The organism is Lacisediminihabitans profunda, from assembly GCF_008040105.1.
In the GTDB taxonomy this organism is placed as follows: domain Bacteria; phylum Actinomycetota; class Actinomycetes; order Actinomycetales; family Microbacteriaceae; genus Lacisediminihabitans; species Lacisediminihabitans profunda.
On sequence record NZ_VRMG01000011.1, the window covers coordinates 56,437 to 113,078 of the forward strand.

Consider the following 56,642-nt stretch of genomic DNA (forward strand, 5'->3'; position numbering starts at 1 on the left):
TGAGCAGGGCCTCTGGAGCGAGTCCGCCGAAGAGTTCCACCAGGTTGCTGACGGCCAATGCCTCCATGTCGTGCTCTGCCTCCGCGACAGTCGACGCCGAGTGCGGTGTCGCGAGAAGGTTCATCCGGTCGAGCAGAGGTTCGCCCAATATCGGGGGCTCCGGCTCGAACACGTCCAGAGCCGCGACCGCCACGTGTCCGCTCGTCAGCGCGGTGTTCAGTGCGCCCTGATCGATCAGGAGCCCCCGCGCGGTATTCACGAGGATGACCCCTGGCTTCAGCTTCGGGATCGTGTTCGCGTCGAGGATAGGTTTCCCGCCCGCCTGCGTCGAACTATGAAGCGACACGAAGTCCGACTGGGCGAGGAGTTCGTCGAAGGACACCATTCGAACGCCCTGGTGAATCTCGCCGGGTGTTACCGAGATGTCGTGTGCGATCAGCTCCACCTCCCAGCCCGCAAGACGTCGTGCGACCGCTCGGGCGATTCGACCGAATCCGATGAGCCCGAGGACTCGGCCCCGCAGTGCCTGCGCGGGTACGGAGGGATCAAGCCAGCCGCCACTCTGCATGCGCGAGGTCGTATAGAAGTCCATACGCTTCGCGGCGGCGAGAAGCAGCGCGATGGCGTGCTCAGCGACGCAGTCGATCTCCACCCGAGAGGGAGTATTCGTCACAGCCACTCCGAGGTCGCTGGCCGCATCCAGATCGACGACGTCATGACCGATGCCGATCTTGGAAACGGCCTTGAGATCTGGCAGCCTCTCGAACACCCGGCGCGTGAACCGTGCCGAGCTGATACCGAGCACTGCATCGAAGCCTTGGGCGAGTTCGATGAAACTCTCCTCACTGAATCGTGCATGGCGAAGAAGGGTGGCGTGGGGACCATACGGCAGTTCGACATCGAATCCCTGCGCCTCGAGTGCGTCGACGATGAAAGTGCCCTGTCGAAGCTTTTCGTAGACCAGCACTCGTGAGGGGCGCACCGGCGCCCGGAGGTTGGCCGAGATCGGGTCCCCCTCCAACGCAGGCGTACCTGCGCGGGGGACCGACGGCTCTGGCAGGGTCACCCGACACCCCAGATCTTCTCGTACTCATTGCGGTAGTTATTCGCCGGGTCGAAGGTGCCCTTCTTGCCGCCCTCGAGGTCGACGTTCTCTTTGGTGACCAGTCGCGGATAAGTGACGAAAGGCGACGGGGCCTGGTGGTTGATCGCTCGATTCACCTCGTCCGCCATCTGCCAGCCGTGCTCCTGAAGTGGCTCAGCAACCGTGGCGATCTGGTACTCACCCTTGCGGATCCGAGAGAACGCGGCGGGGCTTCCGTCGCCAGCCGCGATCATCGCCGGCGGTCCGGAGGGGCTGACTCCTGCTGCCTGCAGTGCCGGTATCGCCGAGTCCCAGTAGAGATCGTTGATCGAAAGCATGTAGGTGAGCTTGCTGCCGTACTTCTGGTAATCGGCAGTGGCGAGGCCCGGCTCCTGCTGGCTGATGTTCTCGAACGGGAACGTCTCATTCGCCAGTACAGTGCAGCCGCTGCATGCTTCCACGGCCTTGCGCATTGCATCCTGCTTCACCTGGCAGATGGAGAACTCGGCACCGCACCCCACTATGGTCACACCCGCCTTGCCCGCGCTCGCCACAATGGCGCAGTCCGCGGCTACCCTCGCGATGGTGACCGGGTCGCTGGTGATGTTGGTGAAGAGGTCGGGGTACTCCGACTGGACTCCCGCGTTGTTACCAGTGTGGTTTCCGATCACGGGGATGCCCGCCGCCGCCGCCTGCGCGAACAGCGGTTCCGATGAGTTGGCATCGAAACTGCTGACGACGATCGCCGACGGGTGGAGCGCGATCGCCTGACTCAGGGCATTGAGGTTGGCGCTGCCCGAACCTTTTCCATCGATGAACGTAAGCTTCCAGCCCAGCTTCTCCGCGGCCTGCTTGAGTCCGGTGTATGGGGCTGTGTCACCCGTGTTGCTCGCGTTCGAGGCGATGTAAACAACGCTCGTTCCCGGGTGTGCCTTCGGTCCGGTAGTCGGGCCGTCCCACTTCGTGACTGGAAGAGACGCCTTCTTCACAATCTCCAGGGCTGCCTGCACACCCGGCGCGTCGGACGCCGCGGCCGTGGGGCTGCACGTCGCCGACGCGGCGGCAGAGGTGGAATTGGATTCGCCGCCAGCACTTGCGATGGTTGTCGTGCACGCGCTGAGGGCGAGGATGGCGCTCAGAATTAGTCCGCCGCTCGCGAGCGCCGTGCCGACCGACAGTTTTCGCCGGCGGCTTCCCGGTGATTCAGGACTGTGAAACATGTGCTACCTCCTTGTAGTTGTGCTGCCTAGTGTTTTTCGGGGGATGAAACTGCGGGGAGCGGGGGCGGCTGGGCCTGCGTTGGCTCGGCGTCGACAAGCTGCCGCCGCACTCGGCGGGTGCGCCTGCTCGCGTAGCCGGCGAGTCCAACGCCGATGATGAGTGTCGCGCCGTTGAAGAGAGGCTCGACGAAGTACGACGCCCCGATCTGCTCGAGCCCGGCTATGCCGATGCCCAACAAGACGACCGCCACCACAGTTCCCCAGGCGTTCGGCCGCCCGGGTTTGATCGTTGTGGAGCCGAGGATCGCGCCCACGAAGACGGGCAGGAGATAGTCGGGTCCAGTGCTCACCGATCCGATTCGAAGGGATGAAGCCAGTACGACCCCGGCGACGGCGACGATGAGGCCGGCAGCCACAAAGACGCCCAGGATGACTCGTTTGGACGAGATTCCCGTCAGCTCCGCGGCCCGACGGTTCGACCCGAGCGCGTAAAGGTAGCGGCCCGTCGGGGTGTACCCGAGAACGAACCAGAGGATCGCCGCAAGCACGACCACATAGATCGCCGCTATCGGGATACCAAGAATTCGAGTGCCGTAGATGTTGATGAAACCCTGGGGCAGCGTGCCGAAGAGCTGGGCTCCCTGGGTGTACCAGTTCGCGGCGGCATAGGCGAGCGTGCCAGTACCGAGCGTCGCGATGAACGAGTCGATCTTTGCGTAGTAGACGAGCACACCGTTGACCAAGCCGATGAGCGCACCAATGATCAGCACGAGCAGCACGGCCAGAGGCCAGGGAATGTGGTCGGTCGTGATGAATCCGATCAGCAGGATCGTTTGGAGGCCAACCACGTATCCGACCGAGAGGTCGAACTCGCCGACGATCACCACCAGCATCTCTGCGAGCGCCAGGATAGCGATCACCGCGGTGCTGTTCAGGATCGACTGCGCGGTCGCCGCCGTCGGAAACGTTCGCGGCAGTGCAATCGAGAACACGATGATCAGCACGAGCGCGAGGATGGGCAGGAGGAAGCTCGAGAATACGCTCGAGCGTTTGGGCTTCGGGGTCGTTGTGGTCATGACGGGTCTACTTTCTCTGCCGCTCCGCTGGCGAAGTGCGTGAGGTTGTCGAGGGTGAGGCGCTGGCCCACAAGCTCTGCATGGATGACGCCGCGGTGGAATACGAGGACTCGGTCGCACACGGTCACGAGCTCCTCGAAGTCGCTTGAGATGACGAGCGCGGCGAGACCTTCGTCAGCCAGGTTGTGGATCAGCGTGTAGATCTCGGCTCGAGCACCGACGTCGATCCCCATGGTGGGCTCCTCGAGGACGAGGAGTTTGAGATCGACGCTCAGCCATCGACCAAGCACCACCTTTTGCTGGTTTCCGCCCGACAGCGTGGCAACCACGGCCTCGGGCTCTGCCGGACGAAGTTTCACGTCGCCGACTATCTGGGCCGCGTTCCGACGCTCTGCGCCCGCGAGTACCCGCGGTCGGTATCTGCGCTTCGCGACACCGGGGTTGAGGAACACGTTCTCCCGCACGCTCAGGGTCATGGCGAGCGCCTCCTGCTCGCGACGACTGGTTGCGAACCCGATCCCATGCTCGATTGCGCGGCGCACGGTATCGATCCGTACCGGCTGCCCCTCCAGCATGAACTCGGCCCGAGCCATGGGCTCGACGCCGGCCACTGCCCGCCCGACGAGCTCATGCCCGGCCCCGCGCAGTCCGGCCAGGCCGAGTATCTCGCTCCGATGGATATCCAGTTCGAGCGGTCCGGAGTCATCGGTGACGCGGGCGTTCCTGATGCCCAAGGTGACGGGCGCCTGCTCGGTCGAGCTGTGACGCACCGGGTTTACGACTGCGCCTCCGACGATCGCCGAGATGATGTCCTGGTCGGTGACAGCATCGATGTCCTCGTCGGCGATTACCCTGCCGTCACGCAGCACGGTCACACGGTCGGAGATCCGTCGAATCTCGTCGAGCCGGTGCGAGACGTAGAGAATGCTGACACCGCTCACCTTCAACCGTTCGAGGATCTCGAACAGGCGGTCGACGTCGGCGTCTGGCAGGCTCGCGGTAGGCTCGTCGAGCACTATCGCGCGAGCGTTGACCGAGACCGCCCGCGCGATCGCCACCAGCGACTGGTCGGCTCGGGACAGCTCGCTGACCTTCGCATCCACGTCGATTCCGCCCGCGACGGCTGACATGACCGCCTGCGCCTGCGCTCGCACGGCCCTCCACGAGATGGATCCGCGGAGTCTCGGGTAACCGTTGAGAAGCGCGATGTTCTCGGCCACCGTGAGGTCGGGGACGAGGGCGAGGTCCTGGTGGATGAATGCCACCGCCGTCGACCTCAGGTGCGGCTCACCGTCGACGAGGATCTCCCCCGAGTCAGCCTTGTAAAAGCCGGCGAGGATCTTGATCAGCGTCGACTTTCCTGCGCCATTGGCGCCGAGCAACGCGTGAATCGATGAGGGCGCGACGTCGAATTGAATTCCCGAGAGGGCGACAACGCCGTCGAACGTCTTGCTCACATTCCGGAACGACAACACCGTCGGCCCGGTAGACCGTATCTGCATGTCACTCATACTGGATCCACTTTTCTGATCTGTCAACAAAAATCTGCGACAAAGATGCTCGGCTTCGCCCGGCGCGGAAATCTTGCGCGGTGGCGAGACTTCCCATACAAGAGCGTAGATATTGATCAATCTGCCGAATATGCGCTAGTCTGCCGCTGCAGGCGTCACTCGAAAACCTGCCATCCATGTCACTGGGAGTGGATACAGATCGAGAACCTGACACCGGTTAGTGGATGCACTTGGAGGCCAATGATGGTTCCGACAGGACCTGTCGATACACAGGGGAAACCGCCGGCCGCGCCCGGCAGGACGCGCGAGGGGCGCACGGTCATCGCGGTCAGGGATCAGATCCGAGCCGCGATCATCGCGGGTGACCTCGCAGCTGGCGCTCCACTCTCCAGCGAGAAGCTCTCGAGCGCATATGGGGTGAGCCGCACCCCGGTGCGCGAGGCTCTGAGGATGCTGCAAGAGGAAGGCTTCGTCAGCGTTGAGAGCAACCAGCGACCGCGGGTCGCCACCTGGTCGTCCGATGAGCTCGAGGCCGTGTTCGTACAGCGGATCCTTCTGACCGCGCTCTGCACGAGCCTCACTGTATCCAGACTCAACGCGACGCAGCTCGAGGAGATCCGCCTCATCCTTCAGACTCTCTCCCGCGCGGAGAAGGAGGGCGATCATGAGACCTGGCGCACGTCCGACATCGCCTTCCATTCAGCCCACACCGCGCTCGCCCCTGCCGCGCTCGTCGCCGACCTGCAGAAGCTGAACGCGCGAGCCCTCATGTTTCGCTACATGTGGCTCGGCCAGCGCAGCTCGACGATGACGCTCTCGTTCGACGACCATCACACGATCTACGACGCCTGTGTGGCGGGCGACGGCTACAAGGCGGCGAACGCGGTCGCGCACCACCTCGCGACGGTCGGGATCACCCTCCTTGCACGAGTGGACCCCGCGCGCGAACCGGCAGCGATCCGGGAATCCCTTCGGTTCGTCGGCGCCTCCTCGGCAAACGCTGCCGTGCCCTTCGACCACCGGGAGAGCTGAAAATGACCAAGAACAACGACCAATTCAAGCCAGACAGTGCCGCTGGAATCTCGTTCGTCGGCCACTCCGACCAGGGCGGTCGAGGCGACGGGTGTCAGGTGATGGTCACCGGCGGTCACGCCTATGTCAGCCACATCTTCAGCGGCGGGGTGAGCGTCATCGACGTGTCGGATCCCCGCAACCCGAGCACGGTGAACTTCATCCCATCACCGCCGAACACCTGGTCAATCCACCTGCAGACCCACGGCGACCTCATGCTCGTCATCAACGAGTTCGATTTCTATTCGCAATATCAGAACGAGAGCGACTACTACGGCAGTTCGGTCAACGCGACAGACGGCCGCAGGTTCGTCGCCGGCATCCGGGTTTTCGACATCTCCCATCCCGCTTCGCCGCGAGAGATCGGCTTCATGCCCGTCGACGGCAAGGGCGTCCACCGTATCTGGTGGGATGGCGGTCGTTATGCCTACGCCTCTGTCATGCCGTGGGGCTTCACCGATCACATCTTCGCCGTGATCGACCTTCAGGACCCCACTCGCCCGGTGGAAGTTGGCCGATGGTGGTTCGAAGGAATGTGGACCGACGGAGGTGAGGTTCCCACCTGGACCAACCGGTGGGCACTCCACCACGCGGTCGTCCAGAACGATATAGCCTTCTGCGGCTGGCGTGACGGCGGCCTTGTTCTGCTGGATGTCAGCAATCCGGAGGCTCCCTCCATGATCTCGCACCGAAACTGGTCTCCCCCGTTCGGTGGAGGCACTCACTCAGGCCTTCCACTGCTCGACCGGGGCCTGTGCATCGTGCCGGATGAGGCCATTGCCGACAACTGCGAGGATGGCCTGAAGCACACTTGGGTGGTCGACGTCTCCGAACCCACCAATCCAGTCACGATCTCGACGCTGCCGACTCCGGCCGAACGTGACTACGCCAACAAGGGCGGCCACTTCGGGCCCCATAACGTGCACGAAAATCGGGCCGGGTCGTTCCAAAGTTCGGAGCTCATCTTCGCCACCTACCAGAACGCTGGCGTGCGGGTCTTCGACATCAGAGACCAGTTCCAGCCCGTCGAGACGGCCCACTATGTGCCGCCAACCCCAACGAACTGGACCGATTACCGGCCGGGCCGACCGCGCGTCATCCACACGACGGACGTCTACGTCGAACAGGACGGACTAATGTACGTGACCGACTTTTCGGGAGGCGGTCTCACGATCCTGCAGTACGAAGGGTCCGTCGGGTAGATCGCCACAACGGGACGGTCAGCCGCACGCTGAAGCGCGCGAGGATGCACGCAGCCGCGGGGCGCCCCTACCGTGTCTATTGCTCGTGCATCCCTCCCCGGGATCTCGACCCAAAACAGTGATGTACTCGCTGGTCCGCGAACTGGCCGTCGACGGGGCTCCCGTCACGGTGATCTGCCAAACTCCCGGGTGCAAAGACGCGCCAATACCCATCGGCACTGTGTACCAGGGCGCGGTCTGACAATGCTGCCGGGTGCCTTTCGTGCGCTACTTGCTCTTCGTCGCCCCGAAAGACCGGATGTTTCCCTGACCAGCATGTGCGGCCCTCGTTCGGGCTCACAGGGGCAAAGGTCCTGAGAAGAATCGCCAGCGTACAGAGCGTCCCGCATGGGACGGACCCAAGGTGCTGCGAAGGATGCGGCGGTCTCAGCGCAGCGGGCGAGAGCGCTGGGACGTGCCCCAGGAATCATGACGGAGTCATGACGGCGGGTCCTACTGGGAAAGCAGTTCGGCGGCGTATTTGTTGAGGCTCGTGCCGTGCCTGAGCGCATCAGTGACTAACTTACGATGCACTGACGGGTCTACGCGGACCACGACGCGCCCGGAGAACTTTCGCTCGGACAATGGTTCCGGGAGTTCTTCACCCGACTCGATCATGTCGTCGATGACCGATTTGACGAGGGCCTCGACACCACGGAGCGCCTCGATTTGCGTCGGTGCCAGCCACGAAAGGGAGGGAAACTCGGTAACCGTCGCAACGAACTCGCCGTCCGGCGAACTCCACTCGACGGCGTAACGGTAGTGCTCGACGTTTGGCCGCTCAACAGCTGTCATTTCGCTTCTCCCTTCTTCCTGTCAATGGCTGTCAGCAGTTGTTCGACTTGATAGCGCTTGGCTTTGCCGCCGTCGCCCTTTTGCAGATTGACTCGGGGGTCACCCTGCCAGCCCATCTTGAAAATGGCGACATGACTCCCGGATCCCTTTCGCGGAGGGCCGAAGTAGTACTCGGCCAATGCGCATGCATCGTTGAACGAGAGAGAGCCAGGAGACCGACGCGCCTTGTTCTCGATCTTTTCGATTGAAGGCACATTTTATGGTGCCATATTTGGCACCATTTATCAACTGTATCGACGCAACTGCTGGATCTCGTTGGCGGGCACCGCGGACAATGCATCGGCCCGAAGCCCGGCGACCCGATGTAGCGCTCGATCCATCATGACGAAGTCATGACGATAGGCCCAAACCGGCGGTTGATCGGAAGAGAAGATAAGCCGCTGATCGGCTATTTTGGTGCACCCCCCCGGACTTGAACCGGGAACCCACTGATTAAGAGTCAGTTGCTCTGCCAATTGAGCTAGAGGTGCGTGCGGCCCGCACGCTAAGGGGCGAGCCGAAGGTCAACATTAGCATTGCCTGGGCCGGCCTCGCCAACCGAGGCTCCGGCGTGCCGCCGGAACCGGGTCGGGGCCGTGAAGTCCTCGCGGATCCGTAGAATTGTGAGCACCCCATCCGGCCCTCTCGAGGAGTATCAATGTCGACATCCGTCAAGCTCGAAGCGGGCGACACCGCCCCGGCCTTCACCCTCACCGACCAGGACGGCGCGCCCGTCTCCCTCGCGGACTACGCGGGCAAGAAGGTGATCGTCTACTTCTACCCGGCGGCGAGCACGCCGGGCTGCACGACAGAGGCGTGCGACTTTCGGGACAACATCAACTCGCTCAAGTCGGCCGGCTACCAGGTGCTCGGGGTGTCGAAGGATGAGGCGCCGGCGCTCAAGAAGTTCCAGTCTGAGCAGAGCCTCAACTTCCCCCTGCTGAGCGACCCGGACCTCGCCGTTCACAACGCCTACGGCGCGTACGGCGAGAAGTCGCTGTATGGCAAGACCGTCACCGGAACGCTGCGGTCCACCTTTGTCGTGGACGAGACGGGCAATGTGCAGCTCCCCCTGTACAACGTGAAGGCGACCGGCCACGTGGCATCGCTGCGCAAGAAGCTCGGACTCGACTAACCCTGTTTAACGCTGTTAGGTGCGACGCGTCGCGGCGATCACCGACGGCGTGAAGAGGAGCACGAGCACGAGTACAGCCGGCAGGATGAGCCACCAGCCGATGTCGGCGCGGGAGAAGTAGCCGCCCTGGAAGCTGCCGATCGCAATGGCGATCTGCAGCACCTGCCAGACGACGGCGCCTCCGCGGATCCAGGACCTGCCGAGTAGCGTGTGCACGCCCATCGCACCGAGCCAGACCGCGGCGAGGGCGGTAAGGACGAGGATCGCGACCGCGCTGGTGAGAGAGTCCGCACGCGCGGTGAGCAACTCGACCACGAGGTAGACGGTCGCGGCCGCCAGAAGCGCGCACTCGAGCAGGATCACCACGGCAAGCAGTACCAAAAGTGGCGGCCTGCGCAACATTCTGGGTTCGCTCACAGCTTCATTCCCCATCCGACTATTGATTTGCTACAACCAATATGAGATTCTATGTGAGGTTGATTTGCACTCACAGGGCCGTGGGGCGCATCCCGAATTCTCATCTCATCCCCTCGAATCTTGGGTCTCAGGACCTTCGCATTGGGCTGTCTTGCCCTGTGTACGCAACAAAAGGAGCACCCCACGATGGATTGGCGCGACAAAGCCGCTTGTCTCACGGCAGACCCCGAACTCTTCTTCCCGGTGGGAAACACCGGTCCGGCGGTCGACCAAATCGACAAGGCCAAGGCGGTCTGCGCACGCTGCAGCGTCACGGAAATGTGCCTCCAGTACGCCCTCGAGACCAGCCAGGACTCCGGCGTCTGGGGCGGCCTGAGCGAAGACGAGCGTCGCGCGCTCAAGCGCCGCGCCGCCCGCGCCCGCCGCGCCTCCTAGGACTCACCCGACCGCGCCGCGCTTCCTCGAAGCGTGGCGCGTTCGCATGCGCCGGCCAACGAACATCGACTAGCTCTTGGTGAGCCAGGCGAGCGGGATCTCGATCGTGACCTCGGTTCCGCTGCCCACCATGGTGTGCCAGTCGATCGTGCCACCGAGCTCGCCCTGGATGAGGGTGCGCACGATCTGGGTACCGAGGCCCGAGCCGACCTTGCCCTCCGGCAGCCCGGTACCGTCGTCGCGCACCTGAACGCTCAGCGTCTCGGCGGTGCGCTCCGCGCTGATCTCCACGTTGCCCTCTCGGCCGGCGAGGCCGTGTTCGACGGCATTCGTCACGAGTTCGGTGAGGGCGAGTGAGAGCGGCGTCGCGTACGCGCTCGGCAGTACCCCGAAGCTCCCGGTGAAGGTGGGGTGAGCCTTGGTGTTGTGAGTGGAGGCGACCTCGGCGATGAGCTTGAGCACGCGGTCGAAGACCACGTCGAAGTCCACGTTCTGGTTGAGTCCCTCGCTCAGGGTGTCGTGCACCACGGCGATCGCCGCGACCCGGCGCATCGCCTGGTTGAGCGACTCGCGGGCCTCGTCCGAGTGCGATCGGCGAGCCTGGATCCTCAGCAGGGAGGCCACCGTCTGCAGGTTGTTCTTCACCCGGTGATGGATCTCCCGGATGGTCGCATCCTTGGTGATCAGTTCGCGCTCCTGGTGGCGCAGCTCGGTCACATCGCGGCAGAGCACGATCGCCCCGATGCGCTCGCCCCGATCCCGGATCGGGATTGCGCGCAACGACACCGTGACTCCCCTGGCCTCGATGTCCGTGCGCCACGGCGCGCGCCCGGTAACGACGAGCGGCAGCGACTCGTCGACGATGAGGCGGCCCTTGAGCAGCGAGGTGGTCACCTCGGCGAGAGACTCCCCCTCGAGCTCGCCGGCGAAGCCCATGCGGTTGAACGCCGAGAGACCGTTCGGACTCGCGAAGGTGACTGTGCCGTCCACGTCGAGTCGCAGCAACCCGTCGTTCGCGCGGGGCGCGCCCCGGCGGGGTCCGGTCGGCGCACCGAGATCCGGAAAGTCGCCGGCACAGATCATCGCGAACAGGTCGTTGGCGCACTCGTTGAAGGTGAGCTCCTGCCGGCTCGGCGTGCGCGCCTCGCTGAGGTTGGTGTGGCGGCTGATCACGGCGATCGGATGCTTCGTCGTCTCGGTACCCGTCGCCGCGAGCCTGCGCAACACCGGTACCGCGCGCACTCGGGTCGGGGTCTCCTCGTACCAGTCCGGGCTCGCCGAGTCCACGATCTGAGCCGATTCGAAGGCGTCGGTCACCTGGCTCTTCCACTCCGGCTTGATCTGCTGCCCCACGAAGTCGCGGTAGAACAGAGTCGCCGAGCTGGACGGGCGCGCGTGGGCCACCGCCACGAAGCTGCCCTCATGGGTCGGCACCCACAGCACGATGTCGGCGAACGCGAGGTCGGCGAGCAGCTGCCAGTCGCCGACGAGCAGGTGAAGCCATTCGACGTCGGCTTCGTCGGAGCGTCCCTGGGCGAGCACGAGGTCAGAGAGGGTCGACACGCTGAACAGCCTACGGCCGAATGCCCACGGCTTTGTCGCGGTGTCCGTCCATTGCGCAATCGGCCGCAGTCGGTGAGGCTGAGCGCATGGAGCCTTCCCCGCCGAGACCCGATCGCGCCCTCATCGTCGTGCTTGCCGTGGTCGCCGTCATCGTGGTCATCGCCCTCGTGGTCGTCTTCTCGCGCGGAGCGCCGAAACTTCTCGACGCGTCGAGCCCCGAGGGCGTGGTTCAGCGGTACTCGACGGCCGTGATCGACGGCGACGAGAAGAAGGCCGCCGGATACCTCGTTGCGGCCACCCGAGACGGCTGCGTGAGGTTCGACGCCCCCCTCACCGACAATATCCGGGTGACGCTCGTGTCCACCAGGGTGCGCGCGGATTCGGCGGATGTCAGGGTCTCCATCGCCCAGTCCTTCGACAACGGCCCGTTCGGCACCTCCGAGTCCCAATTCGAGGACGTCTTCTCGCTGGTGAAGCAGGGGGGCGACTGGCTCATCGAGACCGCGCCGCCGATCCTCACCGTGTGCAGCCCCGCCGGGACGAACAAGTGAGCGTGCACCAGCCGACGACCTCGGTCGGCCCGCAGCAGTCGGTGCGCCGAGTCATCGTGTTCGTGCTGCTCTTCGCCATGGTCGCCATCACCGCGAGCGGGGTGAGCGGTCTGCTCGGGAGACTCTTCGACGCCGCCAACTACCGACTGGCGTCCAACGACGTCGCCGGCCTCGCCCTCTCTCTCGCCTTCAGCCTCGTCGCCGGACCGCTCGCCGCGGTGCTCTGGTGGCTTCTCTGGCGCCGGATGGCCGTCGCCGCCGAGCGGTCGTCGCTCTCCTGGGGCCTCTACCTGGCCGGCATGTCCACGGTGGCTCTCATCACCTTCACGGCGGCTCTGCTCCAGACCCTGAGCGCCCTCGTTCGCGGAAGCTGGCAGCCGTACGGCCTCGGCACCGCGATCGCCTGGGGCGCGGTCTGGGTCTGGCATCGCTGGATGTCCGCCCGCGCCACCAAGTCACCGACGAGGCTCGAGGGCGTGGCTCCGGTGCTGGGGGCGTTCTACGGCCTCGCGATCGGGGTCGGCGGTGCCGTCACGGCCCTCGGCGGGCTCCTCGACGCCGTGGTGGGCGGCTTCGATTCCTCGGTCGAGGTCGGCAACCCGTGGTGGCGACCCGCGCTGCAGGCACTCGTCTGGGCGACAGGCGGTGCCGTCGTCTGGTGGTGGCACTGGATGCGGGACGACGCGCGCTCCCGGCGCACCGGACTCGGCCCGGTGGTGCTCGTGATCGTCAACGGGTTCGGAGCCGTGGTGCTGACCCTCGGCGGCGTCGCCACCGCCCTCTTCCTGCTCCTACGGGTGGCCTTCGATCGCACGGAACCGGTGGCCGCCATTCTCGACCGTTTCGGCACCGCCATCGCCGCGGCCTCCGTCGGCGCGCTCGTCTGGGCCTACTATCGGGGACGCGTGGCCGCCGCATCCGAGCCGACCCGCACGGCCAGCCGCCTCGTCACGTCGGGCGTCACCCTCGCGGCAGCGGCGTCCGGATTCGGGGTGATCGTCAACTCGATTCTCGCGGCGATCGGCACACCCCTCACCGAGTCAGGCGCCCGCAGCCTCCTGCTCGGAGGCATCAGCGCCCTCGTCGTCGGCGCGCCGGTCTGGTGGTTCGTCTGGCGCCCCGCCTCTCGGGTGAGCGCAGCGGAGAGCGGGTCGACGGGTCGCCGGATCTACCTGGTCGCCGTCTTCGGGGCGAGCGCCGTGGCCGCGCTCATCACCCTCCTGGTGATCGGGTTCCGCATCTTCGAGTTCACCCTCGACAGCCTCACCGGGCAGAGCCTCCTCGACCGGGTACGAGCGCCGCTCGGCCTTCTTCTGGCGACCGGGCTCGCCGCCGGCTACCACTTCACCGTGTGGCGGCTGGACCGCGCGGCCGCGCCGGCGGCGCCACGCGCGGCGCGCACGATCGGCCGGGTGATCCTGGTCGGCGGGCAGGATGCCGAACCGCTCCGGCAGGTGATCGAAGACGCCACGGGCGCCGCGGTGACGCTCTGGGTGCGGGCCGCCCCCTTCCCGGCGCCCACGGCCGAACAGGTCATCGCGGCCCTGGCCGGCGTGAGCGGCAGCCGCGTGCTTCTGGTCGCGGGACCGGACGGACGGCTCGAGGTCATCCCCCTCCTGGGCTGACCGAGGTCCGGCAGACGGGGCGCGACGCGCAGTGTGGGAGAAATCCTCCCCTCTGTGGGGCGAGCGGGGCAGAATGGGGCACCACGGGCTGTGTCGCGCCCGCCCCGAGGAGGATGTCATGGCATCGAAGTCCGAGAAGAAATCCAAGTCCGACAAGAAGTCGAAGCCCAAGAAGAGGGACGAGGAAAAGGGCGGCAGGCCCGAGGCCCCGAGCAGCAAGAAGTCGAAGGCCGCCCTCACGCGGGAGAAAGAGCACGCCAAGATCCAGCGCGCGAAGGACAAGAAACGGGCGAAGAAGCTCGAGCAGGAGTCGAAGGCGGCTCCCGCGTCTCGCGCAACGGCCAGTTCCGAGAAAAAGGCCAAGCGAGGCAAGAGCGCGAAGAAGACCGTCCCCGTCACGAAGTCTTCCTCGCGCCCGGCCGTCTCTCGCCGGATGAGCGTCGTGGCGCCGCGCCCGCGCAAGCCGCGCGCGGTGACGACGCCCACCGGGGAGCCGTCGTCGGGGTGGACGATGATCGCTCTGCGCGCGCGCGCCCGCGAGTCCGGCAAACGAGGCTGGTCGCGGCTGAGGAAGGCCGACCTCCTGAACTGGCTCGGAGTGCGCTGAGCGCGCCCCGTCAGCCGGCGGCCTGCCCGCGACGGTCGACCCGGCGGCCGAATCGGCGCCTGGCCGGTTCCGGCGTCGGAAGCACGCGCTCGCGGGTGAGCTGGCGGATGGCGACCCGCGCCGCCGACTTCGGCGCGACATCGCACAGGGTCCTGCCGCTGAGCACCGCCGCATCGAGCGCCGCACGGTCGTACGGCACAAGCGCGAGGTCCGAGATCCCGCCGAATCGTTGCAGCGTCTGCCTCACCTGGGACGACGCACCCGGTCCGATCGCGCTCGCACGGATCTTGTTCATCACTACCGCGACCCGGTCGGTCTCGATCGTCTCCACCAGGTCGACGTGGGCCCGCAGGAAGCGGGAGAGGCCCACCGGATCGGCCGAGCCGATCGCGACCACCTGGTCCGCCTCGCGGAGCGCGGCGATCGTGGCGGCATTTCGGCGAGGGGCGAAGAGGTCGCTGCTGATCTCCTCGTCGTTCTCGAGGCTGGATCCCGTGTCGACGATGGTGAAGTCCACCCACTCGCGGCAGGCACCGATCGTACCGACCACACGCTCGGCCGACAGCTCGGGCCAGCGGCTGGGACGCCCGATGCCGGTGAGCACCCAGAAGCTTCCCCGCGGCGAGAGGTAGCGCTGGCCGATCCGCTCGAGTTCACGCTGAGTGAGACTGTCGGCTCCGGCAAGGCGGCACGCCGCGGCAAAACCGGGCGCCTCGTCAAGAAGGCCGAGGGCCGGCGCGACCGAGCCGCTGTGGGTGTCCACGTCGGCGAGGGCCACCGTGTGTCCCTCGGCGGCGATCTCCGCGGCGAGGGCGATCGCGAGCGTGGTGCGCCCCGGCGAGCCGGCCGGACCCCAGATCGCGACCACCTGCCCGCGACGTTGGGCGCCGTCGGCACCCGCGGCCGGCCCAGCACCGAGCATCATCTCCTCGATCTCCGGCCACGCGGCCGACGCCGCCACCACCTCGCGCAGGTCGAGCGTTGCCGCGTTGCGACGTTCGTCGTCGCCGGCGGCCATCGCGACGATCCGCACTCCCGCGGCATCCGACTCGGTGAGCAGCCGACGATTGAGGTACCGGGGCGATGCGGCAACGATGGCAACCGCGGCGGTCGCGCCGCGCAGCACCGACGCGAGCTCGTCAGCGCTCGAGCAGCGGGCGACCACGTCGTGGCCGTGCCGCATCAGCTCGCCCGCCAGCCGGTCCTCGAGTTCGATGGGCAGCGCAAGCGCAACGCGCACCATCCGTCAGCCCCTCGCCGGAATGCCGACGGGCACGAGGGAGATGGCGTCCTGGTTGGCGATCGCCTCGAGCACCCGGGCGGTCTTCGACTTGGGCACCAGCAACTCGACCGAGCGCCCACCCCGGTCGGCGACCAGCCCGCTCGGTTCGATCACGCGCACCACGGTCGCGGAGGCGACCAGCACGGACGGAGGCCCGAAGGAGTTGCTGTCGGTGGCCGGCGCCGACCACAGGTCCACCACCGAGACCGCGGCTATCGACCTGGCGAGCTCTCCCCGCACGGTGACCACCACCGAGGCGACCCGAAGCCCGGAGGCCTTGCCCACGGAGGAGACCGGCACGAGCTCCCCCGCCGCCACCGAGCGCGTGACCACGAACCCGGATCCCGGGATCTCCCCGGCTCCCAGGTACTTGGCGCGCAGATCGCCGAGACGCACGCTCTTCACGCCGAGGTCGCCGACGACCACTCGGTCCCCCGGCGCGAGGGCCGATCGGGCGGCATAGACCTGCACGCTGCTGTCGGCGGTCGAGACGACGGCGAAGACCCCGGCCACAGACCCCAGCACCAGCAGGATGCCGATGGCGAACCGAGGGTCGAACCAGAACGACCGCGGGGTGCGCTCTCGCGGTTGTGAGTTGCTTCTGGCGCGCATCCGCCACCTCCCGGCTCGTGATCGTGCAGTGCGTCGCTCCATCGTCACGGCGTTCTGCGGTGTCCGGGAAAGTTATCCACACCGCCGTCGGCCGGGGGGACGCGCCCCCATAATCGAGGCATGAACAGCGTGGATCCCCCGAACGGCAATGGCGGCGGCCTCGCGCGCTTCCTCACTCTCGCCGACACCGCCGAGATCCTCCACATCTCGGCGAGCCAGGCCTACGCGCTCGTGCGCTCGGGAGAGCTTCCCGCCATCAAGATCGGCGGCCACGGCCACTGGCGCATCGAACGGGCGATACTCGAGGCGTTCATCGAGGCGAAGTATGAGGAGGCCAGACGCCTGAGCCTCTGGCATCAGTCCGAGTGGGCGAGCGCGCCGGAGTATTCGTTCGACTCCGGCGCCAGGGATCACAGCCGCACGAGTTCCACCTGAGCGAACGGCACGACCCGCAACTGCCGCACGGCCGACTCCCGCCGCGGGGTTCCCGGATCGTGCAGGGCGAGGTCGAGGTGGTCCCGGCCCACCCGGTCGATGGTGCCGTGCTGAGCGCCGGCCGCGATGTCGATGTCGACCTCGCGTCGGCGACGGCACAGGTCACGGAGCACGAAGCCGAAGCCGAGTCGGCCGGAGAGTGACCTCCCCGACTCGGCGACGGATGCCGCCCCGAGACTGGATACGACCTGGTCGCGGGTGAGCAGCAGCCCCGCGATCGCCGCCAGGGGCACTATGCATTGCGACCGTCGAGGCGATTCGTCCACGAGGTCGGCTGAGAACCAGTCACGGCCGAAGGTCATCGGGGCCACCGAGACCACCCGGCCGGCGCCGAGCAGCAGGCGGATCGGTGCTCCCACCCCGGCGGGCCCGTGCTCGCGGATCGCGACGAGGCGGTCTCGGAGGCTCATCCTGGCGAGGCGCAACCGTTCCTCCTCGGCCCGGAGGTCGATCTCCTCGGCGCTGAGCTCCTGTTCGAGCTGACCCTCCAGGTCGTCGAAGAGGTTGTCCCAGCGCATAGTCGGTAACCGCCTGAGGTGTCGATGACGAACGTTGCTGCGATGCTACGTCACCGGCGCCGCGCCGCCCGGCGTTATCCACACCGCCCGAGAGGCCGCGTCCCCTCCGGTTATCCACACCCCCGCGTTGGGGCGTGGACATCCGAGCGCACCTGCTGCTTTAGTGATCTGCCAAGGGAAGACCCCCGAATGGGGGGTGAGAGCAACGGTGCCCGCATTCCCTCTCAGGGTTTCGGAGCGAACAATGAGTGATGCGGTCCCGGTCAGCAGCCCCTCCGGCCCCCTGCACGAGATCTTGCCGAGCAAGGTCATCCGGTCGCGATTCCAGCCAGACGAGTTCTTCGGCCAACAGCCGGCCTCCCGCACCGAGCTGCCCAATCCGGAACCGCTGCTGGTCAACCTCACCCGCTGCGTGATCGAGATCCTGTCCGGCGCCCGGGAGCTCGAGCAGATCTCCCGCTGGGTGACCGACGACGTCTACCGTCACCTTCTCAAGCGCGTCGTGCTCTCCGCGCGCGCCCGCGACGCCCGCGGGAGGGCGGTGGCGCGGCCCACCTTCACGATCGGCTCCACGACGATCAGCGAGCCACGAGACGGGGTCGTCGAGGCGGTGGTGATCGTGCACGGCCGGGCGCGCACGCGCGCGGTCGCCATCCGACTCGAGGGCCTCGACAACCGCTGGCGCGCGGCGGCCATCAACGTCCTCTAGTTGCTCCTGCGCTTGTCCTGTGCCCGGCGCTCGGCCCGGTTGGCCGGGGCCGGTCCCGCCGGAGCGGTCCGTTGCCCGAACGCCCCGCGCTGGCTGCCCTGGTTCTCGGCATCCGTCGCCTTGGCGCTCGCGGCCTGGTCCAGCTGTCCGCGCTGGTTGCGCACCTCGACCTCGCCGTCCGCGTTCGGCGCGGAGTAGCTGAGCCGCTCCACGGGCGCCGCCGGGGCGCCGAGACCCTTCGCCGCGACCGTCGGCACGGCCGCCGTGGCCTCGCCACCGCCGGTGACCTCGACCTCGAGGTTGAACAGGAAGCCGACAGACTCCTCGCGGATCTGGCCCATCATGCTCTGGTACAGGGCGAAACCCTCGCGCTGGTACTCCACGAGCGGGTCGCGCTGGGCCATCGCCCGCAGGCCGATGCCGTCCTTGAGGTAGTCCATCTCGTAGAGGTGGTCGCGCCAGCGGCGGTCGATCACACTCAGCACGACGCGGCGTTCGAGCTCGCGCATTGCCGGTTCGCCGAGGGCCTTGGTGCGCGCCTCGTACTGGAGCTTCGCGTCGGACAGGATCTCGTTCGCGAGGAAGTCGCGGGTGATCTTGTTGCGCGAGCCGGCCTCGGTGTACAGCTCGTCGATGGTGATCGAGACGGGGTAGAGGGTGCCCAGCTCCGTCCAGAGCGCGTCGAGGTCCCAGTCGTCCGCATGGCCCTCGGAGGTGTGAACGTCGACGACCTCGGTGATCACGTCCTCCAGGAACTTGGCCGTGCGGTCCTGCAGGTCGTCGCCCTCGAGGATGTGGCGGCGGTCTCCATAGATCGCCTCACGCTGGCGGTTGAGCACGTCGTCGTACTTGAGCACGTTCTTGCGGATCTCGGCGTTGCGCGCCTCGACCTGGCTCTGGGCGCTGCGGATGGCCCGGCTCACGACCTTCGACTCGATGGCCAGGTCCTCCGGCACGTTGCCGCGGCCCATGAGGGATTCGGCGGCCGCCGAGTTGAAGAGGCGCATGAGGTCATCGGTGAGCGACAGGTAGAAGCGGCTCTCGCCCGGGTCGCCCTGGCGGCCGGAGCGGCCGCGCAGCTGGTTGTCGATGCGGCGAGACTCGTGGCGCTCGGTGCCGAGCACGTAGAGCCCGCCCGCGGCGACGACCTTCTCGGCCTCTTCGGCGACGATGGCCTTGACCCGGTCGAACACGGCGTCCCACTCCGCCTCGTACTCGTCCGGGGTTTCCACCGGGCTGAGGCCGCGCTGGTTCATCTCCGCGACGGCGAGGAACTCCGCGTTGCCGCCGAGCATCACGTCGGTGCCACGGCCGGCCATGTTGGTGGCGACGGTGACGGAGCCGAGGCGACCGGCCTGGGCCACGATCGCGGCCTCGCGCGCGTGGTTCTTGGCGTTCAACACCTCGTGCTTGACGCCGCGCTTGGCGAGGAGCTTGGAGAGGTACTCGCTCTTCTCGACGCTCGTCGTGCCCACCAGAACCGGCTGGCCCTTCTCGTGGCGTCGCACGATGTCCTCGACGACCTGGCCGAACTTGGCCTCCTCGTTCTTGTAGACGAGGTCGGGCTGGTCGAGGCGCTGCATGGGGCGGTTGGTCGGGATGGCGACGACACCGAGCTTGTACGTGCTCATGAACTCGGCGGCCTCGGTCTCGGCCGTACCGGTCATGCCGGAGAGCTTCTTGTAGAGGCGGAAGTAGTTCTGCAGGGTCACCGTGGCGAGGGTCTGGTTCTCGGCCTTGACCGCGACGCCCTCCTTGGCCTCGATGGCCTGGTGGATGCCCTCGTTGTAGCGCCGGCCCATGAGGATTCGGCCGGTGTGCTCGTCGACGATGAGCACCTCGCCGTTCATGACGACGTAGTCCTTGTCCTTCTTGAACAGGGCGGATGCCTTGATCGAGTTGTTGAGGAACGAGATGAGCGGGGTGTTCGCCGACTCGTACAGGTTGTCGATGCCGAGGTAGTCCTCGACCTTTTCGATGCCGGGCTCGAGCACGCCGACGGTGCGCTTCTTCTCGTCGACCTCGTAGTCGACGTCGGGGATGAGCCTCTTGGCGAGGTTCGCGAACTCGTTGAACCAGCGGTTGGCCTCCCCCGACGCCGGGCCGGAGATGATGAGCGGGGTGCGCGCCTCGTCGATGAGAATCGAGTCGACCTCGTCGACGATCGCGTAGTTGTGTCCGCGCTGCACCATGTCGCTCGCCTGCCACGCCATGTTGTCGCGCAGGTAGTCGAAGCCGAACTCGTTGTTCGTGCCGTAGGTGATGTCCGCCTCGTACTGCTCGCGGCGCTCGGCGGGAGTCTGGCCGGAGAGGATGCAGCCCGTGGTCATGCCGAGCGCGCGGAAGATGCGCCCCATGAGCTCCGACTGGTAGCTGGCGAGGTAGTCGTTGACCGTGATCACGTGCACGCCGCGCGAGGGGATGGCGTTGAGGTACGCGGCGAGGGTGGCCACGAGGGTCTTGCCCTCACCGGTCTTCATCTCGGCGATGTTGCCCAGGTGCAGCGCGGCGCCGCCCATGAGTTGCACGTCGAAGTGACGAAGGCCCAGGGTGCGGGTGGATGCCTCGCGCACGGCGGCGAAGGCCTCCGGCAGCAGGTCCTCCAGGGACTCGCCGTTCGAGTAGCGCTCGCGGAACTCGTTCGTCTCGTTCTTCAGATCCTCGTCGCTGAGTTCCTTGAAGTCGTCCTCGAGGTGGTTCACGGCGAGCGCGTATCGCTCGAGCCTGCGAAGGGTTCGTCCCTCGCCGACGCGAAGGACCTTTTCAAGAACGTTGGCCACTGCTCACTCCAGATGCATCAAGTCGGGTCAGGTGCTGGGCCGCAGTCATCGCGACCGCGCGGCGCCTGTGTCGGTGCCGGACCCGAGTTTTCGGTTCGGTCACGCCGTGCCACTCGCGCGACGCGCGTGACCAATCCGTAATCTTAGCAAGCCTAGCTTGCGCCCAGCCTGACAACCGGGCGCTTCGCGGCATCCGCACCCCCCGTTAACGGGCAGTCCCGACGGGCGGCTTCTCGCCGCCCGCCGGGACCGGACTCAGCTGCGCAGTTTGCGGTTGGCCGTTGCGACCTCCTGGAACTCCTCGGCGTCCTGGTCGAGGGCGATCACGCCGTAGTCCCAGCCCTTGCGGCGGTAGACCACGCTCGGTCGCCCGGTCTCGGAGTCGATGAAGAGGTAGAAGTCGTGCCCGACGAGTTCCATGTAATAGAGCGCGTCGTCCACGGTCATCGGCACGGCGGCGAAGACCTTCTTGCGGATGACGACGGGGCTCCACTCCGGCTCGACCTCGGCCACCTCCTCGGCGCTCTCCACGGTGGGGATCGCCCCGGTGCGCACCTTCTCCATCACCGCCGGGTCGGCCGGGCGGATGTCGGTGACGCTGAATCCGTTCGCGCTCGCTTCGCGCAGGGAGGTCGGGCGATGCTGGCCCCGATGCACCTTATGCCGGTCCTTGGCGCGGCGAAGTCGCTCCACGAGCTTGTCGATCGCGAGGTCGAATGCCACGTACTTGTCGGGGCCGGTCGACTCGGCCCGGACGAGGGGGCCCGGTCCGATGAGGGTCAACTCGACGCGATCGTCGGTGCTGGAACTGAGCTTCTCGTTGTGCCGGCTGACTCTGATCTCGAACGCAAGGGCCTTGTCGGCCAGGTGGGCGATCTTCTCGGCCTTTTCACTTGCATACGCCCGGAATCGGTCCGTGATCCCAACGTTGCGGCCGGTGATGGAAATGTCCATTGCTCTCCCCGTTCCTATTCGGCGCGATGCCCGGTGGAACCAGGCGATGTTTCCGCGCCTCTTTCGATCACCGTAGACCTGTTGCACGTGCCGTGTCACTGTTTTGCCCGTGTGTGTCCTAGGAATCGGCGGACCTCTTCGGCGTGTCGGCGAGAGTGGCCGCCGAGACGACCTCGGCGCCCGCCGCGCGCAGGGCTCGAGCCGCCTCGGTGATGGTCGCCCCGGTGGTGAGGACGTCGTCGATGAGCACGAAGCGACGCCCGTCGAGAGGCATCGTCGCCCGCATCGATCCGGTCAGGTTGCGCGCGCGGTCCTCCCTGCCCAGGGACTTCTGCTCCGTTCTGGCGGCCGACGGGGCGAGCACCCTCGCGGCTTGCCCGAATCCGGTCCCGCGCACGAGAACCGCGACCGGGTCGAAGCCCCGCCGGCGGAACGAGCCGCGGCTGGACGGCACGGCCACGAGCTCCACCCGCCCGTGCACGGCGGTGCTGATCGCCGCGGCGAGGGGTCGGGCGAGCGCCCGCGCCACATCCGTTCTGCCCTGCTCCTTGAAGGCCAGGATCGCGTGCCGCACGCGCGCCTCGTAGCGCAGCGCCGACGTCACCGTGGTGCCGTCGGCGAGCCGGATGCTGCGCCGCTGCGGCTCGAGGGCCGCCCGACAACCGAGGCAGAGCCCCCGGTCCTCCGCGCCACACCCCGCGCAGCTCACCGGCGACAAGACCGACCAGGCGTCGAGCGCCGCGTCGAGGAGAAACCGATTCATCGGCCAAGGATGTCCTCAGGAGGGCGCGCCGCGGCCGGGGAGGCTCGGATCGGTGGACAACCGACCGCTCAACGTTGGGTGGCGATGAAGTCGACCTTGACCCTGGTGTTCTGCCAGCTGCTGCCCTGATACGCCCAGATCGTGGAGTCGCCCGCGAGAACGCGCAACCCCGTCTGGCCGTTACCGCCCACGATGGCGCTCGCCGTGGCGGACGGCAGACTGTCGAGCGACTGGCGCTGACCCCCGATCGTGAACGCCTCGATGCTCGACCCCTCACCGGTCGACACGAGAGTCGCGACCGTCAACTGGTCCACCCACGTCGCATCGACGGCCACACCATCACCAAGGGGCAGGTCGACGATGGGCGCCTTGAGGCTCAGGGGCGCCTGCTTGTCCGGGTCGCGCAGGATCGCCGAGACGATGAGCCGCGGTCCGGTGGGAGTCGAGAGCAGGATCACCACACGGGCGCCGTCTCGCGACACCTCGAGGGACTGGACCTGCGAGTCGCCAGGAAGGGCCGCCATGACCGGGTGCGCGACGCCGGCAGGATCGAAGGCCGTGATCGCGTTGGGCTGGTTCGACGGCACCGACCAGACATAGCCGTTTTCGTCGAGCGATGGCGCCACGAGATCGTCGCGCGCATCGAGCGGCGCGGTCTGGGCCACGCCCTTGCGCAGCAGCGACACCCCTCCGGCGCCGAGCACGGCGATCGAGGCGCCGTCGGAGGACAGCGTCGCCGCGCGCGCCTTGAGGCCGACGACCGCCCGGCTCAGGCTGAGAGCGGCGACCTTTCCGTTGGCGTAGAACCCGAACTCGCCCTTGCGCAGCACAAGTGCCTGCGCGTCAACCTTGGTGTCGGCCTGCGGGCCACTCGGGCCGAGGTCGTCGATCTGCAGGGGTGTCCCCTCCACCGAGATCCGTACGCTCGAGATGTTGCCAACCGAGCGCAGGCTCTCGGTGAGCTGCACCTTCATGAGCTGGCGCTCGCGCGGGCTGGCGGCCAGGGCCTCCTTGGAGAGGTCGATGGTGGCGACCCCGTCCTCCGGGGTCACGATGCTGCCGGCATCGCTGAGCTGGGTGCCCTCCGGAAAGCGCGAGAACGCCGCCCCCTTGAGCCAGGTGGGAGGGCCGGCGAGCAAGGAGGTGGCGACGCCAGTCGCGGCCGTCCCGCGGGGGAACCAGCGCAGATCCGGCACGAGGTGCTCGTTGTTCGAGTCGAGGAAGTACAGCGTCTGCTGGGTGAAGATGCGCTGGAAAGTCTGGTCGGAGAGCACGATTCCGGCCGGCGCGGCATTGATGCGCCACTGGCCGTCCTCCTTCACGAAGCCGAACTGCAGCGTCGACGGCTGGGAGGACTCGGTGTACGCGCCGAGGGCATCGACCGTGGCGATCGTGGCGAACGAGTACTGGATGGTGCTGTCGTTCACTGTCGAGAGCCGCGGCTGCCCGCTGCGCACCTGCACGCTCGCGCGCGGGTCCCACTTCTCCTTGAAGCCCGAGGCGAGGAACTTCTTCGCCACGGCGTAGCCGCCGGTCGCCGAGGTGAACGCGGCGACGAATCCCTTGAGGATGCTCTCCTTGCTGGCGCCGAGCTCCGGTCCCTCCGGGTTGAAGTCGAAGTTGGCGCCGCCGGACCCTGCGCTGAGCGAGAGCCCCTGGTTCACCGGCCCCTCGCCGGGGATGCCGACGCAGCCGCTGGCCCCGGCGACGACGACGATGGCGATCGCGAGCGCGAGCACGCGGCGCACGACGGGGCGCTCAGGCATCCTCGCCCCCGAGGTGGATCGAGTCGTCCGGCGGCAGGTCGAGCGGCGACGACACGATCGGCTTGCCGCGTTCGCGGGGCAGGGTGAGCCGAAAACAGGTGCCGACCCCGAATTCGGACCAGACCTCCAGCCGGCCGTCATGCAGCGCGGCGTCTTCGAGCGAGATCGCGAGCCCGAGTCCCGTGCCGCCGATGGTGCGCTGCCGGGACGGATCGGCCCGCCAGAACCGGTCGAAGACTCGCGACACCTCCGACGGCTTCATCCCGATCCCGTAGTCCCGCACGGCGAGCGCGATGGCGCTGGCGTTGCTGTCCACCATGACGACGATGGGCCGCCCCTCACCGTGCTCGATCGCATTGCCGAGGAGGTTGCGCAAGACACGGCGGATGCGCCGGGCATCCACCTCCGCCTCGAAGTAGCCGCCGGGGGCCACGACCCGCAGGGCCGATCCGCGCTCGTCGGCGAGTGGCCGCATCGTGTCCACCGCGTCCTCCACGAGGCGCACGAGGTTGGTCGGCTCGAGTTCGAGCTCGACGGCGCCCGCGTCGTAACGACTCACCTCGAGAAGGTCGGCGAGAAGCACCTCGAAGCGCTGCACCTGGGTGCGCAAGAGTTCCGCCGTGCGCGCGGTCGAAGGCTCGAAGGAATCGCGCTGGTCGTAGAGCACGTCGCCGGCGAGCCGGATCGTCGTGAGCGGGGTGCGCAGTTCATGCGACACGTCGGAGACGAAGCGCTGCTGCAGCCTGGACAGCTCGGCGAGCTTGGTGATCTGCTCTTGCAGGCTGTCGGCCATGCCATTGAAGGAGCGCGCGAGGGTGGCGATCACGTCGTCCCCCTTCTCCGGAATGCGCTGCTCCAGCTGCCCGGCGGCCAGCTTCTCACTGGTTTCTGCGGCCACCCTGATCGGCCCGACCACGAGTCGAACGACGATGTAGGTGACCGCCCCGATGAGCAGGATGAGGGCGAGCCCTCCGAGCAGGAGGGTCTGCTTCACGAAGTTGAGAGTCACGGCAACCTGCGAGAGGTCGTAGACGAGGTAGAGCTCGTAGCTGCCGGCGGACGGCACCGTCACGTTCGACCCCACGACGAGACCCGGCGACCCGTCGGTGAGCGTCACCGACTGGAATTGCACGTGCTGGGGGTCGGCGACGACCCTCTTGCGCAGGGCCTCCGTCACGACATCCGGAAAGTTCGTGGAGCTCGCCGGCTGCATGATCGCGGAGGTGGTCTGCCCCGGAGTGCGCAGGATCGCGAACGCCGTGCCGCCCTGGGTGGTCGTGGAGGGCAGGATCTTGTCCCGAACGGTTCCCGGGAGGCTGTCCAGTTCCACCGTCGGGCCCTGGTCGCCGGCGGGCTCGGCCGCGTCGAAGATGCCCTGGGCGAGGTTGTGGGCGCTGCGCGCCTCATCCTGCACCTGGTTGCTTCGCGACGCGAAGAGATTGTTGCCGATGCTCACGACGATCGAGGAACCGATGATGAGCACGGCGAGTCCGGAGAGCACCACGGTGATGGTGACGGTGCGGAACTGCAGCGACGTGCGCCAGAACCGCACGAGCCGACCGAGATACGACCGCCAGTCGAGGATCTTCATGGGGAACCGGAGGAGTTAGGTGCTGGCACCCGCGCGATAGCCGACACCGCGAACGGTCATCACGATCCGCGGGTTGTCCGGATCGTCTTCGACCTTCGCGCGCAGCCGCTGCACGTGCACATTCACGAGGCGAGTGTCCGCCTTGTAGTGGTAGCCCCACACCTGTTCGAGAAGCATCTCGCGCGTGAACACCTGCTGGGGCTTGAGGGCCAGCGCCAGCAGCAGCTCGAACTCGAGCGGGGTGAGGTTGATCTTGCTGTCTCCGCGCCGCACCTCGTGGCCGGCCACGTCCAGTCGCAGGTCGCCCACCTGGAGCACGTCGGCGCTGCCGGTCGGCGTCGGGCGGAGGCGGGTGCGGATGCGCGCGACCAGCTCCTTGGGGTTGAAGGGCTTGACGACGTAGTCGTCCGCCCCGCTCTCCAGGCCGCGCACGACATCCGACGACTCGGACTTGGCGGTGAGCATGATGATGGGCACGCCGGACTCGGTGCGGATCTCCGCGCACACCTCGATGCCGTCCTTGCCGGGGAGCATGAGGTCGAGAAGGACGAGGTCGGGCTTGGCCGCGCGGAAGGCCTCGAGAGCGAGGGAGCCGTCGGCACAGAAGATCGGCTCAAAGCCCTCCGAACGGAGAACGATGCCGATCATCTCTGCGAGCGCGGTGTCATCGTCCACCACAAGAATTCGTGCGGTCATCGTCCCGTCTTTGGTTCGGAGCCCCCGGTGATTTCGGGATTCGTGAGGCTTTCGCATAAGAGTAGTCGAGTGTGAAAGCATAATTGCCGAGGGTGTGAAGAGCACGAGAGCCGACCGAGGGGAACGCGAGTGACCGACGACACGCAGTGGCAGTCGCCCGGAGGTCGTCCAAGCGGCGCCAGTGGCGCGGGAACGCCCGGAATCCCGCCGATTCCGCCCGTGCCCGCACCCGCCTCCGGCTACTACACCCCGCCCGGGCAGGGGTCGGGACCGCAGCCGGCGCAGGGGCAGCCCGGCTGGACACCGCCGCCGAAGCCCGGGCTGATCCCGCTTCGACCGCTCGACCTCGGCACCATTCTCGGCGCGTCGTTCCGCGTGTTGCGGCGCAATCCGCGCCCCACTTTTGGGGCGGCACTGTTGCTGCAGGGGTCGGCGTACCTCCTCCTCTACGCCGTCATCGGCCTCGTCACGTTCCTGTCGTTCTCCCGGATCAACTCGAGCACGAGCGCCGACAACGCCACGATCGCGGCCGGTTCGGTCGCGACGATCGTGCTCGCGAGTCTCGTGCCCGTGCTGCTGTCGGCGATCGTCGGCGCGCTGGTGCAGGGAATCATCGTGCTCGAGATCTCCCGCGCCACGCTCGGCGAGAAGCAGACCTTCCGCGAGCTGTACCGCCGGGCGCGGGGCCGCATCGGCGCCCTGGTGGGCTGGACCCTCATGGTGGGCGCGGTGCTGCTCATCGCCTTCGGCGTGCTCGCTGGCCTCGTCGCCCTCGTCGTGACGACCCTCGGCATCGCCGGAATCGTGATCGGGGTGCTGCTCGGCGTCTTCGGTGGGCTCGGCTTCATGGTGGTCGCCGCCTGGATCACCACCAAACTCAGCCTCGTGCCGAGCGTGCTCATGATCGAACGTCTCAGCATCCGGCAGGCGGTGGCGCGCTCCTGGAATCTAACTCGCGGCTCCTTCTGGCGCGTGTTCGGCATCCAGCTGCTGGTGAGCGTGATCATCAGCGTGATCTCGCAGGTCGTCTCCGCTCCGCTCAGCTTCATCGCGCCGATCGTGATCGGCCTCCTCGACCCGAACGGCCAGCAGGGCGCGGTCACCACCGTCGTCACGGTCGGGCTGCTCGTGGTGACGGTGATCGTGACCGTCGTCTTCCTCGCGATCAGCACCGTGGTGCAGACCGCGACGACCGCGCTCCTCTACGTCGACCTCCGGATGCGCCGGGAGGGGCTGGACCTGGAGCTCGCGCGCTTCGTGGAGGCCAGGCAGTCCGGCGCCGCCGGTGTCGCCGATCCGTACCTGCCGAGGGAGGCCGGCGTGCTCGTACCGACGGACGATTCGCCCTGGGCATGAACCTCCCGTTCGACGTTCCGGTCGATCCGGATGCCGCCCAGGCCCAGCAATGGATCATCGCCGAACTCGCCAAGGCCCAGTACCGCCCGGCGCAACCCACCTGGTTCGACCGGCTGTCCGCCGCCTTCTGGGACTGGCTGAAGTCGCTCACCGCCGGGATCGGCGGGCCCTTCCAGGGACCCATCCTCGCGATCGCGGCCCTGGTGGTTCTCGCCGTCGTGGTGGTCGCGTTCCTCATCTTCGGGGTGCCGCGGCTGGGGCGACGCAGCACCGTCACCGGCGCGCTCTTCGGCGTGGGCGACGAGCGCGACGCCGCGGCGATGCGGCGCGCGGCGAATGACGCGGCGGCACGGGAGGACTGGGCTCTCGCGATCGAGGAGATGTTCCGATCCATCGCGCGGGGTCTCGCCGAGCGCACCATCCTCACGACCTCGCCGGGCACCACCGCCCGGGAGTTCTCCGCCCGCGCGGGGGCCCTCTTCCCCTCCCTCGCCGCGGCGCTCGCCTCGACGGCCGCCGTGTTCGACGAGGTGCGTTACCTCGACGGCCCAGGCACGGAGGCGGCCTACCGCCGCGCCGCCGAGCTCGAGGCCGAACTGCGGTCCGTCCGGTCCCCCCTGGCACCCGCGGGCGGCGGCGGATGACCGCGACACCGTCGACTGCCACATCCACGACACCGACGATTCGCCGGGCCACCCGGCGGTCGCTGTTCTGGATCCTGGCCGCAACCTTCCTCGTTCTGGTCGCGATCATCGGGATCGCCCTCACCGGGTCGGCCCTCTCCCGCGGCACCGAGTTCTCGGCCACCAATCCCGGGCCGATCGGCAGCATGGCGGTCGCCGAGGTGCTTCGGCAGCAGGGGGTGGACGTGCGGGTGGCCGGCTCGTTCGGCTCGGCGAAGTCCGCCCTCGTCGCCCGGCCGGGCTCCACGCTGTTCCTCTACGACTCCGGAGACTTCCTCGACGACACGCGACTGACCGAGATCGCCGGCCTGGCTCGGGATGTCGTGGTCCTCACCCCCGGGTTCGCCCAGTTGCGGGCGGTGGCCCCGCAGGTGGCCCAGGCCGGGACGGTGAAGCGGAAGGTGTTGCGCAGCGACTGCGCGCTTGCCGCGGTGGCGAAGGCGGAGTCGGTGACCGGGGCGGGCCGCGGCTACCGGGTGACCGGCACGGGCACGGTGGCCACACGCTGCCTGGGCAGCGGGTCGCGGGTCTTTTCGCTCATCCGTCTCGAGCGCGGCGCCCACACGATCACCGTGCTCGGCACGACGGACGCCCTGAGGAACGAGCATGTCGCCGAACGCGGCAACGCGGCGCTCGTGCTCAACCTGCTCGGCGCCAACCCGCGGCTCGTCTGGTACCTGCCGACGATCGACGACAGCGCGGCTGCCGACGCCCCGAGCATCGCCGAGCTCACCCCGGTCTGGGTCAGCTCCGTGATGGCACTGCTCGTGATCGTGGCGATCGCCGCGGCGTTCTGGCGGGGTCGCCGGATGGGTCCGCTCGTGATCGAGAACCTGCCAGTCACCGTGCGCGCGAGCGAGACGATGGAGGGGCGGGCCCGGCTCTACCAGCGCGGCGGGGCGCGACTGCGCGCCCTCGACTCGCTGCGGGTCGGCACCATCGCCCGCGTTGCCGCCCAGTGCGGCCTGCCGCGGCTCGCGACCGTGGACGACGTGATCGCCGCCGCATCCGCCGTCACGGGTTCCGACCCGAGGCAGCTGCGCTCGCTGCTGCTCGACGACACCCCGCGCACCGACCGCGAACTCGTGCGACTGTCCGACCGGCTCCTCGAACTCGAGCGCTCGGTCGCCCGCTCCATCCGCCCCGCCTGACCGACCATGGAGAATGAACGCATGACCGACACCGCCCAAGGATCGCCGGAAGCCCCGGCAGCGCAGCAGCCACGCCACCAGTCCTCCGTCGTGCGCGACCAGTTCGCCCTCGTGCGCACCGAGGTGGGCAAGGCCGTCGTCGGCCAGGATGGCGCGGTCACCGGACTCATCATCGCGCTCCTCGCGGGCGGACACGTGCTGCTCGAGGGAGTGCCCGGGGTCGCCAAGACCCTGCTCGTGCGCACCCTGAGCCGGGCGCTTCGACTCGACACCAAGCGCGTGCAGTTCACCCCGGACCTCATGCCGGGCGACGTGACCGGCTCCCTCGTCTACGACGCCAAGATCGGCGAATTCGACTTCCGCGCGGGCCCGGTGTTCACCAACATCCTGCTTGCCGACGAGATCAACCGCACGCCTCCGAAGACCCAGGCAGCGCTGCTCGAGGCGATGGAGGAGCGCCAGGTGAGCGTGGACGGCGACACCCGCCTGCTCCCGGTGCCGTTCATCGTCGCCGCCACCCAGAACCCGATCGAGTACGAGGGCACGTACACGCTGCCCGAGGCCCAGCTCGACCGCTTCCTGCTCAAGCTCGTTCTCGACATCCCGGAGCGGGCGGATGAGGTGGAGGTGCTCACCAGGAGCGCCGCCGGCTTCAACCCGCGCAACCTCGAGGCGGCCGGGGTGAGCGCCGTGCTCGACGCCGCGGGTCTCGCCGCTGCCCAGGCCGAGGTCGCCCTCGTCGGCTCGAGCCCGGACGTGATCGCCTACATCGTCGACCTCGCCCGCGCCACCCGGCAGAGTCCGTCGGTGAAGCTCGGGGTGAGCCCGCGCGGAACGACGGCGCTCCTCTCGGCCGCGAAGGCGTGGGCCTGGCTGAACGGCTCCGCGGCCATCACGCCGGATCACGTGCAGGCCATGCTGCTGCCCGTCTGGCGGCATCGGGTGCAGCTTCGCCCGGAGGCGGAACTCGAGGGCGTGTCGTCAGACTCGATCCTCCGCTCGATCATGCAACAGGTGCAGGTGCCGATCTAGCCATGGCGGTCTCCGGTCGGTTCGTGCTGCTCGTCGCGCTCGGCGTCGTGCCGATCGTGCTGCTCGACGACCCGGTCTGGCTGCTCGGCTGGCTCGCCGTCGTCGCGCTCGTGGGCGCCGGAGACCTCATCCTCGCCGGCTCTCCCCGGAGCCTCGTGCTCCACCGCGACCTGCCGGAGCGGGTGCGGCTCGGCGAGAGTGTGCCCTCGACCCTGTACCTGGCCAACGCGGGCCGGCGGCGGGTGCACGGGATCGTTCGCGACGGCTGGCAGCCGTCGGCCGGGGCGAGCCCCGGCCGCGCTCGCCTCGACCTGCCGCCCGGCGAGCGCCGGGCGATCGTCACCACGCTCACCCCGTTCCGCCGCGGCGAGCGCCGGGCCGCGCAGGTGACGGTGCGGTCGTTCGGACCGCTCGGCCTGCTGGCCCGCCAGGCCACTCTGGAGCTCGCCGGCGCCATCCGGGTGCTCCCGCCCTTCAACTCGCGCAAGCACCTGCCCTCGAGGCTCGCCCAGCTGAGGGAACTCGATGGCAAGACGAGCGTGATGATCAGAGGACAGGGCACCGAGTTCGACAGCCTGCGCGAATACGTGCGCGGGGACGATGTGCGATCGATCGACTGGCGGGCCACCGCGCGGCGCACCGACCCGTCGACCGGCGCGGGGCCTCAACTGGTCGTGCGCACCTGGCGCCCCGAGCGCGACCGGCGGGTGGTGATCGTGATCGACAGCGGCCGCACCTCCGCCGCGCGCATCGCCAACGAGCCGCGCATCGACACGGCATTCGAGTCGTCGCTGCTGCTCGGCGCCCTCGCGACGCGGGCCGGCGACCGTGTCGATCTCGTGGTCTACGATCGCCGGGTGCGTGGACGGGTGCAGGGAGCCACTGGCGCCGAACTGCTCTCCCGCATGGTCAACGTGATGGCGCCGATCGACCCCCAGCTCATCGAGATGGACTGGTCGGCGGTGCCCGGGCTCGTCGCGTCGATCACGAGCCATCGTGCGCTCGTCGTGATCATGACCTCTATCGAGGCGGCAGGGGCATCCCAGGGGCTGCTGGCCGTGCTCCCTCAGCTCACCCGCAAGCACATGGTCGTGGTCTCGTCGGTGGTCGATCCGACGATCGCCGAGGCGACCCGCGAGCGGTCGAACCGGGACGAGGTCTACCGCGCGGCCGCGGCGGAGCGCTCTGCGCTCGACTCGAGCAGGATCGCGGCCGCGATCCGGCAGCTGGGGGCGGATGTCGTGACCGCAACCCCGGCGGAACTACCGCCGGCCCTCGCCGACCGCTACATCGCGCTCAAGGCCGCCGGGCGCCTGTAGGCTCCCCCGCGCCCCGCCCTTGTCATCCGGGAGACTCCAGTTGTGCAGGACAAGTTGTGCAGGCGGCGTCCTGCACAACGGGAGTCTGCTGCAGCCTGCCGCCCGGGAGACTCCAGTTGTGCAGGACGGGTCGTTCAGGACAGGTCGTTCAGGAACGGATGTTCAACCCAAGGATGTGCAGGACAGCACAGCTTCCAGGGAACCGGAGGGGTTGTGCAGGACGGCCAGTGCAGGACGCGTCCTGCAGAACGCGTCCTGCACAACTGGAGTCTGCAGGAGTAGTGCCGTCCCTCTGCCGCGGATGGGAGGCCCGTCGCCCGGGAAAGACGACGGGCCCCCCACGAGCTACTCGGCGACGCCGATGTACTCCGCGGACGCTCCCGAGAGCGCGGCCCGCAGCGCGGTCCCGAGCTGCGCGTCGACGTTCGTCCAGTACTGGATCGCGCGCTCCCGGATCTCCGCCGACGTCACGCCGCCGACGGCTCCCGTGATGGTGTCGAGGAATCGGCCCTTCGCCGCGTCATCGAACACGTCACGGTAGAGCGTGCCGGCCTGCCCGAAGTCGCTGTCCTCGGAGTGCAGGGTGGCGGCGGAGCGCACGAGGTCCCCGTCACTCTCCCAGCTTCCCTCGGCAGCGGCCGCGGCATCCGCCACCGCACCGCCGAACGAGTTCGGCGCGTAGACGGGAGACGAGGCGGGCTTGAAGCCGTGACGCCCCGCGCCGTCCTGGGTGTAGCTGTTCACCGGCGCGATCGGCGCGTTGACCGGGATCTCGTTGTAGTTGGTGCCGACCCGGTAGCGCTGGGCGTCCGGGTAGGAGAACACGCGTGCCAGAAGCATCTTGTCCGGGCTCACCGCGATGCCGGGCACCGTGTTCGCCGGGGAGAATGCCGCCTGCTCGATCTGCGCGAAGAAGTTCTCCGGATTGCGGTCGAGTGTGTGGGTGCCCACCTTGATGAGCGGGTAGTCCGCCTTCGGCCACACCTTCGTGAGGTCGAAGGGGTTGAACCGGTAGGTCTTCGCGTCCTCGTACGGCATCACCTGCACGTGGACATCCCACGACGGGAAGTCGCCGGACTCGATCGCGTTGTGCAGGTCGCGGCGGTAGTGGTCCGCGTCGGCTCCGGCGATGAGCTCGGCCTCCGCGCCGCCGATCTCGACGTTGCCCTGGTTGGAGGTGAAGTGGTACTTCACCCAGAAGCGCTCGCCCTCGGCATTGATCCACTGGTAGGTGTGCGAGCCGAAGCCGGGCATTTCGCGCCAGGAGCGCGGCAGGCCGCGGTCGCCCATGAGGTAGGTGACCTGGTGGGCGGATTCCGGAGACAGCGTCCAGAAGTCCCACTGCATGTTTGGGTCGCGCAGTCCGGAACCCGGGAGGCGCTTCTGCGAATGGATGAAGTCGGGGAACTTGATGCCGTCGCGGATGAAGAACACCGGCGTGTTGTTTCCGACGATGTCGTAGTTGCCCTCGGTGGTGTAGAACTTCACCGAGAAGCCGCGCACGTCGCGCCAGGTGTCCGGGCTGCCCTGCTCGCCGGCGACGCTCGAGAAGCGCTGCAGCGTCTCGGTGGTGGTCCCCGGCTGGAAGACGGCGGCGCGGGTGAAGCGCGACACGTCCTCGGTCACCACGAAGGTGCCGAACGCCCCGCCGCCCTTGGCGTGCACGATCCGCTCCGGGATGCGTTCGCGGTTGAACTGCGCCAGCTTCTCGACGAGATACCGGTCGTGCAGCACCGCGGCGCCGTCGGCCCCGACGGTGAGCGAATGCTCGTCGCTCGCTACCGGGGTTCCGGTCTGGGATGTGGTGGGTTCCGTCACGATGTCTCCTTCATTTCTTGCGGTCGTTGGTTTGCTGGCAGGAGGCGCAGAGGCCCCAGAAAGTCACTTCGGCGGTGGTGATGATGTACCCGCTCGCGTCGTTCGGTGCGAGGCACGGCGCCGATCCGTGCACGCAGTCGACGTCGGCGACCGCCCCACAACCGGTGCAGACGATGTGGTGGTGATTGTCGCCGATGCGCCGCTCATACAGCGCCGGGGATCGTGCGGGCTCGATGCGGCGCACGAGCCCGGCCGCCGTGAGGTCGGCCAGCACGTTGTGCACCGACTGCACGGACATGTCGGGGCGCTCGGAGCGCACCGCGTGGCAGAGCGTCTCGGCGTCGGAGTGGGGCAACCGATCGAGCGCCGCGAGAACCGCGAGCCGACCGGGGGTGACCCGAAGCCCCTGCCCATGGAGCTGAGATTCGATGGGCGTGGTCACCGCTCCACTCTGCCAGTTATCGTGAACTATTCATAATTAGGCGAGGGTCAGGCGGACGCGGGTTCCGTCTCCGTGGGGAGCGTACGCATCCCGAGCAGCGGCGAGAACACCACGAAGGAGGTGCCGGCGATCGAGCCGGCGAACGCGATCCAGAGTGTGGGGACGATGCCGATCCATCCGCCCAGGGCGCCGCCCACGAGACTCGCGATCGGCATCACGCCCCAGACGACGCAGCGGATCGATGCGTTCATGCGCCCGAGCAGCCGCGGCGGGCAGAGCCGCTGGCGCAGCGTCACCTGCGTGATGTTGTAGACCAGCACGAGGAAGGACTGGAGGAACTGCGCGACGATGAGCACGGGCAGCGCCGCGCTGGGAACCACGGCCGCCAACGGGAGGGCGCCGATCAGCAGCGCGCTCGCGATCGCGGACAGCGGGATGACCGTGCCCTCGCCGACGAGCCGGGCGAGGTGCGGCGTGGCCAACGCCCCGAGCAGGCCACCGACAGCACCCACCGACAGAATGAGTCCGAGCGCGCCGGGGCCGAGTCCGAGGGTGCGCAGCAGTAGCAGCGGGAAGAGCACGAAGGCGAGGGCGGAGAAGAAGTTGAATGCCGCGGTGCTGCCGACGATCCGACGGATCAGCGGCTGGCCTGCCACGAACCGGACCCCCTCCGCGATCTCGCGGCCCAGCCCCAGGCGATCGGCCGGATCCGCGCGCACCTCGTTGTCGCGGATCCGGGCGAGCGCGGCCGCCGAGATGAAGAACGAGATCGCGTCCGCGAGCAGGAGCAGCGGCGCCGAAATCACCGTGAGCAGGGCGCCGGCGAGACCCGGCCCGCCGATCCGCGCCACTTCGAAGCTCGCCTCGAGCTTCGAGTTGGCGTCGGCGACCTGTCTCGACTCGACCAGGATGGGGATGTAGCTCTGGTACGAGACGTCGAAGAAGACCGTGGCCGTGCCGACCACCGCGCCCACGATCACGAGCTGCCAGATCTGCAGCACTCCCAGCCACCACATCAGCGGGATCGCGGCGAGCGCGACCGCCCGCACCAGGTCGGCGACGATCATCACGCGGCGCTTGAGCATCCTGTCCACCCACGCCCCGGCCGGCAGCCCGACGAGGAGGAAGGCCGCGGTGTCTGCCGCGTTCAGGACGCCCAGTTGCCAGGCCTCGGCGTGCAGCACGAGCACGGCGAGCACGGGAATGGCGAGTTGGCTGAACTGAGAGCCGAACTGGCTGATGGTCTCCGCGCCCCACAGCCAGCGGAATCCCGGGTGCCTGAACACCGACGCCGGCCTCGACGCGGCGTCCGCGTTGGCGCTCACGCTAGCCGGCCACGATCTGCCGGGCACCCGCCTCGAACTCGCCCAGGTCTCCCGTCTCGCCCGCCCGGTGCGCGCGCCGCCCGACCACCCACTGGTAGAAGAGGAACGCGCCGAGGGCGACCGAACCGATCCCGATCTTGATCACCCACGGCCAGTCCTGACGCGTGACGAACCCCTCGATGATCCCGGAGACGAGGAGGGAGAGGATGAGGCCGATCACGACCGTGAACAGGGCCCGGCCCTCCTCCGCCAGCGCCCTGGCCCGCGTGCGGGCGCCCGGCGCGATCCACGCCCAGAAGATGGCCATCCCCGCTGCTCCCGCGGTGAAGATCGAGTAGAGCTCGAGCTGGCCGTGCGGGGCGATGTAGAGGAAGAAGATGTCGAGCCGGTCGTGCGAGGCCATGAGCGCGCCGGACAGCCCGATGTTCTGGGCGTTCATGAACAGCAGGTACGGCGCGTAGACACCGGTGATGCCGAACGCTATGCACTGCGCGGCCAGCCAGGCGTTGTTGGTCCAGACCTGGCCGGTGAAGGACGACGGCGAGTGGTTGGAGTAGTAGTTGACGAAGTCCTGCTCCACGAACTGCTTGCGGAACTCCGCCGTGCCGAAGTGCGCGATCACCCCGGGCGTGTTGAGCGCCCACAGGGCGTAGAGCGTGGCGACGAGCGCGGTACCGAACGCGATGGCGAGGCAGAGCCAGCGGATGCGGTAGAGCGCCGCGGGCAGCTGGGCGGTGAAGAACTGGGGTACCTGGCTCACCACGTTGCGACCGGCACCGGTGAAGCGCAGGCGAGCGCGCGAGAGCCCCACGGAGAGCCGGTCGCCCTGGATCGTCTGGCCGGCCGTGGTCTTGATCGCGGAGAGTTGGCTCGATCCGGCCTGGTAGCGCTCGATCAGCCGGTCGGCCTCCGCACCGCTGAAGCGACGCTTCTTGCCGAGCCGGGCAAGCTCGTCCCACTCATCGCTGTGCGCGGCGGAATAGGCGTCGAGATCCATCTGCTTAAATACTAGACATGGCATTCGAGCCCCGCTCCGCTTTTGTGTCGTCGGCGGTTCCGACGACGGCGGACGACGATGCCGAGCTCATGACCGGCGAGGCCGTCGCGCTCGATCTGCGTCCGACCAGTTTCGTGCTGAGGGCCGCCGGAGCGCTCATCGACTTCGTCGTGTATCTGGGCACCTGGCTGCTCATCATCCTCGCCCTCTCCTCGCCCCTGTTCGGCAGAATGCTCGATGACGCGAGCGGGGCCGCGGCCGCCGTCGCCGCCCTCGTCTTCTGCCTCATCGTGCTGCCGACGGCGGTGGAGACGGTGACCCAGGGCAAGTCCCTCGGCCGACTCGCGATCGGGGCCCGGATCGTGCGAGACGACGGAGGCTCGATCGCGTTCCGGCATGCCTTCATCCGGGCGCTCACGGGCGTGCTCGAGATCTTCTTCACCCTCGGCGGGGTCGCCGCTATGGTGGCCATGCTCAACGGCCGGTCGAAGCGGCTCGGGGACCTTCTCGCCGGCACCTACAGCCAGAACGAACGGGTCTCCGGACCCACCCCGGCGGTTTTCGGCATGCCGACGGAGCTTCTCGACTGGTCGAAGACCGCGGATGTGGCGCGGCTGCCAGACGGACTGGCGCGGCGGATCGCGCAGTTCCTCGGCCAGGCCGCCCGACTGTCGCCCGAGGCGCGGGCCAGGCTGGCCCGCGACCTCGCCAACGAGGCATCGGCCTTCGTGTCACCGCTGCCGCCCGTGCATCCCGAGCTGTTCCTCGCCGGAGTCTCCGTGATCCGTCGCGAGCGGGAGTCCCGCGCCCTTGAGCTCGAACGCGAGCGCCTCGAGCATCTCGCTCCGGTTCTTCGCGCGCTCCCGCACGACTTCCCCGACCGCTGAGAGCGCGTCGCCCCGCGTCGCCCCCGCCCGCGCGCCCCGCCCGCCCGCACGCCCCGCCCGCCGCACGCCCCGCCCGCCGCATCCGCCCCACAGCTTCCGAAATCCATGCATTTCTTGCCCGGCCCCGGTGTGTCTGCGACGACACGCCGAGTCGCGCCGAGAAATGCATGGATTTCGGAAAGGGAAAGGGAAAGGGAAAGGGAAAGGGAAAGGGAAGGGGAAGGGGAAAGAGAAGGGGAAGGGGAAGGGGAAGGGGAAAGAGAAGGGGAAGGGGAAGGGGAAAGGGAAAGGGAAAGGGAGGAGGCCGCCGGGCAGGGCCGCTCAGCGCCAGTAGGGGTCGCTGAGCAGACGGGTGCCCCAGTGGCGCCGGATCGTGGCCAACTCCTCCGGCACGACGGTGGCAACCCGGCTCTTCGACTCGAAGTGGAAGAGCTCAGCATGAGGAGTCCAGACGATGCTCCGGCCGGTGGAGCGCACCTTGAGCGAGAGGTCCACGTCGTTGTAGTTGCCGGCGTAGAGCGGGGAGAACCCGCCCACCTCCCAGAAGGTGTCCGCGGAGATCATGGCGCACGCCGCGGTGACGCCCGAGACCTCCCGGTCGACGCCGAGGGAGCCCAGCGCATCGTCCCGCCCGGATTCCCAGCCGAACGCGATGTGACCCGCCCAGCTGTCACGATAAAGATGCCCGCCGTGCTGAACGGTTCCGTCCTCGAAGTAGAGCATGGTGCCCACCAGACCGATGCCCGGCTGCTGGGCGAGGCCGAGCATCACCTCGATCCAGTCGGCGCTGATGAGCTCCACATCATCGTTGACCAGAACGAGATAGTCCCCGCGGGCGTGAACCGCACCGCGGTTCATCTTGCCCGAGAAGTTGAAAGGGCCCGACCAGCGCACCAAGCGAAGTCGTTCCCCGGCAACCTCGACGAGACTGTCGATCACGGCCTGGGGTGTCTCGTCGTCGGCGACGACGACTATCTCGATCGGGGCATACGTCGTGCGCTCGAGCATGCCTCGTACGGCATCAACGACGAGCACGCTCTCGGCGCCTCGAATCGTGGCTCGTCCGCCGCGGGTGGGGATGACGATCGACACGAGCGGGGCGCCATCGATCGGATAGCGCAGCCTGAGCGCCGACCCGGCAAGCGACACCTCGGCGGTGACGCCGCGCGCGGCAACCGCGTCCGCCGACGCACTCCGGTGGGCCTCGGTCAGACTGCCGATCGCGCTAACGGAGCGGCTGAGCACCTCGGGGATCGCGAGCACTCGCCTCTCGTCCGCCCCCAACCGCAGTGCGATGTCGTAGGGATGCGCGCCGTCAAGGCCGGGGCGGAAGCCGCCGACCGACCGCAGCCGGTCGGACCGGAAGCCGCGCACGCCGCCGAGGTAGTCCTGCGAGAGCAGCCGGATCGGCGAGGGTGCCGGCCGACGACGCACCTCGCCGTCCGCGAGCTGCGTGTCGCCGTAGAACAGGTCGATGTCGAACCGGCCGACGGTTCGCCCGAGCGTCGCGTTCGCCTCACGCGTGAGCTCGTTGCCGGCATCGAGCCACACTATCCAGTCGCTCGGCGTCTGGGCCAGAAGCGTGTTCAGCAGGCCCGAGCCGTCCCCGTCCGGTGCCGCGATCAGGCGCGTCGGCGAATCCGGAAGGCTCAACTGGTCGAGCATACCGGCGTCGACGATGCCCACGACCTCCTCGAATTGCGACGACTGCCCAAGCGCCGAGCGCAGCGCATTCCGCACGGAGGAGATCGGATGCCCGGCTCCGAAGACCCACAGGGTGCGGCTGGCACCGCTCATCGGCGGCGAAGCCGTCGTCCGGCCCGCTGGAGCACCCGTACCGGAATGGTCACCACGCGACCGACGCGCCAGGGCAGGGAGCGCCGAAGCTCGAGCAGTTGCTGCTCGGCGCTGAGCTGTTCCGTGGGCGTGAGCTCCCGAGTGGCGGCGACCTGGGCGAGTCGGGCCTCGAGGCCCTTCACTCGATCGATGAGCTCGAGCTGCTGCTCCGGCGAGAGCGAACGGGTCGGCGCCGTCGCCTCATCCTCACGCCCGGCCCATGGCGCGCTCCCCACATCGGTCACGACAACCCGCTTCTTCCTTCGTTCACTCTCCGCCCTACTGTAACGCCCCGGTTCGGAGGCGCATCGCGGGCCGTCGATAATGGGGTGTGACCGAAACCCCTCCGACCGGCGCGACCAGGGTCATCGCCGTCGTTCCCACCTTTCGGCCAGACGAGGCGCTTCTCGACGGCTTGCGGGCGCTCGCGCCGCAGGTCGATTCGATCATCGTCGTCGACGACGGCAGTCCCGCCGAGTCGCGCGCCCTGCTCGAGAGAGTGGAGGACGCCGGATTCGAAGTGCAGCGCAGCGCGCGCAATGCCGGCATCGCCGCGGCGATCAACGCCGGAATCAGGACCGCGCTCGAACGCGGAGCCCACTTCGTGCTCACCATCGACCAGGACACGGTGCTACCGGCCCACTACGTCTCCGATTGCCTCACGGCGTTCCGCATCGCGAGTCCGGCCACCCGTCTCGGTATCGTCTGCACCGACCGGGTCAACGGCCAACCCTCCATTCCGGAGCACTACACGAAAGAGGGCCTCGGCCTCGTTCGCGAGGCGATCCAGTCCGGATTCCTCATCAGCGCCGAGTGTCTGGCCGAGTGCGGCCTGTTCGACGAGAGACTCTTCATCGATTGCGTGGACACCGAGTACTGCCTCCGGATCGCACGTCACGGCTACCGCATCGCCGTCGCGCCCGGCACCGACATCACCCATTCGCTCGGCGAACAGGCTCCCCTCCGACCGTTCGGCTTCCCGGTGCGAAACCCGGACACCGGCGAGATCGAGACCTACGAATATCACGGTCCGACCCGGCGATACTTCATCACCCGCAACAACGTGGACCTGTTCCTCCGCTACGCGAGGGTTCGGCCTCGCTGGGTCGTCTCGGCGGTCAAGCGCGAGATCGTTCCCACCTTGACGACGATCGTCTCCGGCCCGCGGCGCGGAAGACAACTGCTGGCCACCGTGGTCGGGGCCACGCACGGGCTCGTGCGCCGGCGCGGGCCGCTCACTCCGACCCTGCGGCGCGTGCTCTCGGGGTCTCGCCCCTAACCGCCGCCGCGGGCATCCCGCGTCTTCTCGTGCTCGAGGGAGTGCGCCCCGATGGCGCGATGATCGTCGAGCCTCACGCTCAGGGCGCGCCGATAGTTGCCCCACTTGGCCAGGTGATAGAACGGATTGACCACGAGCCAACGCAGCTTGGCGCCGAGCGGATAGCGGTCGTCGCGCACAATGCGCACCGAATCCCGCAGGATGTCGTAGCCGGCCCTGAGCACCTGCTTGCCCGTGCCATACCTGGCCGCGTTCTCATCGAGACGACGCAGCGCGAGGGTCTCGTCGAAGACCCGCTTGCCGAACTCGCGCAGGGTGAGGTCGTTGGAATGCTCGACACTCCCCCCTGGCGCATAGGCCTTGCGGTATCCCGCAGCGATCAGGTCCCGGCCGAAGGCCATGTCCTCCGAGTAGCGGAGGTCCTGGTACGGGATGACGTCGAGCAGGAAGTCGCGCCTCGTCGCCGAGTTGACGTCGGAGTAGAACGCGAGAAGGTCCATCTCCTGGGCCGTCGGCTCCGTCTCACCCCGCTGATAGACGGTCGGGGCCGAATCCGGGCCGAACCTGGCGAACACCGCGTCGATCTCGTACTTCTGCAGGGGGAAACAGTCGGCGCGGGGAATCTGCTTGCCGAGCACGGCCACGGCATCCAGGCCGTCCGCGCGGAGGGGGTCGGTCAGCTCTCGCAACCAGCCGGTCGTGAGCGGAACCGCATCCTGGGTGAGAAAGACCAGGTTCCTTCCCCACGCGAGCCGGGCGGCGAGGTTGCGGGTCTTGCCGTGGCCGAACTCGGAATTGGGGATGACGTGCAGCCGCACTCCCGCGTGCGAGCCCACGATCTCGAGCGTGCGATCCGTTGAGCCCGAGTCGATGACGAGAACCTCGACGGTGCCATCGAAGTCCTGAGCGTCGATCATCCGCAGGATCCGGTCGAGATACTTCTCGCCATTGAGGGTCGGGATGATCACGGTCACGTCAACGGACGTGGTCTCCCGCGAATCGTCTCCGGTCGACTGGGTCACCTAGAGCGCCGTTCGCATGGCCTTTTCGAAGACCGCGATGAACGTCTCCGCCGGGTCTGACCAGCCGGCCGAATCGACGGAGTGGGCGATCGCGGCGCCGTGTTCGACGGCATCCGGCCGATCGACGATCGCAATGAGGCGTTCGGCTATCGCCTTCGGCGACATCGGCACGTACTCGATGTACGGGCTGTCGAAGACGCCGCGCGTGTTCGGGGCGTCGTTCACGACAGGAACGACCCCGCTCGCCATGACCTCCATCGGCAGCAGCGACATGTTGGTGAGGGAGAGCACGAGGCCGGCGGCGGACCGGTTGTAGATGGTGTCGAGCCTGGCGATGTCGACCGCTCCGTGGTTGACGTGCGGGAAAGGCACGTCATAGCCGGACATGTCCCAGCCGATGAGGTTGATGGTGATGTCCGGCCGGAGACGGTTGAGTTCGCGCAGCGCGAGAAGGCCGAATTCGGTCGCGCGCCGGGGAGTCGGCGGCCGGGCATAGAACACCACCTCGTTGCGCCGCTCGGTGTTCGAGTAGGTGTACCGGCTCGTGTCGACGGCGAAGTCGTATGCGTCGCACGACATCCCGTACTCGCTGCGGAGCTTCTCGCCGAGCCACTGGCCGGCGGCGATGCCGTGGAATCCGAGCCGGTACGAGTTCTCGGCCAGGACGTAGTCGCTGCCTTCGGCGAAGAAATACGGTTCGAAGTCCTGCGCGAAGTAGAAGCGCTTGGCCTCCCCCTCGTAGCGGTACGCGGCGTAGGTGGCCTCCCAGTCCGACGCGAAGATCGCGTCGAAGCCAGGAGCGAAACCCTCGGCCGGGTCGTACAGCCTCATGTCGCCGACGAGATCGGGATAGCCGGTCATCCCGTGCATCATGGCCCGGATCTCGTCGACATTGACCACCGGATACTTGCCGGGAGAGTAGAGGTAAACGGTCAGCTCGTGTCCGGCCTTCTCGAGAAAACTCATGAACCGGAAGGCGTTCTGATGCCCACCGCTGGTGCGGCTCGGGGGGCTGATCACCCACGCGATGCGGTATTTGCCGTCGCGACCCTCCATCGGAACCGCGTTGAAGGCGCGCGGTTTGGTCCAGTCCACGGCGATGACGTCCTCCGTGTAGACGGTGGAGAGGGGAGTCACGACGAACGGGCTGAAGCGGTTCGACAGGTACTTCGCGCTCCGCCAGGCGGTCGATCGAATGCCCTCTGTCTTCAGAATCGAGAAGGCCTTGCCCACTGCACTCATGCCAGAACGTCCGCTTCGGTGCAATCACTCACAGATCGACCTTACAGAAGTTGGAAGGCCCTCACCGCGTCGATGACCCGACTCACCTGATCCTCCGACATCCCTGGCCAGAGCGGAAGGCGCACGATTCGCCGGGAGAAGTCCTCGCTGACGTCGAGCGAACCGAGGGTGCGACCGTAGCGGAGGCCCGCCGGACTCGAGTCGAGCGGCACGTAGTGGAAGCTCGCGATCACCCCGGCGAGCCGCAAACTCGCGATGAGATCGGTCTGGGATGCCCAGGTCGGCATGACCAGGTAGAAGAGGTGCGCGGCGTGGATGCCGAGGGGCGGGCTCATCAGTCTCGCGCCCAGCGCATCCGCCCACTCGTCCAATTCGAGGGCGTACCGATCCCAGACGCTCACTCGTTGGTGCTGGATCTCGCCGATTTCGCTGAGCTGGGCATCGAGCACGGCGGCGCTGATCTCGCTCATCAGATAGCTCGACCCCCAGTCCACCCAGCGATACTTGTCGACTTGGCCCCGAAGGTACTGGGACCGATTGGTGCCCTTCTCCCGCATGATCTCGGCCCGTTCCACGAGCGCGGGATCGTTGATGAGCAAGGCCCCGCCCTCCCCGCAGTGCACGTTCTTGGTGTCGTGGAAGCTCTGCGCCGCAAGCACACCGACACTGCCGAGGGTGTGCGCGCCCGCCCGAACGCCCAAGCCGTGTGCGTTGTCCTCGATTATCGGCAGCCCGTGCTCCCTGGCGATGGACAACATCGACTCGATGTCGACCGGCACCCCGCCGTAGTGCATCACCGAGATCGCCCGGGTCCTCGGCCCGACGGCCTCACTCGCCTGATTGGCGTCGATGTTGCCGGTGGACGGATCGATGTCCACGAAGACGCAGGTGGCTCCCGTGCGTGCCACCGCGTCGGCCGCGGACGGAAAGGTGAAACTCGGAAGGATCACCTCGTCGCCCCGCCCGATCCCGAGCAGCGAACTGGCCATCTCGAGGGAGTGTGTCCCGGACGGGGTGAGCAACACGTGCCCGGCGGTGGTGAGCGTGACGATCTTTTCGCTGGCGCGACGCGTGAACGGGCCGTCGCCGTGTGAGTGGTCGGAGGCGAGCACCCGGGCGACGTTGGCGAGTTCGTCCTCGCTGCGATACGGACGCGAGAACGGCACGATGTCGGACGCGACCGCAACCCCGTCACCCATGACCACCCCCGCGACCAGCACCCATTGCTGAACTTCGCTCAGTCTAGGTTCGACCCGCCGGTCCGGGATGTCGCGGCGCGCCCCAGTCTCGGCGCCCCACCGCATCCGAAATCCATGCATTTCTTGCCCGGCCCCGGCGTGTCTGCGACGACACGCCGAGTCGCGCCGAGAAATGCATGGATTTCGGAAGGGGAAGGAGGGGAAGGAGGCGGCGGCGCCGAGGGCGGGCCGGCGTCGATCAGTAGCGGTAGTGATCCACCTTGTAGGGGCCGTCGACCGGCACGCCGATGTAGGCGGCCTGCTGCTCGGACAGCACGGTGAGCTTCACGCCGAGCGCGTCGAGGTGAAGGCGGGCGACCTTCTCGTCGAGGTACTTCGGCAGCACGTAGACCTTCTTCTCGTAGTTCTCGCCGTGCGCGTAGAGCTCGATCTGGGCGAGCACCTGGTTCGTGAAGGAGTTGCTCATGACGAAGGACGGATGGCCGGTCGCGTTTCCGAGGTTCATCAGGCGTCCCTCGGAGAGCACCAGGATGCTTCGCCCGGTGGGCAGCCGCCACTCGTGCACCTGCGGCTTGATCTCGATCTTCTCGGTGCCGGCGAGCTTCTCGAGGCCGGCGATGTCGATCTCGTTGTCGAAGTGGCCGACATTGGCGACGATCGCGAGGTGCTTCATGCCGAGCATGTGGTCCACGGTGAGCACGTTCTCGTTGCCGGTGCCCGTGACGAAGATGTCGACGTCGCCGACGACGTCCTCGATCGTGGTCACCTGGAACCCGTCCATCGCGGCCTGGAGGGCGTTGATCGGGTCGATCTCGCTCACGATCACGCGGGCACCCTGGCCCTTGAGGGCCTCCGCCGCGCCCTTGCCGACATCCCCGTAGCCGGCCACGAACACGACCTTGCCGCCGATGAGGACATCGGTGGCTCGGTTGAGGCCGTCGGGCAGGGAGTGGCGGATGCCGTACTTGTTGTCGAACTTGCTCTTGGTGACCGAGTCGTTCACATTGATCGCCGCGAACTGCAGCTCGCCCGCCTTGGCCAACTCGTAGAGGCGGTGCACGCCGGTCGTCGTCTCCTCCGTGACGCCCTTGATCTCGGCGGCGATGCGGGTCCAGCGGTCCGGTGATGCGGCGAGCGAGGCGCGAAGCGTGTCGAGGATCACGCGCCACTCGTGGCTGTCGCTCTCCGTCGCATCCGGAACGGCGCCGGCGAGCTCGAACTCGCGACCCTTGTGCACGAGGATCGTGGCGTCCCCGCCGTCGTCGAGGATCATGTTCGGTCCATCGAAGCCTTCGGCGCTCCAGTCGAAGATCTGGCTGGTGCACCACCAGTACTCCTCGAGCGTCTCGCCCTTCCAGGCGAAGACGGGAACCCCGGCCGGCGACTCCGGCGTTCCGTTCGGCCCGACGGCGACGGCGGCCGCCGCCTCGTCCTGGGTGGAGAAGATGTTGCAGCTCGCCCAGCGCACCTGCGCGCCGAGCGCGACGAGGGTCTCGATGAGCACCCCGGTCTGCACGGTCATGTGCAGAGAACCCGCGATGCGGGCGCCGGCCAGCGGCTTCGACGCACCGAACTCCTCGCGCAGGGCCATCAGGCCCGGCATCTCGTTTTCGGCGAGCCTGAACTGGTGCCGACCGGCCTCGGCGAGGGAGAGGTCACGCACCTTGAACGGCGCGGCAATGCTGGTGGATGTGAGCGACATGCTCCCAGATTACGCGATCGGGCGATCCCGGCCTGTGCGGCGCCCCCGACCCGCGCCGCTCCCGCGACCCACGCCGGCTACTCGCGGATGAGCGCGAGCACGGCATCCCGCACCCGTGCCATCTCCTCGGGGGTCGCCGCCTCCACGTTGAGGCGCAGCAGCGGCTCGGTGTTGGACGGACGCACGTTGAACCACCAGAACGGCTCGTCGGCGGACACGATCCCCGTCACGGTGAGGCCGTCGAGCTCGTCGAACTCGGCGATGCCGTTGTACGCGTCCACGATGCGGCTGTAGGCAGACGGCACGTCCGTGACGGTGGAGTTGACCTCGCCGCTCGCGGAGTACGGGGTGTACTGCTTCGACAGCGCGGAGAGCGGCCCATCGTGCGACCCGAACTCGGCCAGGATGTGCATCGCGGCGAGCATGCCGTTGTCCGCTCCCCAGAAGTCGCGGAAGTAGTAGTGCGCGGAGTGCTCCCCGCCGAAGATCGCGCCGGTCTTGGCCATCTCATCCTTGATCAGCGAGTGGCCGACCCTCGTGCGCACCGGGATCGCGCCGGCGGCTTCGATGGTCTCCTCGACGATCCGCGAGGTGATGAGGTTGTGGATCACGAAGATGTCGCCGTCGGGCTGCAGGGCGCGCACCCGGGTGATCTCGCGCAGCGCGACGATGGCGGCCACCGCGGAGGGCGTGACGGCGTTGCCCTTCTCGTCCACGACGAAGCAGCGGTCGGCGTCCCCGTCGAAGGCGAGCCCGAGGTCGGCGCCGTGCTCGATGACGGCCTTCTGCAGGTCCACGATGTTCGCCGGCTCGAGGGGGTTGGCCTCGTGGTTGGGGAAGGAGCCGTCGAGTTCGAAGTAGAGCGGGATGATCTCGATCGGCAGTTTCGCGAGCCCCGCGGCCTCGCCGAGCACAGCGGGAACGGTGAGTCCGCCCATGCCGTTTCCTGCGTCGACCACGATGCGGATGGGCCGGATGCCGGACAGGTCGACGAGGGACCGCAGGTAGGCGGCGTAGTCGGCCAGCACGTCGACCGTGCGGAAGGTGCCGGTCTCGGCGACCTCGCCGACGCCGGTGGACAGGTACTCCTGCGCGCGGTCGCGGATCGAGCGGAGCCCGGTGTCGAAGCTGATGCCCCTGGCGCCGGCCCGGGAGAGCTTGATGCCGTTGTAGGTGGCCGGGTTGTGGCTCGCCGTGAACATCGCGGCCGGGGCGTCGAAGTGTCCGGAGGCGAAGTAGGACTCGTCGGTGGAGCAGAGGCCGATCGAGAGCACGTGGGCGCCTCGGGCCTGAGCTCCGCGCGCGAAGGCGGCGGCGAACTCCGGCGACGAATCGCGCATGTCGTGGCCGACCACGACATCCGTTCCCGCCGCCTCCACCTCGTCGGCGAAGGCGGCACCGAGCGCCTGGACCACCTCTTCCGTCAACTGGGAGCCGACGAGGCCCCGCACGTCGTAGGCCTTGATGAATGGTGTGAGATCGATAGCGCCCGAAGAGCTGGCAGAGTTCATGCCGACAACGCTACAGGGCGGAATGCTCCGTGCGACCGAGCGAGACGTGCCGCACGACCTGCCAGCCCTGGGGCACGGACAGCCGCTCGGCATGTCTCGAGCAGAGGTCGTAGCTGTGCGGCTCGGCCTGGCGACTGAGCGGGCCGAGTACCGCCATCGAATCGGCGTAGACATAGGTGAGAGTGGAGACGGCGTCGTTGGTGCACGCGACTTTGCTACAGGGTCTGCCATCCATTTGGCTCCACTCTAACCACGCGCCGGCCGTCTCGGCGCGAGCCTCGCCGCGCACATCGGGCGGTCCGCTGCGGCGGATAGAATCGAGGGATGGCTCGCCCCCGAAGTGCAGGCGCCTCGGCGAGACCGGGCTGGCGCGATCGCCACGGCCGGGGGATGCGTTCGGCCGTCACCGGGCCGCAGCTGCCGCTGCTGCACTCCCGCGCCGACCTCTTCGACATGACGGTCGCGTCGACCGCGGAATACCTCAAGGACATCTGGCCGGACGAGCTTGCCAATGTGAGCTTCGAGGTGGCCGGCCTGCCAAGCGCGGTCGGGGACAGCGGCGGAATCGACCGGTGGCACGTCATCGCCCCGGAGCGCCGCGTGATCCTCTACCGGCTTCCGATCGAGCGCCTCGCGCACCTGCACCACCACGACGACCTTCATCGCCGCATGCTCATCGAGAGTTGCGTGTTCCGAGCGGTGGCCGAACTGCTCGGCAAGGACCCCTGGGATCTGGCTCCCGAGCGTTTCCGGCACCTGTAACGGCCGCCGCTCCGCCGACGGGAACTACGGGAAGATGCGGATCGGAAGCGACGCGGGCGCCGAGCTGCTCACCGAGTATGCGCTGAGTTGCGCGTCTCCGGTGTAGCTGACCGCGAGCGACAGGGTCGAGAATCCGCTGATCGTGTAGGCGGAGGAGGCCACGACCGGGTAGGTGACGGTCTGGCCGGCCGGGATCGTCACCGTCGCATCCGGCTGCCCCTTCGTGGCGATCTTCACGGTCGCCGACGCCCGGGCCGAGTTGGCCAGGTGCAGCAGGGGCGACGGCCCGGGAGCCACCTCCACCAACGCCTTGCGGTCGAGCGGTTCGGCAGCCGCGAGCCAGGCGAAGTCGCTCTGGCCGGTGGAACCGACCGTGGACACCCTGGCACCCGCCACGAGGGGGATGTCGGAGCTGACCGAGATGGTGTAACTGCCGTCGGCGAGGGTGTCGAGGGGGACGTCGGTGACCACTCCGGCCGGAACATCCACCGCCACCGACTTGATCTCCGCGGTGCCGTTCTCCGGCACCACGCTGACGCGTGCCTTCGCGGCCTTGTCACCGGGCACGAACAGTCGGATCACCGACCCGAGGTCGGCGAAGCCCGGCTCCCCCTGGCGGCCGACGACCGCATCCGAGTTGGCGACGACCATGCCGGGGATCACCGAAGTGCTGCTTGGGCCGGATGCCGCGCCCACGATGTCGACGCCGCCCGGTTCCAGGGTGCGCACCGTCGACTGCTGCAGGTTGGCGACGACCTGTCCGCCACGGCTCTGCACGCGCACGACGGGAGACACGGTGTTGGGTGCGAAGCCGGCCAGCGAGAACACCCGCTGGCTGCTGGCGGGGACGACGATTCCGTCGGTGCCGGCCGCACTGACGACCCCGGTCTCCGAGTAGATGGTGAGGGTGACCGTGGCGGGGACCGCGCTCGGGTTGCTGAGGGTGAGGAGGGTGGTGCGGCCGGTGTCGGTCGCGCCGCCGACGAGCCAGCTGTCGCTCGTGGCCTCGGTGCACTCGGCGGCGGCGAAGCCCACGAGGTCCTCGGAACTCACGGCCTGGGACTGAGCGCCGGCGAGGAGGGGCCGCGCGGCGGACGAACCGGCCGGCAGCGTGAGCAGCTGCGGGGCGACCCCCGTCGTGTTCTCCGTGGCGCTGAGCGGTGCGGATTGGGCCCGTCCCGCCGACTGGGCGAAGCGCACGGTCGGTCTGCCCACGGAGCTGGCCGTGGCGGCGCCGGCGCCCGTCTCGTCGCCGAGGCGCAGCAGCGGTCCGGCGCAGACGCGCTCCTGGGCCGTGGCCACGGGGGTGACGAGCACCGACGGCGGGCTCACGGTGTGCCTCGGGATCGGAAGCAGGGCGGCGGCGGCCAGCGCCAGTGCCGCGACGCCCACGCCGACGGTCCCAGCGACGATTCGCGCACCGACGAGCACGGCGCCGCGCGCGCGGCCCGGGGTCTTTGAAGACGGCAGAGGTTCCGGCAGCGGCTCGGGAGCGACCTCGAGTTCGGGTTCCGGTTCCAGGTCGTCAGTCATGATCCTCCTCGTCGAAGGTTCCGGCCGGCTCGCCCAGCACCGACCCGCTCACGTTCTGCCGGCGTCGGCGGCGCGCCGTCGGAATCCCGAGGAGCAGGGTGAGTCCGAAGACGATGCCCTGGCCGACGAGGATCCCCGCGCCGAGCTGGGTGCTGGTGTTGCCCGGCCGCTGCGGAGCCGCGCCGTCCGGCAGCGCATAGCGCCAGAGCAGCCCGTTGGCCGTGTTGCCGACGGGGGCGAAGAGCGAGTTGCCGTCGAGTGCCTCGGCAGTACGCTGGTGCACCGCCTGCTGGTTGTCCTCGGGCGGGGTGAGGAGCACGAAGCCGATCGACAGTTCGCCCAGGCTCGATGCGGCGTCGAATCCGCTTCGCGACGCGAGATTGCCCGAGAGCGTCGCGACGCGCTTCTGGTCGGCGGAGAGCCCGGTCGATGTGGAGGCGAGCGTCGACTGGTCGTCGAGAGTGGTGCCAGAGCCGCGTTCGACGACGGCCGACAGGGCGCCTCCGGCGAGCGGCGTCAGCACGAGGGTGCCGACGTCCGGACGGCCGTTCGCCTGGGCGGTGACCACGGCCGGCAGGATTCGGGAGCCGGGCTGCACGGTGGCCGTCGGCGCGAAGAGGGAACCGAGCAGCGGCACCACGAGCAGGGTCGAGGCCACCCCGGCGAGAACCCCGAGCGGAACCGAGACCCGGCCGAGCGAGTCGAGGCCGATGACGACGCTTCCGATGAGTCCGAGCCAGTAGAGGCTGAGCGCCGCTCCCGGCCAGATCACGACCGCTGCCCCGCCGGCCGTCGCCACGGAGAGGTGCGATCCGATCACCGCGGTGACGAAACCGAGGAGCGCCAGGATCATCGACGGGGCGGCCCGCCGGGACCCGGGCACGAACAGGGCGAGCAGCGCAAGGGCGCCGATCGGTGCGAGCAGCACCGCCACGAGCACGACCGGGGCCGTGCCCGGCAGGGAGAGCGAGTGGAGAACCGAACTCCAGCCGTGCAGGCCCGTTCCCGGCGAGGCGAGGGCGAGACGCAGGCCGGAGGTCTCCGCCCCGCCGGCAGGAACGCCAGGGTCGGCGAGAAGAGCGAGCGGGTTGCCGCGGGCGAACTGCTGCACCACAAGGGGGAGGAACAGGGCGGCCGCCGGCAGCGGAATCCAGATCAGCCGGTGCAGGCTCTTCGGGCGGGAGAGCAGGAGCGCGAGCCAGCAGACCAGCAGCGCGGGCGCCACCGATGGCGCGGATGCCGCAGCCACGGCGAGCAGAAGCGCCGAGCCGGCCGACGCCGACCACGATCTCGACGCGGAGAGGCCGGCGAGCAGCAGCCAGGGCAGAACGACATGCACGATGGATGCGCCGAGGTGCCCGGCCGCGAGCGACCCGAGCAATGGAGGCGCGAGGGCGTACACGGCGGCGGCGAGGGCCGGCAGCCCCACCCGCGTGGTGAGACGACGAGCGAGGAACCAGGCGCCGAGGGAGGCGAGGGGAAGCGCGAGCAGGTAGACGCCGAGGATGCCGAGGGACGGCTGCCAGAACGTGATCGAGCCCAGCACGGCGAGCACGTAGGCGAACGGGTCGGAGGCGCCGAGGAATCCCACCCCGATCTCGCGCCAGCCGTAGCCCACGTGCGACCAGAGCTGGCCGACGGTATCGCTCAGGGGAAGCAGGGTGCCGCCGACAAGGGAGGAGGCGCCGAGCACCGGACCGCTGAACACGATTCCGACGACGGCGGCCAGCACGACGACCCAGAGGCCGCCATGGGCGACGAACTCGGCGCGCGGTGCACCTTGCACCGCCACCACGGTGGAGGAGGCCGCCTCTTCCCTCGCTTGCGCGCGCCGCTCGCGCACCACGCGGCCGGGGACCCGCAGCGAGGCGATCGCCGCCCAGCCGAGGGTGCGACTGCGGGCGAGGTTGCGCCTGGCCCGGCCAACCCCTGTCGTTCCGAACGCCACGGCGAAGGCGGCGGCGAACTCCCCGCCGACGAGTCCCGGTCGTTTGGCGAGTACCTGCCCGATCGCGCGCAGCACGGCGAGCGGCACGAGTGACAGCCAGTGGAACACGAGCGAGGCGGCCGGTGCGTAGACGAGTCGGCGATGTAACTGGGCCGTCCGAGCGATTCGGGCCCGCCGCATCTCGGACACCGACGCGCGGGAGAAGGTCTCCGGGCCGCCGGCGCTCGCGACCTTTGCTCCCGGCACGACGACCACGCGGTAGCCGGCGAGGCGCGCCCGCACCGAGAAGTCGAGAGCGGCATCGATGCTCGGCAGTCCCGGGTCGAATCCGCCGAGCGCGGTCCACAACGAGCGCCGAACGAGCATTCCGCCGGCCGCGACGCCGAGAACGTCGTCCTGCACGTCGTGCTGGGCCTGATCCAGTTCACCCTCGACGAGGGCGAAGGAGGCGCCGAACCGCGTCATGGTCTCGCCGAACTCGGCGATCACATCCGGCTGTTCCCAGCGCATGAGCTTGGGGGCCGCGATGGCCACCGAGGGGGCGATCTCGACGGCCCCGAGCAGTTGGGCGAGCGCGTTCGGCTCCGGGGCGTTGTCATGGGCGAGCAGCCACAGCCATTCGTCGTCCGTCGCGCCACCCGGAGGCGCGCCGGGCGCGGGCGGAGCGAATGCGGCGGGCGCAGCAACGTGAAGGGCGCGGGCGACGGCCGAGCCGAAGGTCGTCTTCGATCCGACCGAGACGAGCTGGGTGGGCCCGAACTCGGCGAGGAGCTCGGCGGAGTCGTCCGTCGAGCCGGCGTCGACACCGATCACGTCGTCGGGCAGACGGGACTGCCGAGCGATCCCCGCGATGGTTCGTTCGAGGTACGCCGCCCCCGAGTGGACAACGAGTATCGCTGTGACTCTCGCTTGCATCTAATCGAGACTAAGCGGGTTGGGCGTGGATCGGGAGGCCGACACGCACGGGGCGCGGTGAATCATCCGAGTCACACCGGCCCCACCTGATGCGAGCGGGGATGGTTACGCGCGCTTGCGGAGTTTGCGACGCTCGCGCTCCGAGAGTCCGCCCCAGATTCCGAAACGCTCGTCATTCTGGAGCGCGTACTCCAGGCACTGGGCCTTCACCTCGCAGGATGAGCAGATCTTCTTCGCGTCGCGCGTCGATCCGCCCTTTTCCGGAAAGAAGGCCTCCGGATCGGTCTGCGCACAGAGTGAATCCGTCTGCCAGGAAAGCGGATTCTCGTCGTCGAGTTTCCCACGCACGCCGGGAACTCCCAGTCGAACGGGGTCGACGAACCAGTCCTCAGGTACACCTCGGCGCTGTTCGTCGATCGCCATAACATATCTCCCCTCGATAATGCGCTCGGCATGCGCATCACGTTAGAAGTAATTACACCCGTGTAGTTCCGTCCCGTCAAGTCGCAAATGGTAAAGCCTCAATTCGCTGTCGAGGGTTCGCGACGCGCCGCGGCCCTCAAATGGGGGGCACGATATATCGGGCCGCCCGGGAATAGCCTCTCAGCGGCCGTAGGCCCGGCGTGCGGCCCACGCGCTCGACACCATTTCGGTGAGTGAATGCCGCATTTTCCAGTCCAGATCCCGAGCTGCGAGGTCCCCGGCGGCCACGATCCTGGCGGGATCCCCCGGGCGTCGCGGGCCGATCTCCGGAACGAAATCGATGCCGGTGACCTGCGCCACCGTCGCCATTATCTCGCCGACCGAGACGCCGTCGCCGCTGCCGAGGTTGTAGGCGGGCTCGAGCGGTTCGCCGGCATCCAGGCGGCGCGCGGCGGCGACGTGCGAGACAGCGAGATCTGCCACGTGGATGTAGTCCCGCACGTTGGTGCCGTCGGGTGTCGGATAGTCGTTGCCGTTGATGCGCGGCGTGCGTCCGGCCACGAGGGCGTCGAACACGAGCGGGAAGAGGTTGTGCGGACTCGTGTCGGAGATGCTCTCATCCCCGGAGCCCACGACGTTGAAGTACCTCAGCGACGTGTGCCGCAGCCCCTCGGCCACGGCCTGATCGCGCAACAGCCACTCGCCGATGAGCTTGGACTCGCCGTACGGCGACTGGGGGTTCTTCGCGGTGTCCTCGGTGACGGTGTCGACGTCCGGCGTGCCGTACACGGCCGCGCTCGACGAGAACACGATGCGGTCCACCTTGCGGTCGCTCATGGCGGCGAGCAGGATCGCGGTTCCCGTGACGTTCTGTTCATAGGTGTGCAGCGGGCGCTGCACGGAGACACCCGCGTATTTGAAGCCGGCGACGTGGATCACGCCGGTCACCTCGTGCTCGTCGATCGTGTCGACGATGCGGGCGCCATCCAGAATCGATGCCTGCACGAACGGGGCTCCCCGCGGCACGAAGCTCTTGTGTCCGGTGGAGAGGTCGTCGAGCACCACCGCTCGAAGGCCGGCATCGAGTAGCGATCGAACAACGTGTGCACCGATATAGCCGGCGCCGCCGGTCACAAGCCAAGTCATGACCTACAGGCTAGTACCGGGCGCCGACCGGCCGGCGTGCTCAGTACCGCGGACGCGTGGGCTGGCGCCGATAGCCGTCGTGGTGGATGGCGAAGAGGGATCCGGCGATCGCCCAGACGGCGAGGCCCGTGATGATGAGTGCGAAAGTGATCATGGCAGTAAATCTAGGAGTTGCAACTAACTGCCACGAGTGGCAGTATTGCCATCAATCGTACATATCCAGCCAAAGGTGTGACCATGCTCAAGAAGGTCGTTCTGCTCGCACTTCCCGGGGTCGCCCCGTTCGAGTTCGGCGTGGTCTGCGAGGTGTTCGGCATCGACCGCGTTGACAGCGGCGGGCCGGCGTTCGACTTCACCATCGCGACCGCCGCCCCCGGCCCGGTGCGCACCAGCCTCGGCTTCGACATGATCATCGAACACGACCTGGCCGCGGCAGCCGATGCCGACCTCATCGCGGTCCCCGCCCACTCTCTCGACACGATCGACGAGGCGTACCTCGAGGTGATCCGGGCCGCCGAGGCGCGCGGCGCGTGGGTGTTGAGCGTCTGCAGCGGGGCCTTCGCGCTCGCGCAGGCCGGCATCCTCGACGGGCGCCGAAGCACCACCCACTGGATGCACACCGACCGGCTCGCGGCCGCCTTCCCCGCGACGTCGGTCGACCCCGACGTGCTCTTCGTGGAAGACCGCAAGGTGGTCACGAGCGCCGGCACCGCCGCGGGCATCGACGCCGCCCTGCACATCGTGCGCAAGGAGCTCGGAGCCTCGGTGGCGAACGTGATCGCGCGGCGGATGGTGGTGCCGCCGCAGCGGGACGGCGGGCAGTCCCAGTACATCGACTTTCCGATCACCGAGCGCTGCGCCGACTCCTTCGCCGAGGTGGCGGAGTGGATGCTGAAGAACCTCGCCGAGGACCTCACCATCGACCAGCTGGCCCGCAAGGCCCTCATGTCTCCGCGCACCTTCGCGCGGCGCTTCCGTGCCGACATGGGAACCACGCCGGCGGCGTGGCTCAACAAGCAGCGCATCATCCGTGCCCAGAACCTGCTCGAGACCACCGACCAGAGCCTCGAGTCGATCGCCGCGGACACCGGCTTCGGCACGGCGGCGGTCATGCGCCACCACTTCGTCAAGGTGCTGCAGACCACACCGACCGCCTACCGGCGCACCTTCGGCGAGCGCCTCGCCGGCTGAGTCGCCCGCTCCCAGCCCACGGAACGCGCCAACGATGGGGCCGGCAAGCGACGCCCGCGAAGGGAACGCGGAGCCCATCTGAGCTCGCCCGATCGGACTCGGCCGTGACCAACGTATGGCAGGATGCATGGGTGCGCGAAGGAGAGTCAGTGAAGCGAAGCGTGGTGCTGCCGGTCTATAACGAAGAGGGCTCGGTGGCTCGAACGATCGCTGCGGTCGCCTCCGAGGTGGCCGAATGGCCCGATTGCGAGATCCTGGTCTGCGACAACGCCAGTACCGACGACACCGTCGCCGTTGTTCGCGATCTCGCCGAGGCCGACCCGCGAATCAGGGTTCTGACCGCCGAGTCCAACGGGCTGTATGCCTGGAACGTCGGCCGGGGGATCAACTCCGCCCAGGGCGACAGAATCTTTGTACTCGACGGGGACGGGCAGTATCCACCGTCGGTCTTCCACGATCTCGACAGGGAGCTCGCCGGTGGGGCGGGCCTCGTCCTTGGACACCGCACTGTGCGGGTAGGCGGCGCTGTGCGCGTGATCGCGTCGTACACCTACTTGACGCTGTGCCGCCTGTACCTGGGATTCGACCTCAGGGACATCAACGCCGGGGCTCGTGGGCTCTCCCACGAGTTCGCGTCGCACGTGCAGATCCGTCACCTCGGGTCGATGGTCAACCCGGAACTGTACGCGACCGCGGTGAGCCTCGGCTTCGCGGTGCAGGAGGTGTCCGTGGGTCACGAGCACCGCGTCGCCGGAGAGACGAGCCACGTCTTCGGCCGTCCGCTTGCGCTCATCCGCCAGGCGACCGAGTACTTCTCTTTCCTCAGGAAGAGCTACTCCCCGCTCGGACGACCGAGGCTCACGCGTCGCCGATAGAACCTCGGTCGGTGGGCAGGCCCGGGGTTACGGGCGGGAGAGCTTCCAGATCGTCATCGAGAATTCCTTGTTCTTAGAAGGATGCACGGCGGCCTTCACGAAGTCCCCCGGGAAGCTGATGCCGCAGTCTTGGAGTGCTGAGACGGTCTGCTTCACGACCTGGCTTCCTGCCTTCGCGTTCCCCGGCTGAAGCACGAAGAGCTTCGTCGGCGCCTTGTGGTCAGCGCACGCGGCGGTGATCGAGCGGAACGATACCGGCCAGAACGTCTCGACCCACGGACTGGCGAACGGGCTGTTGTTGAACGTCAGGATGCCGCCCGGCGACGAGATCGCTATCGTCGGGGTGCTTCCCGCCTTCAACGACCGCGCCTGCGAGCTGATCCAGTCGGCCCATTCCGCCTCCTGCGCCGTCAGGAGCATCCCCTGCAGGTGGGTCGCGTTCGTCGGCGACTGCTGCAGCGCATAGGGCGCGGTGCGGTACGGATGGTTGACCACATCACCGCGAACCGCGA

General features: G+C 68.0%; 53 protein-coding genes and 1 tRNA gene (2 of these 54 only partly in view). 19 read left to right on the forward strand and 35 right to left on the reverse strand.

The window, feature by feature from the left end:
* From FVP33_RS16310 to FVP33_RS16325, 4 genes are all read right to left on the reverse strand, one after another.
* Positions 1-982, reverse strand: the 5' portion of a protein-coding gene (locus FVP33_RS16310; RefSeq protein ID WP_187270768.1) for an NAD(P)-dependent oxidoreductase. It extends 50 nt beyond the left edge of the window; 982 of the gene's 1,032 nt are visible here — the first part of the coding sequence; it begins with the start codon at positions 980-982; its stop codon lies beyond the left edge, outside the window.
* An 80-nt stretch (positions 983-1,062) separates the two neighbouring features.
* Entirely contained in the window at positions 1,063-2,304 is a 1,242-nt protein-coding gene (locus tag FVP33_RS16315; RefSeq protein ID WP_147784754.1) for a substrate-binding domain-containing protein, read from the reverse strand.
* A gap of 26 nt (positions 2,305-2,330) precedes the next feature.
* The gene (locus FVP33_RS16320; RefSeq protein WP_147784755.1) at positions 2,331-3,380 is read right to left on the reverse strand and encodes an ABC transporter permease; all 1,050 of its coding nucleotides are present in this window, start codon (positions 3,378-3,380) and stop codon (positions 2,331-2,333) included.
* Complete coding sequence (locus FVP33_RS16325) at positions 3,377-4,882, reverse strand: sugar ABC transporter ATP-binding protein (RefSeq protein WP_222706771.1); 1,506 nt, start codon at positions 4,880-4,882, stop codon at positions 3,377-3,379. Before FVP33_RS16325 ends, FVP33_RS16320 begins: the two co-directional genes overlap by 4 nt.
* Positions 4,883-5,131: 249 nt before the next feature.
* On the opposite strand from FVP33_RS16325, the gene FVP33_RS16330 reads away from it, so the two are divergent.
* Both FVP33_RS16330 and FVP33_RS16335 read left to right on the forward strand, forming a co-directional pair.
* The gene (locus FVP33_RS16330; RefSeq protein WP_187270769.1) at positions 5,132-5,923 is read left to right on the forward strand and encodes a GntR family transcriptional regulator; all 792 of its coding nucleotides are present in this window, start codon (positions 5,132-5,134) and stop codon (positions 5,921-5,923) included.
* Positions 5,924-5,925: 2 nt separating this feature from the next.
* Positions 5,926-7,164 (forward strand): LVIVD repeat-containing protein, encoded by a 1,239-nt coding sequence (locus FVP33_RS16335; protein ID WP_147784757.1) that lies wholly within the window; start codon positions 5,926-5,928, stop codon positions 7,162-7,164.
* 492 nt (positions 7,165-7,656) lie between these two features.
* Here the strand turns inward: FVP33_RS16335 and FVP33_RS16340 are convergent, their stop codons facing one another.
* From FVP33_RS16340 to FVP33_RS16350, 3 genes are all read right to left on the reverse strand, one after another.
* Entirely contained in the window at positions 7,657-7,998 is a 342-nt protein-coding gene (locus FVP33_RS16340; RefSeq protein WP_147784758.1) for a type II toxin-antitoxin system HicB family antitoxin, read from the reverse strand.
* The gene (locus tag FVP33_RS16345) at positions 7,995-8,252 is read right to left on the reverse strand and encodes a toxin HicA (protein WP_147784759.1); all 258 of its coding nucleotides are present in this window, start codon (positions 8,250-8,252) and stop codon (positions 7,995-7,997) included. The genes FVP33_RS16340 and FVP33_RS16345 overlap by 4 nt, the downstream gene beginning before the upstream one ends.
* Positions 8,253-8,452: 200 nt before the next feature.
* Positions 8,453-8,528: transfer RNA gene (locus FVP33_RS16350), tRNA-Lys, on the reverse strand.
* A gap of 167 nt (positions 8,529-8,695) precedes the next feature.
* Here FVP33_RS16350 and bcp point away from each other — a divergent pair.
* On the forward strand, positions 8,696-9,172 hold the full coding sequence (gene bcp / locus FVP33_RS16355) for a thioredoxin-dependent thiol peroxidase (protein ID WP_147784760.1): 477 nt from the start codon (positions 8,696-8,698) through the stop codon (positions 9,170-9,172).
* Positions 9,173-9,187: 15 nt separating this feature from the next.
* Here bcp and FVP33_RS16360 read toward each other — a convergent pair whose 3' ends face one another.
* Positions 9,188-9,589, reverse strand: a complete 402-nt coding sequence (locus FVP33_RS16360) for a hypothetical protein (RefSeq protein ID WP_246142385.1) — start codon at positions 9,587-9,589, stop codon at positions 9,188-9,190.
* 186 nt (positions 9,590-9,775) lie between these two features.
* Here FVP33_RS16360 and FVP33_RS16365 point away from each other — a divergent pair, with 186 nt between their 5' ends.
* Entirely contained in the window at positions 9,776-10,024 is a 249-nt protein-coding gene (locus FVP33_RS16365) for a WhiB family transcriptional regulator (protein WP_147784762.1), read from the forward strand.
* 69 nt (positions 10,025-10,093) lie between these two features.
* On the opposite strand, the gene FVP33_RS16370 is transcribed toward FVP33_RS16365, so the two are convergent.
* Positions 10,094-11,587: a sensor histidine kinase gene (locus tag FVP33_RS16370; protein ID WP_147784763.1), complete on the reverse strand. Its 1,494-nt coding sequence runs from the start codon at positions 11,585-11,587 to the stop codon at positions 10,094-10,096.
* Positions 11,588-11,673: 86 nt separating this feature from the next.
* Here FVP33_RS16370 and FVP33_RS16375 point away from each other — a divergent pair, with 86 nt between their 5' ends.
* The 3 genes from FVP33_RS16375 to FVP33_RS16385 all read left to right on the forward strand — a co-directional run bounded on the left by FVP33_RS16375 (position 11,674) and on the right by FVP33_RS16385 (position 14,370).
* Positions 11,674-12,138 (forward strand): LpqB family beta-propeller domain-containing protein, encoded by a 465-nt coding sequence (locus FVP33_RS16375; protein ID WP_147784764.1) that lies wholly within the window; start codon positions 11,674-11,676, stop codon positions 12,136-12,138.
* Entirely contained in the window at positions 12,135-13,763 is a 1,629-nt protein-coding gene (locus FVP33_RS16380; RefSeq protein ID WP_246142386.1) for a DUF5671 domain-containing protein, read from the forward strand. The genes FVP33_RS16375 and FVP33_RS16380 overlap by 4 nt, the downstream gene beginning before the upstream one ends.
* Before the next feature lie 118 nt (positions 13,764-13,881).
* Positions 13,882-14,370 (forward strand): hypothetical protein, encoded by a 489-nt coding sequence (locus FVP33_RS16385; RefSeq protein ID WP_147784765.1) that lies wholly within the window; start codon positions 13,882-13,884, stop codon positions 14,368-14,370.
* Positions 14,371-14,380: 10 nt separating this feature from the next.
* Here the strand turns inward: FVP33_RS16385 and FVP33_RS16390 are convergent, their stop codons facing one another.
* Complete coding sequence (locus FVP33_RS16390; RefSeq protein ID WP_147784766.1) at positions 14,381-15,613, reverse strand: CpaE/TadZ family protein; 1,233 nt, start codon at positions 15,611-15,613, stop codon at positions 14,381-14,383.
* 3 nt (positions 15,614-15,616) lie between these two features.
* Positions 15,617-16,264: a hypothetical protein gene (locus FVP33_RS16395; RefSeq protein WP_147784767.1), complete on the reverse strand. Its 648-nt coding sequence runs from the start codon at positions 16,262-16,264 to the stop codon at positions 15,617-15,619.
* A gap of 120 nt (positions 16,265-16,384) precedes the next feature.
* Between FVP33_RS16395 and FVP33_RS16400 the strand changes: the two genes are divergently transcribed.
* Positions 16,385-16,699: a helix-turn-helix domain-containing protein gene (locus tag FVP33_RS16400; protein WP_147784768.1), complete on the forward strand. Its 315-nt coding sequence runs from the start codon at positions 16,385-16,387 to the stop codon at positions 16,697-16,699.
* On the opposite strand, the gene FVP33_RS16405 is transcribed toward FVP33_RS16400, so the two are convergent.
* Entirely contained in the window at positions 16,675-17,277 is a 603-nt protein-coding gene (locus FVP33_RS16405) for a hypothetical protein (protein ID WP_147784769.1), read from the reverse strand. The two genes, FVP33_RS16400 and FVP33_RS16405, sit on opposite strands and share 25 nt — an antisense overlap.
* 244 nt (positions 17,278-17,521) lie before the next feature.
* On the opposite strand from FVP33_RS16405, the gene FVP33_RS16410 reads away from it, so the two are divergent.
* Positions 17,522-17,986 (forward strand): Rv3235 family protein, encoded by a 465-nt coding sequence (locus tag FVP33_RS16410; RefSeq protein WP_222706772.1) that lies wholly within the window; start codon positions 17,522-17,524, stop codon positions 17,984-17,986.
* Here the strand turns inward: FVP33_RS16410 and secA are convergent.
* From secA to mtrA, 6 genes are all read right to left on the reverse strand, one after another.
* On the reverse strand, positions 17,983-20,766 hold the full coding sequence (secA, locus tag FVP33_RS16415; RefSeq protein ID WP_147784770.1) for a preprotein translocase subunit SecA: 2,784 nt from the start codon (positions 20,764-20,766) through the stop codon (positions 17,983-17,985). The two genes, FVP33_RS16410 and secA, sit on opposite strands and share 4 nt — an antisense overlap.
* A 255-nt stretch (positions 20,767-21,021) precedes the next feature.
* The gene (gene hpf / locus FVP33_RS16420; RefSeq protein ID WP_147784771.1) at positions 21,022-21,720 is read right to left on the reverse strand and encodes a ribosome hibernation-promoting factor, HPF/YfiA family; all 699 of its coding nucleotides are present in this window, start codon (positions 21,718-21,720) and stop codon (positions 21,022-21,024) included.
* Between the two features lie 118 nt (positions 21,721-21,838).
* Positions 21,839-22,483, reverse strand: coding sequence for a ComF family protein (locus FVP33_RS16425; RefSeq protein ID WP_147784772.1), 645 nt, complete (start codon positions 22,481-22,483; stop codon positions 21,839-21,841).
* A gap of 68 nt (positions 22,484-22,551) precedes the next feature.
* Positions 22,552-24,249: an LpqB family beta-propeller domain-containing protein gene (locus FVP33_RS16430; RefSeq protein WP_147784773.1), complete on the reverse strand. Its 1,698-nt coding sequence runs from the start codon at positions 24,247-24,249 to the stop codon at positions 22,552-22,554.
* Positions 24,242-25,840 (reverse strand): MtrAB system histidine kinase MtrB, encoded by a 1,599-nt coding sequence (gene mtrB / locus FVP33_RS16435; protein WP_147784774.1) that lies wholly within the window; start codon positions 25,838-25,840, stop codon positions 24,242-24,244. Before mtrB ends, FVP33_RS16430 begins: the two co-directional genes overlap by 8 nt.
* Before the next feature lie 15 nt (positions 25,841-25,855).
* A complete protein-coding gene (gene mtrA, locus FVP33_RS16440) occupies positions 25,856-26,536 on the reverse strand; it encodes an MtrAB system response regulator MtrA (RefSeq protein ID WP_147784775.1) in 681 nt (226 codons plus the stop codon).
* 129 nt (positions 26,537-26,665) lie between these two features.
* Between mtrA and FVP33_RS16445 the strand changes: the two genes are divergently transcribed.
* Genes FVP33_RS16445 through FVP33_RS16465 form a run of 5 tightly spaced genes read left to right on the forward strand, consistent with a single transcriptional unit; the run spans position 26,666 to position 32,077 of the window.
* Positions 26,666-27,892, forward strand: coding sequence for a DUF7847 domain-containing protein (locus FVP33_RS16445; RefSeq protein WP_147784776.1), 1,227 nt, complete (start codon positions 26,666-26,668; stop codon positions 27,890-27,892).
* Complete coding sequence (locus FVP33_RS16450) at positions 27,889-28,536, forward strand: DUF4129 domain-containing protein (protein WP_147784777.1); 648 nt, start codon at positions 27,889-27,891, stop codon at positions 28,534-28,536. The genes FVP33_RS16445 and FVP33_RS16450 overlap by 4 nt, the downstream gene beginning before the upstream one ends.
* Complete coding sequence (locus tag FVP33_RS16455) at positions 28,533-29,726, forward strand: DUF4350 domain-containing protein (protein WP_147784778.1); 1,194 nt, start codon at positions 28,533-28,535, stop codon at positions 29,724-29,726. The genes FVP33_RS16450 and FVP33_RS16455 overlap by 4 nt, the downstream gene beginning before the upstream one ends.
* A 21-nt stretch (positions 29,727-29,747) precedes the next feature.
* Positions 29,748-30,758 (forward strand): AAA family ATPase, encoded by a 1,011-nt coding sequence (locus FVP33_RS16460; protein WP_147784779.1) that lies wholly within the window; start codon positions 29,748-29,750, stop codon positions 30,756-30,758.
* 2 nt (positions 30,759-30,760) lie between these two features.
* Entirely contained in the window at positions 30,761-32,077 is a 1,317-nt protein-coding gene (locus FVP33_RS16465) for a DUF58 domain-containing protein (RefSeq protein WP_147784780.1), read from the forward strand.
* A 345-nt stretch (positions 32,078-32,422) separates the two neighbouring features.
* On the opposite strand, the gene FVP33_RS16470 is transcribed toward FVP33_RS16465, so the two are convergent.
* The 4 genes from FVP33_RS16470 to FVP33_RS16485 are packed head-to-tail and all read right to left on the reverse strand — an operon-like array spanning position 32,423 to position 36,659.
* The gene (locus FVP33_RS16470; protein ID WP_147784781.1) at positions 32,423-33,898 is read right to left on the reverse strand and encodes a catalase; all 1,476 of its coding nucleotides are present in this window, start codon (positions 33,896-33,898) and stop codon (positions 32,423-32,425) included.
* Positions 33,899-33,905: 7 nt separating this feature from the next.
* Positions 33,906-34,337, reverse strand: coding sequence for a Fur family transcriptional regulator (locus FVP33_RS16475; protein WP_147784782.1), 432 nt, complete (start codon positions 34,335-34,337; stop codon positions 33,906-33,908).
* 47 nt (positions 34,338-34,384) lie between these two features.
* Complete coding sequence (locus tag FVP33_RS16480) at positions 34,385-35,662, reverse strand: MFS transporter (protein ID WP_147784783.1); 1,278 nt, start codon at positions 35,660-35,662, stop codon at positions 34,385-34,387.
* A 1-nt stretch (position 35,663) separates the two neighbouring features.
* Positions 35,664-36,659, reverse strand: coding sequence for a stage II sporulation protein M (locus tag FVP33_RS16485; protein WP_147784784.1), 996 nt, complete (start codon positions 36,657-36,659; stop codon positions 35,664-35,666).
* 17 nt (positions 36,660-36,676) lie between these two features.
* Here FVP33_RS16485 and FVP33_RS16490 point away from each other — a divergent pair, with 17 nt between their 5' ends.
* Entirely contained in the window at positions 36,677-37,546 is an 870-nt protein-coding gene (locus FVP33_RS16490) for an RDD family protein (protein ID WP_246142387.1), read from the forward strand.
* Positions 37,547-37,867: 321 nt separating this feature from the next.
* Here FVP33_RS16490 and FVP33_RS16495 read toward each other — a convergent pair whose 3' ends face one another.
* Together FVP33_RS16495 and FVP33_RS16500 are read right to left on the reverse strand one after the other, a co-directional pair.
* The gene (locus tag FVP33_RS16495) at positions 37,868-39,343 is read right to left on the reverse strand and encodes a glycosyltransferase family 2 protein (RefSeq protein WP_147784785.1); all 1,476 of its coding nucleotides are present in this window, start codon (positions 39,341-39,343) and stop codon (positions 37,868-37,870) included.
* Positions 39,340-39,627 (reverse strand): hypothetical protein, encoded by a 288-nt coding sequence (locus tag FVP33_RS16500; protein WP_147784786.1) that lies wholly within the window; start codon positions 39,625-39,627, stop codon positions 39,340-39,342. Before FVP33_RS16500 ends, FVP33_RS16495 begins: the two co-directional genes overlap by 4 nt.
* 86 nt (positions 39,628-39,713) lie before the next feature.
* On the opposite strand from FVP33_RS16500, the gene FVP33_RS16505 reads away from it, so the two are divergent.
* Positions 39,714-40,661, forward strand: a complete 948-nt coding sequence (locus FVP33_RS16505) for a glycosyltransferase (RefSeq protein ID WP_147784787.1) — start codon at positions 39,714-39,716, stop codon at positions 40,659-40,661.
* Here FVP33_RS16505 and FVP33_RS16510 read toward each other — a convergent pair.
* From FVP33_RS16510 to FVP33_RS16535, 6 genes are all read right to left on the reverse strand, one after another.
* On the reverse strand, positions 40,658-41,683 hold the full coding sequence (locus FVP33_RS16510) for a glycosyltransferase family 2 protein (RefSeq protein ID WP_147784788.1): 1,026 nt from the start codon (positions 41,681-41,683) through the stop codon (positions 40,658-40,660). The two genes, FVP33_RS16505 and FVP33_RS16510, sit on opposite strands and share 4 nt — an antisense overlap.
* Entirely contained in the window at positions 41,684-42,925 is a 1,242-nt protein-coding gene (locus FVP33_RS16515; protein WP_147784789.1) for a rhamnosyltransferase WsaF family glycosyltransferase, read from the reverse strand.
* A gap of 41 nt (positions 42,926-42,966) precedes the next feature.
* Entirely contained in the window at positions 42,967-44,229 is a 1,263-nt protein-coding gene (rffA, locus tag FVP33_RS16520; protein WP_222706773.1) for a dTDP-4-amino-4,6-dideoxygalactose transaminase, read from the reverse strand.
* A 133-nt stretch (positions 44,230-44,362) separates the two neighbouring features.
* Positions 44,363-45,826 (reverse strand): adenosylhomocysteinase, encoded by a 1,464-nt coding sequence (gene ahcY / locus FVP33_RS16525; protein ID WP_147784790.1) that lies wholly within the window; start codon positions 45,824-45,826, stop codon positions 44,363-44,365.
* Positions 45,827-45,903: 77 nt separating this feature from the next.
* Positions 45,904-47,337 carry a phosphomannomutase/phosphoglucomutase gene (locus FVP33_RS16530; RefSeq protein WP_147784791.1) on the reverse strand — a complete coding sequence of 478 codons (1,434 nt, stop codon included), beginning with the start codon at positions 47,335-47,337 and terminating at the stop codon, positions 45,904-45,906.
* Positions 47,338-47,347: 10 nt separating this feature from the next.
* Complete coding sequence (locus tag FVP33_RS16535) at positions 47,348-47,572, reverse strand: DUF3499 family protein (protein ID WP_147784792.1); 225 nt, start codon at positions 47,570-47,572, stop codon at positions 47,348-47,350.
* Positions 47,573-47,661: 89 nt separating this feature from the next.
* Between FVP33_RS16535 and FVP33_RS16540 the strand changes: the two genes are divergently transcribed.
* Positions 47,662-48,099 carry a metallopeptidase family protein gene (locus FVP33_RS16540; protein ID WP_147784793.1) on the forward strand — a complete coding sequence of 146 codons (438 nt, stop codon included), beginning with the start codon at positions 47,662-47,664 and terminating at the stop codon, positions 48,097-48,099.
* A 24-nt stretch (positions 48,100-48,123) separates the two neighbouring features.
* Here FVP33_RS16540 and FVP33_RS16545 read toward each other — a convergent pair whose 3' ends face one another.
* The 4 genes from FVP33_RS16545 to galE form a co-directional block, all read right to left on the reverse strand.
* A complete protein-coding gene (locus tag FVP33_RS16545) occupies positions 48,124-49,632 on the reverse strand; it encodes a DUF5719 family protein (protein WP_147784794.1) in 1,509 nt (502 codons plus the stop codon).
* On the reverse strand, positions 49,625-52,495 hold the full coding sequence (locus tag FVP33_RS16550; RefSeq protein WP_222706774.1) for a glycosyltransferase family 2 protein: 2,871 nt from the start codon (positions 52,493-52,495) through the stop codon (positions 49,625-49,627). The genes FVP33_RS16545 and FVP33_RS16550 overlap by 8 nt, the downstream gene beginning before the upstream one ends.
* A 105-nt stretch (positions 52,496-52,600) precedes the next feature.
* Positions 52,601-52,918 carry a WhiB family transcriptional regulator gene (locus FVP33_RS16555; protein WP_147784795.1) on the reverse strand — a complete coding sequence of 106 codons (318 nt, stop codon included), beginning with the start codon at positions 52,916-52,918 and terminating at the stop codon, positions 52,601-52,603.
* A gap of 180 nt (positions 52,919-53,098) precedes the next feature.
* Entirely contained in the window at positions 53,099-54,064 is a 966-nt protein-coding gene (gene galE, locus FVP33_RS16560) for a UDP-glucose 4-epimerase GalE (protein WP_147784796.1), read from the reverse strand.
* 237 nt (positions 54,065-54,301) lie between these two features.
* Here galE and FVP33_RS16565 point away from each other — a divergent pair, with 237 nt between their 5' ends.
* Entirely contained in the window at positions 54,302-55,255 is a 954-nt protein-coding gene (locus FVP33_RS16565) for a GlxA family transcriptional regulator (RefSeq protein ID WP_147784797.1), read from the forward strand.
* A 149-nt stretch (positions 55,256-55,404) separates the two neighbouring features.
* Positions 55,405-56,130 carry a glycosyltransferase family 2 protein gene (locus FVP33_RS16570; RefSeq protein WP_187270770.1) on the forward strand — a complete coding sequence of 242 codons (726 nt, stop codon included), beginning with the start codon at positions 55,405-55,407 and terminating at the stop codon, positions 56,128-56,130.
* 27 nt (positions 56,131-56,157) lie between these two features.
* Here the strand turns inward: FVP33_RS16570 and FVP33_RS16575 are convergent, their stop codons facing one another.
* On the reverse strand, positions 56,158-56,642 hold the final stretch of the coding sequence (locus FVP33_RS16575; RefSeq protein ID WP_147784799.1) for a hypothetical protein. It continues 1,351 nt past the right edge of the window; only the last 485 of its 1,836 coding nucleotides appear in the window; its start codon lies beyond the right edge, outside the window — the gene reads right to left on this strand; its stop codon occupies positions 56,158-56,160.

Bases quoted from the DNA above. Each gene is read 5' to 3' on its own strand.
- FVP33_RS16395 (WP_147784767.1), bottom strand. From the start codon at position 16,264: ATGCGCGCCAGAAGCAACTCACAACCGCGAGAGCGCACCCCGCGGTCG.
- FVP33_RS16320 (WP_147784755.1), bottom strand. From the start codon at position 3,380: ATGACCACAACGACCCCGAAGCCCAAACGCTCGAGCGTATTCTCGAGC.
- galE (WP_147784796.1), bottom strand. From the start codon at position 54,064: ATGACTTGGCTTGTGACCGGCGGCGCCGGCTATATCGGTGCACACGTT.
- FVP33_RS16455 (WP_147784778.1), top strand. From the start codon at position 28,533: ATGACCGCGACACCGTCGACTGCCACATCCACGACACCGACGATTCGC.
- FVP33_RS16325 (WP_222706771.1), bottom strand. From the start codon at position 4,882: ATGCAGATACGGTCTACCGGGCCGACGGTGTTGTCGTTCCGGAATGTG.
- FVP33_RS16400 (WP_147784768.1), top strand. From the start codon at position 16,385: ATGAACAGCGTGGATCCCCCGAACGGCAATGGCGGCGGCCTCGCGCGC.
- FVP33_RS16330 (WP_187270769.1), top strand. From the start codon at position 5,132: ATGATGGTTCCGACAGGACCTGTCGATACACAGGGGAAACCGCCGGCC.
- rffA (WP_222706773.1), bottom strand. From the start codon at position 44,229: ATGCGGTGGGGCGCCGAGACTGGGGCGCGCCGCGACATCCCGGACCGG.
- FVP33_RS16490 (WP_246142387.1), top strand. From the start codon at position 36,677: ATGGCATTCGAGCCCCGCTCCGCTTTTGTGTCGTCGGCGGTTCCGACG.
- FVP33_RS16460 (WP_147784779.1), top strand. From the start codon at position 29,748: ATGACCGACACCGCCCAAGGATCGCCGGAAGCCCCGGCAGCGCAGCAG.
- FVP33_RS16485 (WP_147784784.1), bottom strand. From the start codon at position 36,659: ATGGATCTCGACGCCTATTCCGCCGCGCACAGCGATGAGTGGGACGAG.
- FVP33_RS16550 (WP_222706774.1), bottom strand. From the start codon at position 52,495: ATGCAAGCGAGAGTCACAGCGATACTCGTTGTCCACTCGGGGGCGGCG.
- mtrB (WP_147784774.1), bottom strand. From the start codon at position 25,840: ATGAAGATCCTCGACTGGCGGTCGTATCTCGGTCGGCTCGTGCGGTTC.
- FVP33_RS16530 (WP_147784791.1), bottom strand. From the start codon at position 47,337: ATGAACTCTGCCAGCTCTTCGGGCGCTATCGATCTCACACCATTCATC.
- FVP33_RS16315 (WP_147784754.1), bottom strand. From the start codon at position 2,304: ATGTTTCACAGTCCTGAATCACCGGGAAGCCGCCGGCGAAAACTGTCG.
- FVP33_RS16335 (WP_147784757.1), top strand. From the start codon at position 5,926: ATGACCAAGAACAACGACCAATTCAAGCCAGACAGTGCCGCTGGAATC.
- FVP33_RS16535 (WP_147784792.1), bottom strand. From the start codon at position 47,572: ATGGATGGCAGACCCTGTAGCAAAGTCGCGTGCACCAACGACGCCGTC.
- mtrA (WP_147784775.1), bottom strand. From the start codon at position 26,536: ATGACCGCACGAATTCTTGTGGTGGACGATGACACCGCGCTCGCAGAG.
- FVP33_RS16495 (WP_147784785.1), bottom strand. From the start codon at position 39,343: ATGAGCGGTGCCAGCCGCACCCTGTGGGTCTTCGGAGCCGGGCATCCG.
- FVP33_RS16340 (WP_147784758.1), bottom strand. From the start codon at position 7,998: ATGACAGCTGTTGAGCGGCCAAACGTCGAGCACTACCGTTACGCCGTC.
- FVP33_RS16430 (WP_147784773.1), bottom strand. From the start codon at position 24,249: ATGCCTGAGCGCCCCGTCGTGCGCCGCGTGCTCGCGCTCGCGATCGCC.
- FVP33_RS16405 (WP_147784769.1), bottom strand. From the start codon at position 17,277: ATGCGCTGGGACAACCTCTTCGACGACCTGGAGGGTCAGCTCGAACAG.
- FVP33_RS16425 (WP_147784772.1), bottom strand. From the start codon at position 22,483: ATGAATCGGTTTCTCCTCGACGCGGCGCTCGACGCCTGGTCGGTCTTG.
- FVP33_RS16450 (WP_147784777.1), top strand. From the start codon at position 27,889: ATGAACCTCCCGTTCGACGTTCCGGTCGATCCGGATGCCGCCCAGGCC.
- FVP33_RS16365 (WP_147784762.1), top strand. From the start codon at position 9,776: ATGGATTGGCGCGACAAAGCCGCTTGTCTCACGGCAGACCCCGAACTC.
- FVP33_RS16465 (WP_147784780.1), top strand. From the start codon at position 30,761: ATGGCGGTCTCCGGTCGGTTCGTGCTGCTCGTCGCGCTCGGCGTCGTG.
- hpf (WP_147784771.1), bottom strand. From the start codon at position 21,720: ATGGACATTTCCATCACCGGCCGCAACGTTGGGATCACGGACCGATTC.
- FVP33_RS16410 (WP_222706772.1), top strand. From the start codon at position 17,522: ATGAGTGATGCGGTCCCGGTCAGCAGCCCCTCCGGCCCCCTGCACGAG.
- FVP33_RS16540 (WP_147784793.1), top strand. From the start codon at position 47,662: ATGGCTCGCCCCCGAAGTGCAGGCGCCTCGGCGAGACCGGGCTGGCGC.
- ahcY (WP_147784790.1), bottom strand. From the start codon at position 45,826: ATGTCGCTCACATCCACCAGCATTGCCGCGCCGTTCAAGGTGCGTGAC.
- FVP33_RS16375 (WP_147784764.1), top strand. From the start codon at position 11,674: ATGGAGCCTTCCCCGCCGAGACCCGATCGCGCCCTCATCGTCGTGCTT.
- FVP33_RS16565 (WP_147784797.1), top strand. From the start codon at position 54,302: ATGCTCAAGAAGGTCGTTCTGCTCGCACTTCCCGGGGTCGCCCCGTTC.
- FVP33_RS16555 (WP_147784795.1), bottom strand. From the start codon at position 52,918: ATGGCGATCGACGAACAGCGCCGAGGTGTACCTGAGGACTGGTTCGTC.
- FVP33_RS16545 (WP_147784794.1), bottom strand. From the start codon at position 49,632: ATGACTGACGACCTGGAACCGGAACCCGAACTCGAGGTCGCTCCCGAG.
- FVP33_RS16515 (WP_147784789.1), bottom strand. From the start codon at position 42,925: ATGAGTGCAGTGGGCAAGGCCTTCTCGATTCTGAAGACAGAGGGCATT.
- FVP33_RS16390 (WP_147784766.1), bottom strand. From the start codon at position 15,613: ATGGTGCGCGTTGCGCTTGCGCTGCCCATCGAACTCGAGGACCGGCTG.
- bcp (WP_147784760.1), top strand. From the start codon at position 8,696: ATGTCGACATCCGTCAAGCTCGAAGCGGGCGACACCGCCCCGGCCTTC.
- FVP33_RS16385 (WP_147784765.1), top strand. From the start codon at position 13,882: ATGGCATCGAAGTCCGAGAAGAAATCCAAGTCCGACAAGAAGTCGAAG.